The 57,671-nt window shown below is 45.6% G+C and carries 37 protein-coding genes (1 of these 37 running past the window's edge); 9 read left to right on the top strand and 28 right to left on the bottom strand.

From position 1 onward, the window contains the following. Nucleotides 1-74 precede the first annotated feature (74 nt). The 8 genes from KUV50_RS11195 to KUV50_RS11160 form a co-directional block, all read right to left on the bottom strand. Complete coding sequence (locus KUV50_RS11195; protein WP_222580234.1) at nucleotides 75-2,495, bottom strand: sodium:solute symporter family transporter; 2,421 nt, start codon at nucleotides 2,493-2,495, stop codon at nucleotides 75-77. A gap of 842 nt (nucleotides 2,496-3,337) precedes the next feature. Next, nucleotides 3,338-4,528, bottom strand: a complete 1,191-nt coding sequence (nagA, locus tag KUV50_RS11190; protein WP_222580233.1) for an N-acetylglucosamine-6-phosphate deacetylase — start codon at nucleotides 4,526-4,528, stop codon at nucleotides 3,338-3,340. A gap of 129 nt (nucleotides 4,529-4,657) precedes the next feature. Next, nucleotides 4,658-5,404, bottom strand: coding sequence for a glucosamine-6-phosphate deaminase (locus tag KUV50_RS11185; protein ID WP_222580232.1), 747 nt, complete (start codon nucleotides 5,402-5,404; stop codon nucleotides 4,658-4,660). 32 nt (nucleotides 5,405-5,436) lie between these two features. Beyond that, on the bottom strand, nucleotides 5,437-6,789 hold the full coding sequence (locus tag KUV50_RS11180) for a Gfo/Idh/MocA family protein (protein ID WP_222580231.1): 1,353 nt from the start codon (nucleotides 6,787-6,789) through the stop codon (nucleotides 5,437-5,439). A 51-nt stretch (nucleotides 6,790-6,840) separates the two neighbouring features. Further along, nucleotides 6,841-8,280, bottom strand: a complete 1,440-nt coding sequence (locus KUV50_RS11175; protein ID WP_222580230.1) for a Gfo/Idh/MocA family protein — start codon at nucleotides 8,278-8,280, stop codon at nucleotides 6,841-6,843. A gap of 33 nt (nucleotides 8,281-8,313) precedes the next feature. Next, nucleotides 8,314-9,123, bottom strand: coding sequence for a DUF1080 domain-containing protein (locus KUV50_RS11170; RefSeq protein WP_222580229.1), 810 nt, complete (start codon nucleotides 9,121-9,123; stop codon nucleotides 8,314-8,316). Beyond that, complete coding sequence (locus KUV50_RS11165; RefSeq protein ID WP_222580228.1) at nucleotides 9,123-10,139, bottom strand: Gfo/Idh/MocA family protein; 1,017 nt, start codon at nucleotides 10,137-10,139, stop codon at nucleotides 9,123-9,125. Before KUV50_RS11165 ends, KUV50_RS11170 begins: the two co-directional genes overlap by 1 nt. Before the next feature lie 119 nt (nucleotides 10,140-10,258). Then, nucleotides 10,259-11,065: a sialate O-acetylesterase gene (locus tag KUV50_RS11160; RefSeq protein WP_222580227.1), complete on the bottom strand. Its 807-nt coding sequence runs from the start codon at nucleotides 11,063-11,065 to the stop codon at nucleotides 10,259-10,261. Between the two features lie 97 nt (nucleotides 11,066-11,162). On the opposite strand from KUV50_RS11160, the gene KUV50_RS11155 reads away from it, so the two are divergent. After that, the gene (locus KUV50_RS11155) at nucleotides 11,163-11,345 is read left to right on the top strand and encodes a hypothetical protein (protein ID WP_222580226.1); all 183 of its coding nucleotides are present in this window, start codon (nucleotides 11,163-11,165) and stop codon (nucleotides 11,343-11,345) included. A 158-nt stretch (nucleotides 11,346-11,503) separates the two neighbouring features. Here KUV50_RS11155 and KUV50_RS11150 read toward each other — a convergent pair whose 3' ends face one another. The 14 genes from KUV50_RS11150 to KUV50_RS11085 form a co-directional block, all read right to left on the bottom strand. Further along, entirely contained in the window at nucleotides 11,504-12,955 is a 1,452-nt protein-coding gene (locus KUV50_RS11150) for a hypothetical protein (RefSeq protein WP_222580225.1), read from the bottom strand. A 100-nt stretch (nucleotides 12,956-13,055) separates the two neighbouring features. Beyond that, entirely contained in the window at nucleotides 13,056-14,351 is a 1,296-nt protein-coding gene (locus tag KUV50_RS11145) for a hypothetical protein (RefSeq protein WP_222580224.1), read from the bottom strand. A 17-nt stretch (nucleotides 14,352-14,368) separates the two neighbouring features. Continuing rightward, entirely contained in the window at nucleotides 14,369-15,757 is a 1,389-nt protein-coding gene (locus tag KUV50_RS11140) for a neutral/alkaline non-lysosomal ceramidase N-terminal domain-containing protein (RefSeq protein ID WP_222580223.1), read from the bottom strand. 18 nt (nucleotides 15,758-15,775) lie between these two features. After that, nucleotides 15,776-16,141 (bottom strand): high-potential iron-sulfur protein, encoded by a 366-nt coding sequence (locus KUV50_RS11135; RefSeq protein WP_222580222.1) that lies wholly within the window; start codon nucleotides 16,139-16,141, stop codon nucleotides 15,776-15,778. 27 nt (nucleotides 16,142-16,168) lie between these two features. Then, entirely contained in the window at nucleotides 16,169-18,178 is a 2,010-nt protein-coding gene (locus tag KUV50_RS11130) for a PVC-type heme-binding CxxCH protein (RefSeq protein ID WP_222580221.1), read from the bottom strand. A 107-nt stretch (nucleotides 18,179-18,285) separates the two neighbouring features. Then, nucleotides 18,286-19,122 carry a ThuA domain-containing protein gene (locus tag KUV50_RS11125; RefSeq protein ID WP_222580220.1) on the bottom strand — a complete coding sequence of 279 codons (837 nt, stop codon included), beginning with the start codon at nucleotides 19,120-19,122 and terminating at the stop codon, nucleotides 18,286-18,288. After that, complete coding sequence (locus KUV50_RS11120) at nucleotides 19,115-20,527, bottom strand: hypothetical protein (protein WP_222580219.1); 1,413 nt, start codon at nucleotides 20,525-20,527, stop codon at nucleotides 19,115-19,117. Before KUV50_RS11120 ends, KUV50_RS11125 begins: the two co-directional genes overlap by 8 nt. A 43-nt stretch (nucleotides 20,528-20,570) precedes the next feature. Beyond that, a complete protein-coding gene (locus KUV50_RS11115) occupies nucleotides 20,571-21,728 on the bottom strand; it encodes an alpha/beta hydrolase (protein WP_222580218.1) in 1,158 nt (385 codons plus the stop codon). A gap of 364 nt (nucleotides 21,729-22,092) precedes the next feature. Continuing rightward, the gene (locus tag KUV50_RS11110; RefSeq protein WP_222580217.1) at nucleotides 22,093-24,462 is read right to left on the bottom strand and encodes an alpha/beta fold hydrolase; all 2,370 of its coding nucleotides are present in this window, start codon (nucleotides 24,460-24,462) and stop codon (nucleotides 22,093-22,095) included. A gap of 246 nt (nucleotides 24,463-24,708) precedes the next feature. Beyond that, complete coding sequence (locus KUV50_RS11105; protein ID WP_222580216.1) at nucleotides 24,709-25,605, bottom strand: metallophosphoesterase family protein; 897 nt, start codon at nucleotides 25,603-25,605, stop codon at nucleotides 24,709-24,711. A gap of 456 nt (nucleotides 25,606-26,061) precedes the next feature. Continuing rightward, a complete protein-coding gene (locus KUV50_RS11100) occupies nucleotides 26,062-27,783 on the bottom strand; it encodes a RagB/SusD family nutrient uptake outer membrane protein (protein ID WP_222580215.1) in 1,722 nt (573 codons plus the stop codon). Nucleotides 27,784-27,789: 6 nt separating this feature from the next. Further along, nucleotides 27,790-31,410, bottom strand: coding sequence for a SusC/RagA family TonB-linked outer membrane protein (locus KUV50_RS11095; protein WP_222580214.1), 3,621 nt, complete (start codon nucleotides 31,408-31,410; stop codon nucleotides 27,790-27,792). Between the two features lie 10 nt (nucleotides 31,411-31,420). Then, the gene (locus KUV50_RS11090; protein WP_222580213.1) at nucleotides 31,421-32,473 is read right to left on the bottom strand and encodes a FecR family protein; all 1,053 of its coding nucleotides are present in this window, start codon (nucleotides 32,471-32,473) and stop codon (nucleotides 31,421-31,423) included. 109 nt (nucleotides 32,474-32,582) lie between these two features. Then, nucleotides 32,583-33,206 (bottom strand): RNA polymerase sigma factor, encoded by a 624-nt coding sequence (locus tag KUV50_RS11085; protein WP_222580212.1) that lies wholly within the window; start codon nucleotides 33,204-33,206, stop codon nucleotides 32,583-32,585. Nucleotides 33,207-33,559: 353 nt separating this feature from the next. Between KUV50_RS11085 and KUV50_RS11080 the strand changes: the two genes are divergently transcribed. Further along, nucleotides 33,560-35,536: an aconitate hydratase gene (locus KUV50_RS11080; RefSeq protein ID WP_222580211.1), complete on the top strand. Its 1,977-nt coding sequence runs from the start codon at nucleotides 33,560-33,562 to the stop codon at nucleotides 35,534-35,536. Nucleotides 35,537-35,804: 268 nt separating this feature from the next. On the opposite strand, the gene KUV50_RS11075 is transcribed toward KUV50_RS11080, so the two are convergent. The 3 genes from KUV50_RS11075 to KUV50_RS11065 form a co-directional block, all read right to left on the bottom strand. After that, nucleotides 35,805-36,926, bottom strand: a complete 1,122-nt coding sequence (locus tag KUV50_RS11075) for an acyltransferase family protein (protein ID WP_222580210.1) — start codon at nucleotides 36,924-36,926, stop codon at nucleotides 35,805-35,807. Nucleotides 36,927-36,960: 34 nt separating this feature from the next. Beyond that, complete coding sequence (locus KUV50_RS11070) at nucleotides 36,961-38,154, bottom strand: sialidase family protein (RefSeq protein ID WP_222580209.1); 1,194 nt, start codon at nucleotides 38,152-38,154, stop codon at nucleotides 36,961-36,963. A gap of 274 nt (nucleotides 38,155-38,428) precedes the next feature. Continuing rightward, nucleotides 38,429-41,350: a PVC-type heme-binding CxxCH protein gene (locus KUV50_RS11065; protein ID WP_222580208.1), complete on the bottom strand. Its 2,922-nt coding sequence runs from the start codon at nucleotides 41,348-41,350 to the stop codon at nucleotides 38,429-38,431. 352 nt (nucleotides 41,351-41,702) lie between these two features. On the opposite strand from KUV50_RS11065, the gene KUV50_RS11060 reads away from it, so the two are divergent. After that, nucleotides 41,703-42,542, top strand: coding sequence for a hypothetical protein (locus KUV50_RS11060; RefSeq protein ID WP_222580207.1), 840 nt, complete (start codon nucleotides 41,703-41,705; stop codon nucleotides 42,540-42,542). A 155-nt stretch (nucleotides 42,543-42,697) separates the two neighbouring features. Here the strand turns inward: KUV50_RS11060 and KUV50_RS11055 are convergent, their stop codons facing one another. From KUV50_RS11055 to KUV50_RS11045, 3 genes are read right to left on the bottom strand one after another with little or no spacing between them, the layout of a single operon-like run. Further along, on the bottom strand, nucleotides 42,698-43,756 hold the full coding sequence (locus KUV50_RS11055; protein WP_222580206.1) for a dihydrodipicolinate synthase family protein: 1,059 nt from the start codon (nucleotides 43,754-43,756) through the stop codon (nucleotides 42,698-42,700). A 53-nt stretch (nucleotides 43,757-43,809) separates the two neighbouring features. Continuing rightward, a complete protein-coding gene (locus KUV50_RS11050; RefSeq protein WP_222580205.1) occupies nucleotides 43,810-44,826 on the bottom strand; it encodes an NAD-dependent epimerase/dehydratase family protein in 1,017 nt (338 codons plus the stop codon). Next, complete coding sequence (locus KUV50_RS11045) at nucleotides 44,823-46,043, bottom strand: Nramp family divalent metal transporter (protein ID WP_222580204.1); 1,221 nt, start codon at nucleotides 46,041-46,043, stop codon at nucleotides 44,823-44,825. Before KUV50_RS11045 ends, KUV50_RS11050 begins: the two co-directional genes overlap by 4 nt. 244 nt (nucleotides 46,044-46,287) lie before the next feature. Between KUV50_RS11045 and KUV50_RS11040 the strand changes: the two genes are divergently transcribed. From KUV50_RS11040 to KUV50_RS11015, 6 genes are all read left to right on the top strand, one after another. Further along, nucleotides 46,288-47,553, top strand: a complete 1,266-nt coding sequence (locus tag KUV50_RS11040) for an MgtC/SapB family protein (protein ID WP_222580203.1) — start codon at nucleotides 46,288-46,290, stop codon at nucleotides 47,551-47,553. A gap of 367 nt (nucleotides 47,554-47,920) precedes the next feature. Further along, the gene (locus tag KUV50_RS11035; RefSeq protein ID WP_222580202.1) at nucleotides 47,921-50,632 is read left to right on the top strand and encodes a LuxR C-terminal-related transcriptional regulator; all 2,712 of its coding nucleotides are present in this window, start codon (nucleotides 47,921-47,923) and stop codon (nucleotides 50,630-50,632) included. 207 nt (nucleotides 50,633-50,839) lie between these two features. Continuing rightward, nucleotides 50,840-53,875: a SusC/RagA family TonB-linked outer membrane protein gene (locus tag KUV50_RS11030; protein WP_222580201.1), complete on the top strand. Its 3,036-nt coding sequence runs from the start codon at nucleotides 50,840-50,842 to the stop codon at nucleotides 53,873-53,875. A gap of 21 nt (nucleotides 53,876-53,896) precedes the next feature. Then, on the top strand, nucleotides 53,897-55,417 hold the full coding sequence (locus tag KUV50_RS11025; RefSeq protein WP_222580200.1) for a RagB/SusD family nutrient uptake outer membrane protein: 1,521 nt from the start codon (nucleotides 53,897-53,899) through the stop codon (nucleotides 55,415-55,417). Between the two features lie 33 nt (nucleotides 55,418-55,450). Further along, entirely contained in the window at nucleotides 55,451-57,241 is a 1,791-nt protein-coding gene (locus KUV50_RS11020; RefSeq protein WP_222580199.1) for a LamG-like jellyroll fold domain-containing protein, read from the top strand. Between the two features lie 211 nt (nucleotides 57,242-57,452). Then, nucleotides 57,453-57,671: the 5' portion of a glucoamylase family protein gene (locus KUV50_RS11015; protein WP_222580198.1), read on the top strand. Its footprint extends 1,773 nt past the window's final position; only the first 219 of its 1,992 coding nucleotides appear in the window; its start codon is at nucleotides 57,453-57,455; its stop codon lies beyond the right edge, outside the window.

Genomic DNA, 57,671 nt, shown 5'->3' with positions numbered 1-57,671 from the left:
TTTTCTCCTAAGAATAAGGTGCCAAACCTTACACCGAATCTAATTCGTCGGTTCATCAAAGTAATTGCAGTGCATTACATCAATATATACAGCATTATCCACGGCAACACGGACACAATGCCCCATATTTTCTTTTGACTTCGATTGGCATTCTTAAACACACTATTCAGGATAAATGTACTGGATATCGCAAAAATCAATGAGGTGATTAATATCCACAAAAAAGACCAGGGCGGATTGTCTGTCAACACGTTCCAAAACGCCACCGTGAAAGCTGCAAACAGGCCATGAACGGATCCCATCACCACGCTGAACGGCTTCATGGATTTCACAAACAAGGCCATGAAAAACAAATTGAACAACGGAGCAATAAACAGCCCATTGGTCTTAGCGGTCACTTCAATGATATTCCCCGGCACGTAAGGAATTATTAAGCTGATCAGCACAACCAACACTCCAACCACCGCACTGCTGATCCGAACACTGGTCAATGTACCTTTTTCTTTATTCAGGATATGGGGAAACAAATCAATCGCCAACACTGAACTGGTACTGTTGATCCCGGACGACAAACTGGACATGGAAGCCGAAAATAAAGCAGCAATCACCAGTCCCGACATCCCCATGGGGAATTGATTGGCAATAAAATGTGGAAAAAGAAAATCAGCGTCCTGAGTCACATCAATTCCAGCTGGCAACAAGTTGGGTTTGGCAGCATAAAATTTCATCACGGAAAAACCAACAAACAACAGCAGCAGCGTCATCACCATACTTCCGGCCTGCGTCACTGCAAATGAAGTCCGGGCTGCTTTGAGGTTCTTGGTCGAAATAAAACGTTGAATGGCCATTTGATCCGACCCCGTGGTGCAAACCCACCAGCTCACGGCGTTGACAAATGCAAAAAACACCGTCAATCGGACGTAAGGATTAAAGTTAACCACGTCAATTTGTGGCCAATGTACCGCCCATGTCGTCGGGATCAGCTGCCGCACGCCCCCAAACTGATTCGCCACCATTCCGATCGTCATTACTGCGCCCAGTAACAAAATGATGAATTGGATGACATCAGTCAATAAAACAGCTTTCAAGCCACCCATCGTCGTGTAGACAATCGTAATAAGTCCCAAGATCACCGTAATAAGGAATATAACCTGATCATCCCACCCCATCATAACGACCATGGCTTTCGAAGCCAGGTAAATCAATAGAGCCATCCAGACGATCCGGGTCACCAAAAATATAACGGATGCTATTTTACGAACCTCGACGCCTAGTGGCTTTTCCAATATCTCATAAGCGCTGATCACTTTGAGTTTCATAAAAAACGGAATGATAAAATAGCTGCCAATAATAAATATAACCGGTGCAGCGGACATAATGGTCAACGCCATCAATGGACCGTATTTGATCACTTCACCGGCAACGGCGAGATAAGAAATGGCACTGAAAAAGGAGACGTACATCGAAACACCAGTCACTACAGGATTCGCCTCCCGACCCCCTAGAAAATAATCTTCTTTACTCTTCTGGTAAAAGGAATACCCCCAACCAATCCCCAGCAATAACACAGCATACAATACCAGAATGACCCAATCCAGCCAGCCGATCTGGTCTTGTGCAAAATGCTCATTGGCCAAAGCCGCCTGCGCAGCAGATATTTTCACATCCGTATCGTCATCATTAAAACCGCGGCGTATAAACGCAGAAAGATCTGACCTGCCCCGGCTTGCCAGGGACTGATACACTTCATATCGCTCATATTTTTCACCTTGACTATAGCTTTTCAAGTCTTCCAGCCACTGCTCTGCATCGGCGGGTCGCCCATGAACCCACAATGCACTGGTCAGATATACCCGAAAAGGATGGTTTTCCTCCATAGAATCATACCGCTCCTTCATCTTCTCATAGGTCCGTTCCGGAACCTGTCCTATAAATCGCAATGCATAGGCCCCGTAGCGGTACTGCAGCGTATCTAATGAAAAAAGATCATCTGCTAATTTGTGAATGGCTTCCTCCGACCCCGAATTGGCCAGAACCCATTGGGCCATGGTCGCTATTCCGCCTTCTTCAGCACCCGCGATCTCAATAATCTCCGGGTCTGGATACGTAAGGCCCAGTTTTCCCAAGGTCTCCAATGCAACCAACCGTGTGTGCAAGACATCGGAATTATGAAATATGGCAAGCACCTCACGTCCCAGGCTATCAACCAACAGGCTGTCTGATGCATTTCTCTGAGCCATCACCCGGTAGGCACCTATTTTTTCGGCGCCGTCCGTGGAAAGGAACTCATCAAAGACTGCATCAGATTCCAGTTGAAAATTATTGGACAACAGGGCTTCCGCCGCATGAACGCGAACCCAAAACGACTCATTGGTATTTTGAACTACGTCATGTAAAAACCCGGGATAGTCAGGTTCGTTGGATTGGGCATGACTTCCTGTAAGGATAGTCAATAAGAAAATCATGCTAAATAAAAACTGCGTTCGGAGTTTCAAAATATAGTAGCGATTTAGGGTAAAAATGTCTGTAGTGCATCTCATAGAATCCAGAGTATCTGCTCATCCAACTCTACGCAACTGCAACACCCCAAATATTCGTTATTTTCTCCACTAAAAATATTACTATTGTTTTGAATAGTGGTACTATCTTTTTTGATTTCATATTTCAGAATAAGTAATCCCACATGAAATTAGATGTATGGAGTTATACCATTTGAATTCATAAATGCCGCATATATTGCGAAATATTCTTCGATTCTCTTCGTCAAAAATACTCGGTGAAACTCCAGCAATACCTCCGCTTTTTTCCTCGACAATTTTTGAATATTTACAAAATCTTATACGGTAATATCAAATACAAATGGTATTTCAAGACTATCGGGATACCTCAATCAAGGAATTCTTGCCTGATTTGGGCAAGATCTGAGAATAAGAGTAAAGGCGGATCGATCTCTTGGCTATCAGGGTTGTACTTCCCCCACCCCTCAGCCATGTCCAATGACCAACAGCGAAGTTTTCCTCCCGTCACGAAGTCTGTCGTTAGGACACATTGACTAGGAGCATTTTATGTTGTCTCTAAAAGGTGCGTACCCCCTTTCTCACAACCTTTCCATGGAGATATATTGCTATTATTAGAAATGTAGTGACGGTAATCACAAAACCGGTAGGTGTACCAACGGAAATACACAGTCAGTTGGTAATGACAAATTATTTTCGCTCTTTTTTGTTCTTCCCCAAGAGGGAAAAGATTAAAATAGACTCGTCTCCCTTTAGGGTTGGGGCAAAACGAGGCGATTATTCCGATGGCTGCGTAGTTACGTACCTTCAACTATTGACCATTAACCATCATAAACCACCTTCCCTTTCACGATGGTCTTAGATACCCGGATATCCTGGTCAAACAAAATGATATCTGCATCTTTCTTTGGGGTAATCGATCCTTTTTGATGATCAATTTTCATGATTCGTGCAGGCACCAAACTCGCCATCTTCACCGCTTCGACCAGGGTTACATTGGCTTTTTTCATAATCGTCCGCACGGTTCGGTCCATGGTAGCGACACTCCCTGCAAAGGAGGAGCGGTCGAGCAATTTGGCAACTCCGCCTTCCACGATCACCTCCAGGCCATCTCCTTTTGTACCCAGCACACTAGGACCTTCAGGCATTCCAGCTGCCCGCATGGCATCTGTAATCAGTGCGGTCCGATCTGTACCTTTGACCTTGAGAATATATTGTAATAAAGGGGCTGGAAGATGAATGCCATCTCCTATAATTTCTACATCCATAGCATCAAGCAAATACGTTGCCTCGATGGATCCGGCATACCGAAAAGCATTTCGTCGGGTCACGGTAGACATGGCTGAGTAAAAATGGGTCGCCAACGTATATCCCACCTCATGCGCACGAACGACATCTTCATACACCGCATCTGTATGAGCGATCGCTGGTAAAACACCGTGTTTACGCATAAAGGCTCCGAATTCCATCGCCCCTGGTAATTCGGGCGCAATACTCCAACGCTTCACAAAAGGATACTCTCTAATAATAAATTCATATTCCTCAGGATCCGGATTCCGGATATACCGGGGATCTTGCGCACCTTTCTGGCTCATGGCCAGATAAGGCCCTTCGACATGAAGTCCTAAAAATTCAGCACCGGCTGTATTTTGCTCATCGGACTCTTCATACACATCGAGTGCATTGATAAAGTCTTCCCATTTTCCTGACAAGGTCGTCGGATACATTCCTGTGGTGCCATAGGATGCATGAGTATTTGCAATGGTCAGGTAATCTTCTACGGTTCCGTCCATAAAATCGCTGTCTCCACCGCCATGAACGTGAATATCTATAAATCCGGGCGAAATATACTGCCCCCCGGCGTCGATCTTGTGAATATCTTTGGGATAAGAACCCGCACCCTCAAAAACTTCTTCGATAAGCCCGTTAACGACGAGAATACCGCCGTTGGGAATCATTCGATGTGAGGTCAATACAGTTCCATTGTGGATAATATATGTAGATTGGTCCATAAGATAGGTCACTTAATTAGATCATCATAAAACAGAAAACGCCACCACATCGGTGGAAGGGAAATTTTTCTTAGCTGCCCCGGTTACACAGGGTTGATGGATGGCGTTTTCAAAACTCCTTCCACCCAACTAATTCACTTCTTTTTTATACAAACTAGCAGAGTCTTCATCCAGATACATGGTGCAGTTTTTGTGGTTCTGCAAGATACTCGCAGGCACATCTGGTGTAACTTCACCAGTCAATGCGTTAACCACTGCTTCAGCTTTTCGTTCATCCGGCACACTGCTTATGATCACATCGCTGGTCATAATCTGATGCACAGACATAGATATCGCTCGTTCGGGCACATCTTCAATGCTTGGGAACCAGCCTTCACCCATTTGCTGCGCACGACATGCCGCATCCAACTCAACTACGATGTAGGGATCTGTGGTCTCAAAATCGGCCGGAGGATCATTGAACGCCAGATGGCCATTCTCACCAATACCGACAAACGCCACATCAATGGGGTGCTGCTTGATCAACTTATTCAAACGATCACACTCTTCCTGTGGATCTTTTTCACCATCGATCAAATAATAGGCTTGCAAGTCAGGCACCTGACTCAAGAACCGTTCTTTCAGATATTTTCGAAAACTTGCTTTGTGGGTAATGGGCAACCCAATGTATTCATCCAAATGAAACATCACTACTTTGGACCAGTCAATATCCTTATCTTCAATCAGCGTCTTCAAGGTTTCAAATTGGCTGGTTCCCGTGGCCATTATTATATTAGCCACCCCCTTTTGTTCGATGTTATCCTTGATAATCTGAGCACCATGTGCCCCAGCTTCCGATCCCAACTGAACGGGATTATCTGTTATTTTAATCTCCATGTTATTAATTAATTCCTTTATTTATTTACAAATTAAACTTTGGGCTTCCATCCCTTTTCATATTTTCGTGACCACAACTTCCGGGCTTTCTTATTGCCTTTGATGTGTCCATTCGAAGGATCAGTGTGGAGCGTGCTTTGGGTTCGCACCGAGATGTTTCCTAACTGACACAAGAGCGTACTGATATGACCACTTTCAATTCCGGCATTCAGCGAGGCTCCGGACTGGATGCCTTCAAAGAAATTTTGAAAATGCATGCCGTCGAGCACCTGTGATGGGTTGGCTTTGTTGCGCGGATCAATTTTTACGTCGTTCTTTACATCCTTAACGAGGTTATTCTTAAGATCATAAATCTTGTAAGCATTTCCGCCGCCAATCATGATGGAACCTTCATCTCCGTAAAACATAACACCTACACTGGATCCTTCGATGTGTCGGCCATTGCAGCTCCGTCCTTCCCAGGTCATGGAACTCCGGTTACCAAATTCATAGTTTATCACCTGCGTGTCCGGTGTTTCCCAGTCATCATCGTACCGATATCGGCCACCGACTGAGTTCACCACAGTGGGGTATTTTTCTTGCAGTCCCCAACGCATGAGATCAACCATGTGGGTCCCGTTATTCAATGCTTCACCGGTTCCCCAGTTCCAGAACCAATGCCAGTTATAATGAATCAGATTGTCACGATAGGCCTCTCTTGGAGCGGGACCTTGCCATAGTTCATAATCCAACCAATCCGGCACCGGAACTTCCTTCCCCTTCCCAATGGGACCTCGGTTATTTGTGTACCATCCTTTGGCAAAATACACATTCCCAATTTCCCCGTCATGCACGACCTGAATTGCTTCCTTCACATTGGGCCAGGATCTACGCTGATTCCCCATTTGAATCACATTTCCGTACTTTTTCTGGGTCTCAACCAGCCATTCACCTTCCTGTGGATTGTGGCTGGCCGGTTTCTCGAGGTACACGTGTTTTCCGGCTTCTGATGCCATCATAGCAGCAGGAGCATGCCAATGATCCGGGGTCGCTATCACCATGATATCCATGTCCTTTTGCTCCAGGGCATTTCGAAAATCAGCCATCCCTTTTGGTTTGGCGTTTTGGATTTTACCAACAGCATCTATGCATTTGGCCTGTGCGCGGCTGTCGACATCGGAGATGTACACCACCTCAGCATTGGGCTGCAGTGCGAAGTTCTTGGCCAAAGCCAGACCACGGCTGTTCACACCCATGACACCCACTCGAAACTGCTCGTTGGCACCCACGATATTTCTATAGGATTTAGGTGAAAACCCAGATAACACGCCACCCATGGATAGCGCAGCAGTACCTGCGATCGTATTTTTAATAAATTTTCTTCTTGTCTTATTTTCGGTATTCATAATACTATGTTTATCAAATAATAATTTTTGTTTTTTACTTTTCATTTCCGATTATCCGGGGATAGCGATCTTCGTCGATACTCCATTTTTCAACGAGATATCCACCGGATTGTTTCTTTTCCAGGATCCTCCCGTAAAGTCCGGCACATCAATCGTTGCCGATCGATTGGCCGTAGACCACTCGCTGAGTGGAAAAATCGAACTCCACAAGGCGGCATCATACACATCATGATCCATCGGCAAACCATTTCTCAGACAGTCGATCAAGCGCCAATCCATCAAAAAATCCATTCCACCATGACCACCGGCTTTCCGAGCCATATCGCCCAGTAAAGTGACCATCTCAGGCGTATATTTTTCTTCGGCGGCCTTCATCTCTTCCTCCGAAAACCATCCTTTGTGGCTGTTTGCGATCTTCCCGGGCAATGGGTATTTGCGGGCCACCCCTTTCGTACCACTGATCAGATGTATGCGCGAATAGGGGCGTGGTGAGGATGTATCGTGTTGGATCATGATCGTCTTTCCATGTTCGGTTTTGACGACCGATGTATTGAGATTACCGCGAAAGTCCTGACCGGCAAACTCTTTGTAATAGTCATCATTCTCAGCCAGCGAATCCGCCATTTTCCCCATCATAAAATCGGAGGTCGAAGTGGAGGTCAAATAATCCATCCGGTCCCCCCGGTTGATATTCATGATCTGGCAAACAGGCCCCAACCCATGGGTGGGGTACAAATTTCCATTTCGATGCATGTTCTGCCGCAATCGCCAGTTGTTGTAATTTTTACTTTTTGAAAAACTACCTTCCAGTATATCATGGATATAGGCTCCTTCCCCATGCATCACTTCCCCAAAAAATCCTTGACGGGCCATGTTCAACGTCAAGAGCTCGAAAAAGTCATAGCAGCAATTCTCAAGAATCACACAATGCTTCCGGGTCTTTTCAGAGGTTTCGACCAATTGCCAGCACTCTTCCAGCGTGGTCGCTGCCGGAACTTCAGTCGCAGCATGCTTTCCTTGCTCCATCGCATAGACGGCCATCGGTGTGTGTAAACTCCAGGGTGTAGCGATATAAATCAAATCAATGTCGTCCCGGTCACACATGTTTTTCCAATCATCTTCCCCGGCAGTATATAGCTCAGGCTGATGAGTCGTCCCCTCCAATATTTTAGCCGCGGCCTCGGCTTTCTCCGGACGGATATCGCACAATGCTTTAATCTCTACACCCTCCAAATAACTCATTCTCCGGACCGCACCAGGGCCCCGATTCCCCAGCCCCACAAAACCAATCCGTACGGTAGGAATAGGCTCAGCGCCATACCCGGACATATTGAATTTCTGAGCACGTTCCCGGCTGGCCAATTTGACTATATCATCCTGTTTTCCTGCCTGACTGTCGGGATTACTGCATCCCGTCAAAAAAGAGGTTCCCACGAATCCAGCACTAGCCAGACTGGTCAATTTTAAAAAGTCTCGTCTTTTATGTTTCATGAGTCATGAGTTATCACAGCGATAAATAATATTTTACAATTCTTTCAATTTTATATTGCGAAACCACGCTTCGGTAATGTGATCCTGAAGGACGATATGTCCTTTGCGTTTGTCAATAAAGCCGGGTATCTCAGCAAACTTACTGTTTTCATAAGCCGACTTGAGCTCCGGAGAGTCAAAAGAATAGGACAACACCTTTTGGTCGTTGAGCCAATGCGTCACCTGGTTTCCGTCCACCCGAAGCCGGCTTTGGTTAAACTCTCCGAATGGTTTGAGTTGAACATTTTCTGCCGGTAATAAATCATACAACGAACCGGAAAACTGCGAAGGTTTGAGATCCCCATATTCATCCGAAGAATCATCCAACATCTGGTATTCAAATCCCAAAGCTGAATGCTCCGACCCGCTTTTCATGGACATTTCTTCGGATACATTGTACTTCAAACCACTGTTGCCATCAGCAAACAAAGCCCACTCCCAAGACAATTCATAATTATCATAGGCATCGATGGTCATGAGGTCTCCGCCTTGCTGAGGTTGTCCGTCGGCCCGGGCGGGCACGGATCCCCGATCAATCTTTTTCAATACACCATCTTCAATTTTCCAAAATGCCGTAAACACCGAGTCACTCCCCAATGTACGCCAGCCCTCAAAGGACTTTCCGTCAAACAAATCGATCCATTCTTCCGTGTCACCGGCCTGATCGGTTTCCTTTGCGTCATCATTCTGCTCTGGGTTCGAAGAACACGACATCACAATTGTCAGAATTGTGCCGGTCATAGCCAGCAAACCAAAACGAAGAATCTTTGTCATCATCGTAGTATTTCTTTTTAGGTATTTCATTATGCGCCTGCCTTTTTAAGTACTTTATCCAATCGAACTGACTTTCCTTTCTTTTTCTTACTGACATCAGCCGCTGACATAAATGCAAAAATCTCGATGGTCTCTTCTGGTGTCACCGGCACTTCGCCCGTGTCAAAGTAATGAGCTACATCGACCAACAAGGGCAAATATCCCTGGTAAGGTCCCAGATTGAGTCCTCCCTTTTCTCCAAAAACATGGCCCCCATAGCCAGGTTTTCCGGCGCGTTGTCCTCTGAAAACCCCTACACGGCCGTCGTCCCACACACCGGTGATCACGTCACAACCTTCGGTGTGAACCCGGGATACTTCCTGACAACCGGTTCCCATGACTGTAAATAATGTTTCCACCCCATGCACACCGTACCAGTACATATCCGGATGCGTTTTTTCGATCTTCGCCGGACTCCAGGTGTTGGCACCCAGTACCCGTCCTACTTTACCCTCTGCAACCTCTTTGGCGCCTTTAATGTATCGCAGCGATGATGCGGAAAAAATAGGAATTCCATATTCTTTGGAGGCGGCATATATTTTCAATGTATCTTCCAGTGAAGCTGCCACCGGTTTGTCCACAAAAACTCGTTTTCCGGCTTTGAGTACCGGCAACACTTGCTCCAGGTGCCGTCGACCATCATTGGTCTCAAGAAGGACCACATCTACTTTTTCAAGCATAGCATCAATGCTGTCGACCACCTCAACACCCATTTCCTGGACGTCCTTTATATATCCGGGAATGCGTTTGACGCTGGATTCGATGTCTTTACTCCCGTGGGGATAGGCAGCGACCACCTTGTAACCCAATAAATCGGCGTGGTTCTGTACGTTCATCGCTTTGGTAAAGGCAATGCTGTGTGAAGTATCCAGGCCAATAATCCCGACCCGCTTCCCCGGGGCTGCTTTTATTGAATTTTGACTGCGCAGAATATAAGGTGCAGCTCCCAGAGCTGCTGTGGTTAACCCCATCGTTTTGAGGAACTTACGTCGTTTTTCTTTATGCATATTGTTGTTTTTATAAGGTAATCACTCGGTAACGTTACCGAATTTACACAAATTTTTTTGAATCTCCTGAGGAAATAATGGAAAATTATTATTGATAACGTGTGATACCGGTTCAACTACTACTTCACCATTGTCGCTTCGATAATTTTCATTCGTTCTGCCATTCGTCTTCCCAACAAATTCGCAGACTTGGAATCAAAATGCACCCCATCTTCCATCGGGGTCAACCCGAGCGATGAAGCCACGGCTGTCCCCGATACCCTTCCCGATAGTTGTTCCAGGACCTTATTAATATTTTGATACTGATCTTTGTACCGACCCAGTTCCCCGGCCACAAATGGCAGATCCGGATCGCCCACAAGCGCACGGATGCGCTGAATCAAATCTTCCAGATCATTGAAATAGCGCGCCGCCTTTTCCGGTGCTGAATCGGACTCACCCTGATGCCAGATCACCCCCTTGATGACACCATCCGCCATCGCTTCTTTGATCCGAACTACCGCATCATCCCAGGGATGGGTGTCGGTGCGATCATCGTAAGCACCGGGCTTCCAGTGCTGTATAGATGTTCCGCCGACCGCACAGGGGACCAATCCGATTTTCTTTCTTTTATGTGTTTTTGCCATTTCCATCCCAAAGGATAAAGCAGGTCCCACGCCCACCACCCGGGGTTTATCAAAATGAACGGGATGTGAAGCCTTCACCCACTCCTGGTTTTTATCCATCATAAATACCCGGCGATGTTTCATCCGGGCATACCTCCCGTCGACCTTTCCACGACCAGCCATATTGGACTGGCCCATGACGAGGTAGATATAAAAACTGGAATCAGCTGATTCAGATTTAGTGACAGACTGAGCGGAAGCCGGCTGGGTCGTCATCAGCAGGAATCCAAGTAGAAAAAAAGCAAATCTTAAATGGGGCATCATCGTTTTTTAGTATTAAGCAGTAAACGGACTTGGCCAAAGAATTCATCTGCTCAATATACAAACAAATTTATTTTACGATCAAATGAGAAACGGGATGACCGCATTAATACGTTATATATTAAATAGTTTGGAAGACGACCAGGTCTTTAAAATTGCCTGGCGGATCCAATGTAGCTATGACAATGCATTTATGCACCATATGTACTTCTCAGACCGGTACCGGATCATGGAGGAAAAAATCAATCTCACAACAGAGATATGGCAAAAGAGTACTTGACCTAATGGATCCCACTGCGGAAATATTGGTACTGATGAAAATGAAGTGAAAGGGGCTGTAGTAAAAGTTCTTGCCAGAAAAATTGACACAGAAATGGAAAACCTGGAAAAGGAAAAAGGCTGGACTTCAGAAACCTATGAAGAATGGGGGAATGAGCATCAATCATTTCTTGTTAGCACCTCATTTATCGCTTTCATTAACGCATCAGCCGATTCCGGAGCCAGCGTCGAGGCCATTTTGGAAGTCTCATATCCGCCCTGGGAATAGGCTTCTTTCGTACCGATATACCCCATGCCATACTCTTCATATGCTGCTGTGCAAATATTTTGATCGGGAAAGAATCGCTGTGCTGCCAGCTGAAACTCCACGAAAGGTTCTCCGGGTAGACTTAAAAGCTGTACATCGCCCAACCGCAGAGCTGAAACCCGGACATACGGCTCTTTGTGGACTCGAATCCACCAGGCCAGACTCCCAATCGCTCGCAAATAAGGCAACTCCGGATCGGGCGTCTTTCCCGTCAGAACCATTTCCAGACTATCCCTGTTCATATAATCAGCCAATGGGAGATAGACACTTTCTGTTTTCCAGCTTATCTGAGAACGCCGTATGGGTTTTCGCCGGGTCGTCCTCAAAGCTTCATCCATAGCCATGGAGATTCTGGTAGCCAGCGTAAAACGTATTTTGTCCGATCCATCATTGTATTTTCCCACGCCAATGTTTCCAGCGGCCCCTGTAAAATAGATCTGTGGGTACCCCCTTTTCTTTTCCTGAAACTGACGGGCTATACCCACAAATTCCGCGGACACGATCCCGTCACCAAACGCAGTGACCGGATGGACCGCATAATATGACAGCCCAACCAGGGGCTCTTCCTCTTCATAAAACGTGACCATCCTGAGCCATGGATCAATCTGCCCCTGCCCCTCATGTCGCAGCAAAAAATCTTCCGTATAACTCCACCGCATGGCCTTCACATCCCCATGGTGATCCAGCACCCGTCGATTGGACGCCACTCTATGGACCTGGGCCTGACCATATCCTATGTCCGTGACTGTCCGCAGTTCCTGCATCGCTTCCTTGGCACTGAGCGCTATTCTTTGAATGGCAGTATGCAAAAAAGAGGTATCATAGTATAGCTCAGAATCACCATAGTCATTCATTATCTTTGGTGTCAAAAAATCACAACGCACTGCGTCATGCTGATGCAAGGCATGGACACTGACCCGGTCTTCGGTTGATTGTACAGCTGCTGCCAGCTGACTTCGGAACACATCCATACCTTCATTGGCAATACCAATCCAATCCACCGCTAAGAGAACCACCGGTTTCTCATCAAACACCAACACAATACCACGTGCAGACAACGAATCACGAACCATTTGGGCTGTACCAAACGCCAATGGATCACCAACGGCTGGCGTAACGTCCGTTTCAAAATAGGCTAACCGGACATCTGTTCTGTCCTGACCATGCAACCAGTGACCCACCGAAAGCAGAATATATAAAATAACAAAAAGCGGAAATTTGGTTGTCATTGATCGATCCCGGTCAAATTGGTTATTGCTGTAAGATGACAGGATCTGCCGAAATAACAAAACTTCATCCTTCAAATTTTTAGACTTGCAAAAAATTTAAAAGTACCACATGCATACTCCAATGTCACTCAGAAGTGACCAGACATCTCTCCCAGACTTAATTTGACGTGGACAATTAATCCAATGTCGGATCACTGTGTTGGATGGGATTTTTAATCCAGGCAAGATCTTGAATTTCCCGACCTTCAACCATCATACGCCCCAGGAAATATACGTTGTCTTTATCCACAGCGATGGAATTCACGTAAGTCGGCCGGGATCCGTCGCCGTAAAATACAGGGCCATGATCGATATAATTATTGGAGGGCAGATGATACGTCACCAGATGTAAGTTCTCCAGTCCTTTTGCGGCACCCTTCGCAATATCTTCCACTCCTTCTACCCGCTTCCCATTCTCAAAAACAGGCCCTCCTGTGAGATAATACACCGTTTCACCATCCGGGCCCAGTGCAAAACCGAGGTATCCATAGCTAAACTGATCAGACCGTCCGCTTTTCCGGGACGGTTCTGAGGTGATGCGATCGATCAGTTCAACCTGATCCGTATCTGGTGAAAAGCGAAATAAATACCCGGAATTTCCATGCACGCCGATAATTACATTCTCCTTTTCATACCAAAACGCTTTTCGCCAATGATACGCCATGGTCCCTGGCCGTGTGGGGTCAAAAGCTCCAAAATAGTCAAGGTGGAGTTTCGAATTTTCCATAACATCGATCTGCCCAAAATGGGGTTTATAATAGAGAATTTCCCCTTCCGAATTGGTAAAGTAAACGGTTCCACTTCTAGGATCAACCACCAGAGATCGGCACAACACCCGAAAATCATTGCCTGGGGTTCCTGCTTCCCCACGTTCAGCGACTGGCCCCAGATCTGTCATAAGATCTTTCTTCACATCGTAATGGATAAAATGCCCCGTCGGCCAGGTCAACCCGTATATTTGCCCGCGATCCGTATCCATCGTCATAGCTACCATCCCTTCCCCATGCGGCACCAAGGCCAGATCTTCTGTTTCACCGGACTTCATATCATAGGATAAGATATGTCCCCCCCGGTACAGACCATATCCATCCGGCGGGTTTTCATACATCCGGTCCATCCCATCGATCAATTCGTAGATTCCCACATGAGTGGCAAAATACAAACGGCCATTCATCTCATAGAATTCCACATGGCTTTTGCCCTGGCCGATGGTTTTGATTCCTTTTTCACCGCACAGCGTGGTCAAATCTCCGATCAGATGTGTTGATTCCGTTCTGGGGTCAAAAGCATATACATGTCCACCTATTTCGATGTCCTCAGAGGAGAGCACATAATATACTTTTCCATCACTGCCTACCGATAAGGCATTGTACGTATCATGCGCGAGTGAAAATCCCGAATAGAAGCGTCGGGCCGTTAACCTTTTTGTCATTTGATTCATTCATCCACTTATTGTCCAATCAATTTACTTTGCGGGGACTGCACCCCGATCGTTTTCGCCAACTCCACCATTCCATGAATGATCGTAGATTCAATGTTGAAAGACCACTTGGCCGGCAACCCGTATACCACCTGGGCTGAAGCGCCTTCGTACCCGCCCTCGTGGAGTACCCGCGCGGTAGGAATGTAACTCATCACATCGTTGGAGTATCCCATGACAAACGAATCGTACCCAAAAATCTCTTTCAACTGAATTGCATACCCAACCAAAAGCTCTCCCCCCAGCGCAAAAATCCGTTGATCACCCATTTCCCATACCTGCAAAGGATAGGGATAGGATGTTCGAAATTCCTTTCCGTCCTGAGCATCCTTCAACATCCGCTCACCCCACCGTTTTTGATAACTGGAAGACACCTCACAATGATGGGTGAGCTCCTCGATCGAAGGCGGCATATTGAGATCAAGCGACACCTCAGTATACGCCGTTTTTAGTGAAGAAGCCAATGGTTTCATGTCTTCTTCCAGCACCCGATCCACGGCTGCGGCTAAAGTTCTTCCATACTGGCGGGCCAAAGGAATCGTCCGCCGGGGAATGGGGTTTTGATCTGCACCTGCTCCCTGAAAAAACATGGCTTGCATACCCGGGTGGTCTTTTTCCAGCTCCAGCTGGGCAAATCCCGGATAGTCCCCCGACCATTGATTGATACCAAGTACCGTCGGATGACAGGCATACCCAAATACGACAGCCATCAGACTCTGATCTGATTTTTCGACCTTAATCACCGGAACCGCATAATCGTTGGGACCGTTGAGATCCGTAATACGAGCCTGGGTCGATTCCTCGTTGTTCCGGCGATTGACCTGAAATCGGGCGACCCCGTTTTCTGCGTAGATCCGGACGGACTCCATATCAGCCAGTGACTGACCAATCAGATCAACCACCCGATCACTCAATCCGGCAGAATATTTTTTGATCTTCTCACGCTCCGCATCATCGAGGGGATAAATATCAAACAAAGCATCCTGCAGGACCGGACCGGTATGGGTGTGTGAACTATTGAGTATAATCTGTGCTTTGGACAGTCCATACTTTCTTTGAACCGCCGCACGAATATCATCAGACAATGCTTTTGGCCATCCCAGCAAATCGGATGTGATCAAGACAGATTGCTCTCCCTGGGCATCCTCCATAGCCAGCGCTTTTACCCAAATAGGATGGAGTGTGCCCTCCGATGGCGCAGTACGACCACCATACCCGGCTAACCAAAGCGGATGGTTTGGAGTGATGTCCATTTTAGCCACCCCGGCCTTCCATTCAAAATTGGCATCCAGGCTAAAAGCTGGATTAATCCAGGCAAGGAGAAGGAAGACAAGCAGATGAAGAACAGTATTTCTCATAATGATGGTTTGTGGTCGTTATACAATCGGTGCCCAATACGTGCAGTATGCCTCTTCGAAAACTGGTCCCTTGAACAGCGCACAGCCGCCACATGCCTGACCTTCTTTCGGGGGCAGATAAAGGTTACAGTTCGCACAATTTTTATCAGGCATCGGTGATTCTTCTACATATCCAAATCCTTCCCGCTTCTTTATCTCTGCTTCGGGCGTTTTTGATAAATCGTCGCAAGAGGTCACCTCCAGTGAATTGTCGGCATCTTCCTTACCGGCGGATTTTTCCGAACCGGACTGACAGCCTTGAAGCAGAATGGGAGCCAATACCAACCCCGATCCCAGTCGCAGCGTATTTTCGATAAATTTTCGTCTTTTCATATCCTTGCTCATAAGCTCATGGTTTGATTGAAAAATCACTTACAATACCTCTGAAAGTGCATCTTTGGCAGAAGACGATCCGGAGGCAATAATTTGATTAATTTTTTTCTTGGCGTTATCCGATAAGGTGGCTTTGGATCGCTTCAACCCGGCAGCGACTGCTTTCCACACCGAGGTCTGACTTTCGGCAGGCAGCCGGTCAAATTCACTCACCAGAGCAACCAAGGCAGGGTCCTCGTTCCGTGCTGCTGTGATGTAGGTAAAGTCATAGAGGAATTTTTCTTTGTTCTTATCCCAGGATTGAAAAAAGTCCGTTTGCTGATCCAGGTAATTCAGCAAGGCCATGGAAGACCCATGATCCGAACTCAGTACGGCCATTCGCATCCAATGATTTTGATAGTTTCCGACGACGATCTCAGCCAGCGCTGGAATCACTTCATTGGAAGCAAAGTTGCCCAGGCTCAGGGCCGTTTGCATTACAGCGCGGGCAGAAGGATCATCCTTTAGTGCAATCACATCTGGCAACAAATCGGGAAATTGCTCGGCCAATCGCAATGCGTGCTCACGTACGCCCGATTCCGGATCTTTGAGCGCCAGTCTCACATGTTCCCCGGTCAGCCCGCCCAGTCCGTCGATCAGGTACATGGTCTGCAACCGGACGGCCGAATTTGATGTATTGGTAAAAATAGCTTCCAGTTGTGGTAGAATACTGTCATCGCCGGTTTGCAGCAACACACGCTGAGCCTGCGTACGATGCCATTTGTTGGGGCTGGTTAACCATTCCAGATAATCTTCGGTGGTCGGGGATTTCTGAACTTCGTTTACATTGAGCGGTGGCGTACCTTTGGGTACGATGCGGTATATGCGCCCTTTGTCGTCACCCTCCAGAAAATCCATTTCCTCTTTTAAGTCTTCGGGAATAGACAACGGGGTCTCAATGTGCTGTCGGTAATAATCCACCAGATACAATGCTCCATCAGGTCCCACGGTGAAATTTGTCGGGCGGAACCACATATCTGTCGACGCCAAAAACTCTCTATCCTGTTCGTTTTCAGCGCGCTGAGCGGTATAAACCACCTGCCCCGGCTTGGTCACCAGGACGTCTTGATGAACCAACCCACCGGCAACCTCTCCTGTAAACAAGGACTGGTTAAACTCTTCCGGGAAAAGATCTCCACCGTAAAAAGTTCCACCGGAAGCACCGGTAAAATGATTATCGACATGTTCTATCCGATCCAGACCTTGCTCGTCATATTTCTTCTGGCGGCGTGCACTTCGTTCCTTACGCCAGTAGGGGGCTTCTGTCAGCTGATACATTCGCAAATCGTGATCTGAAATATTTGTCATGGCACTGGTGGAAGGCATATAAGGATGTCGGTGAAGGTAGCGCCAGGGCATGACCATTTCCCGAATATGAATGGTGTTCTGCGTCACAAAACGACGACCAAAATTATCAAAGGTGTGCCCAAATTGACCCGGCGCTGTCTCTGGTTCAAACTCTTTCGTGTCCAGACGGAACCGAAAATCAGCACCGCTCACGGACAAGGGCTCCGCTCCGGGGTTCATATCAAACTGAACCTCACCATGTTGGCCATGATTGGAAGCATAGATCCAATTGTCCACATTAAATCGAAGATTGGTTATCTGAGCCTCCTGATTATCCTGAAAAAATCCGGAAAAGACCTTTTCACGCTGGTCTGCCTTTCCATCGCCGTTCGTATCTTTCATGTACCAAATATGAGGCGCTGCGGTAACCAACATACCATCCTTCCAAGGCAAAATACTCGTCGCATCCAGAATCTGATCTGCAAAAATGGTAAAATCATCCATCACACCATCTCCATTTGTATCCAGAAGTTTTTTGATCACTCCATTGCCCGATCCATCTTCCGGAGGAAAAGGATAATCCGGCATCTCCACCACGTAGATGTCACCCTTCTCATCAAAAATCATCGACACGGGATCTTTTACGACCGGTTCGGCCGCAAACAATTGGACCTCAAACCGATCGTCCAACTCAAAGGTTTTCATCGATTCCTCAGGTGACATGCCTTTTGGATATTTGGGCTCTTCACAGGAAAAAAAGAATCCTGATAAAAAAATAAGAGGGGCAAGAAATAAAGTTTCCTTCATGGTTTTTAATCTATTTAAAGGTTTCATTTTTTAGTTGAGTTATGAGTGAGCCAGGCTATCGCCTGATTTAAAATTTTCACATTATCTGCATTGTCAAAATCGGCGGGATGTCCCAGGGAGCTGTAAAACACCTTCCCACCGTAGGGGTTTATTCGTGTCCATGCAACGGGTTCATCGAGTCGGGCGGATCCCACACTCCCTCTGAGATAAACAATGGCTTTGTCATCGAGCAAAGGCGCTACTTTGTAAACATTGCCTGTCGAATGCCAATAAGAATCTTCGATGCCCTGTAGTATTGTATGGCCCGCCAGATGTGAAACAACCGAAATATCCGTTCCCGGCTCCACCGGACCATAGCCCCGGTTTTCACATCCCAGGACGACCGGAACGAAATCTTTCCAATCAGAATATCCATCGGGAATCGTACCATCGCGTACAGAGAAAGCGTGATTTGCCGTTCGGATTCCCATCACCGGATGGCCATCTTCAATGTATTTTTGAATTTGTCTCAGTTGTCGGTCAGGCAACGCCAGCCGTCTGCAAAACACCACGAGGAGATCTGCTTGGTCAAGTACAGACAGATCAGGAAAATCACTTGCATGACGAGGTCCGCTACTCAAAAGCACCTCGGTATTGAAATTATATTTTTCTTCTAATTGAGCCGCAAAAGCAGGAATGGTGCGATCCGCCTCATAATTATCGGGATCTTTGCTTATCAGAAAGACGACGTTTTTGGGTTCCGGTGTAGTTTGATTGTTGGATGAACTACATGCTGTCAGGACCATCCACAGCAAAAGCGGGATCAGCGCAAAATTAAAAGGTGCGAATTGTTCTTTAATTTTATAAAGCCATTTATTCATCTCCCTCATTTTTACTTTTCACATACATTTTATCAAGCAGACCGATCGCTGATTTGACCAGAAGTAGCCCCGCTTGGTCGCTCCCCAGATTGGTCCGTTCACCGGTCTCATATCCACCGTGTGCTTTTTCTCCAGGCATGCCACAATAATGCCCGCCATTCCCATTGGAATAACCCAAAACAATCGTTTGGGGATACGGAGATTCCGCCTGGATCGCCATATTCAGTTCCGTCATGGGCTCGCCTGGCAAGGTTACCAAAGCCAGCGGGCCAATAACTACTCCCATGATCTCCGCATCGATGTTGTCCAGACCTGTGCGCTCCTGACCGTAGTCGGTTAGCGGTAATCCGACTACAGTCCTATCCACCCGAATGGAGTCCGGTATCAATGGTGCGCTGTATTCATAGGCTACCGAAATATCGTGGACCAACCCATCGGTCATTTGTTGCACGGCGACTTCACCCCGACGCCACGGGTTAATATTACCCGCTGCTCCCTGAAGAAACAGATTATTTCCACCCAGAACCTGGTTGAGCTTTTGGGTCGTGGCTCCGGGCCAATCGTCCGACAATTCATCCGTATACGGATAAACGGATACCGCATGACAGGCCAGGTGAAATAACGTAGATATATTTGCACTGTCCCGATTACGAAAAGAAACTGCGGTCATCGTCCGATCCATCGGACCAAAAGTATGATCGCCGCTGAGCACGCGCGGGTCCCAGTCATCATGTTTATATCCAAACCCCTCTGGTAAGCCGGAAGATCCCATTCCCGCTTTGACGGGTCGGGGCCGGCGATTCCTCAGGAATCTGGAGACATCATACCGGCCCACCCAAACTGTCGCCGGCTCTGCGGCTCGATCAGCTTCCACTGCAGCAGCCACCGATTGATCCAGAAGGCGCTCTTTCCATTCCCGAAAGTGCGGCTCATCATCCTGGGCTGGCATGTGCCGGGTCACCCACCAGGGATATCGTTCCTTACCCCGCCGGTTATCCTCTCCGTAGACAGGCGCCCATGGTGCTGAATGATTATGAGCTGCATTCACGAGGATATTACCGGAAGGTATGTTCAGTTTTTCTGCGATGCGTTTGCGAACCTGGTCTGTCGCAGACTCGCCGGCATCCACCAGTTCCCAGTGAAGAAAGACCACTTTATGATCCCCGTCACCAACGACCAGGGCCCGCACAAAAATGGAGTCTTGGACGGCTCCATAAGGTTCCCCATTTACCCAGTTGTGGACTTCGGGAGCCGGGGTGATATTGGCATGCGATGCACCCGCATACAATTGAACTCCGAGATCATGTGGGGAGTCGGACTGTGCCGATACCGATGGACCAAAAACAAATAAAATGAAGATCACCAGTATAGATACAACATGCTCCTCCTTTATGTATTTCCTCATTGGTTCTCTTCTTTGAATATGCATAGGTGTAAAATTCTTTTTATTATTCCAATTCATGATCTGCGGGGACAAAGTTCATCATTCGATCAATAAAATGATACGCCTCCCGTCGAATCTGAGTAGGAAAATCATGTTCTGCCTCGGGATAGCGGACTTGCAACATATCTTCGGCTTTTAAAAACCGAAAAACATCTTGTGCCATGCTTACTCCCTTGATTACCCCTTTCACATCAAAATTGGAATCATTCAACGGTGAGTTGGAAAAGAATCCACGTGGTGCGAGCAAAGCAATCATTTCATGATAATTGACAGGAACCCGATCCCCGTCCAATTCATATTTTTCTCGAAACAAAGGCATGTAGCGGTCTTGGGCAAATGGTCCAAGTCGACCGCCATAACGCTCATGTGCCACCTCTCCGATGTCATAATATTCGAACTGCGTCCATCCACAGCTGGACACCACCACCTGAAGTCGTTCATCGAATGCACCCAGAAACATGGCATTGTGACCACCCAATGAATGACCAATAACTCCAATTCGATCAGCATCGACATCGCGACGCTCCGTCAGGAGATCCACGCTCCGCATATGGTAAAAAATAGCAGCCATCGTTCCAGACTGATATCGGTCATTCTCAAAATCATAATCGGACAAATCCCCAAAACTCGGGTAGTCCGGAGCAATCACTATATAACCCCGTTCAGCCAGTTCTTTGGCATACCCCCGATTTTTCCGGCCCTGGCCATCCACAATCTTTTTCCCATCAGCTCCGGTCGGATGCAAGGCCAGCATAGCGGGAAGTTTCCCCGTCACAGAACTTCGGTAGGGTATATACAAATAGGCTGGAACTCTTTCATTGGGTGCAGCCTGAAAAGTAATATTCAGCCGCATGTAGCGACTAGTATGGAGTGTATCAACAACCTCTACGTCCAGCTCAGGCAAATCACTGCGTGTGGGCAAGGGTCCCATGACGGCTTCCATGTTCCGTTTCAGACGCCAACGGTACTGTTCCCATTCTGCCAGACTGTTCAGCTGCACGGTATCGTGGATTTCACTGGAATAGATCGAAACCGGAACCTTTTGTTGCGCCTGAACCTTTCCGGCAACCAAAAGCAGCAGTACAAAAAGGATCGATGTACTGCGGCAGAACTCAGCGCGTAAAACAATTTTTTGACCAATTGTGTAAAGACGTAAGATCATGGTTTATAATTATTACTTGAGTTTTAGCACAACTGAATATACCATCAATTTGATTAAAGTTACACCTTATTAAATAAGGCTAGACCCCATCTGAAAAAGGCCTAAAGCAAGCCACAACTCGGTAACGTTACCGAATATACGTAATATTTTTAAAAGCAAATAGTGTAAATAAAAAATGTTCCGGATTTTTAAAATAGAGTTCCCCACTATTTTGTCAACCAAGATATATTTAGATCTCAACGGAGGTGTTCATGGCTTACAGAATGAATTAATAGAATGCTCATATTTCTTCCGAACGGATCAATTCCAGGCTTTCCCGATCCATAAATCTTTATATTCCAGCCAGTAGTACAGGGTGTCCGGATCAAAATCTGTTCTTCCTTCCCTTCAGCCATTCATACACCTTCTCCCGCATCTTTTCCGAAAACCGATTGTAATCAGCGGGAGTATACAAATCAATGTGACGCTCAGCACCTAGCCATTGAAAAAGTTCATTACTCGACCGGACACATTCAGATACTCCTTCCACTTCAGCGTCCTGGTCGTATTCCGGTGCAATGACCAGCACAGGCCGGGGTGCAATAGCAGCCAGCAGATCATCATAATCGTAGGGGATTCGTGTTGTTTCATCCTGAAAGAATCCCAACCGTGGAACCAGCATTTGCTCATCGCATAATTCCTGGATATGCCATTTGTTTTTTTGACCGGTCCGCATCGGTGTAAACCCGGATACAGATGCCACCCCCGCAATCCGCTCATCCAGCGCTGTAGCGTACAGGCCCACAGTTCCTCCGAGGGAATAACCAGCCACAAAGATCTGTTTCGGATCTATGACATCCATGGTGCGTAAAGCATCTACGGCACCTTGCACATCGGCCACCATTTTGCCCATTTTGGACCATCTTGGGTAGCGGTCATAAAAATGCAGACCTTCTTTTTGGCGGGTTCCAAATCCGATCATATCAAATGCAAAAACAGCATATCCTTGTTGGACCAACGATTCAAAGTAGTCATCAATATTATGATTCAATCCCATGGAAGAGAATCCTTTTGAATAATCGTATTCGTGCAGATAAATCACCACGGGCATATTTTCCTTTTTTTCCAGTTTTGCCCTGGGATAATACAAATACCCAAACAAGTAATCGCCAAATCCATTGTACGGACTTATGGCCTGACGGCCCATGGTCTCCGTGGGTTCCGGCCGCCGGATCACACTTCCAAATTTTTCTTCACCGCGAACCCGTTGACCAACCTGCTTCGGACTGGGATTGGTAACCCCGGCCGGTTTTTCACCCAGCATCCAGTGCACCTGTTCAAGTATTTGCCGTTTATGGGCTTTCCATTCCCGATCATTGGATATGTTTTGATCTTCATCTGATCCGGGGGAGGTGAATGAATGATGTACCGGAAAATCTTTGACCTGCACGTCTTCGCCACTTTGTTTTTTCCATTCCTCAAAGGATGAAACATAGGTGTACTTCTGTTTGACTTCCCGGGAAGACCGGCCAAATGAATAATCAAAAAAATCGATATATGCTTCGATGTCTTCCGCCGTCGTACCATGCGTACCACTGCGATAACGAATAGCAATTTGATCTTTTGCCGACAGGAATTCATATACTTTTTTAGCAGAACCAAAAGCCTTTTCGATGCCCCATGGATTGCTGGCTACTTCTTCGGTAGCCGTGCTCAACATCAATCCCCGCGGTGCAACCAATGCCATAAATGAATTTTGATCCACCGGCATTTTATATTCGCGTCCCACGAAAAACCGCAATCGCGGGTGCAGCCAGGAAGGCTGTGCCGGTCCCAGCAGGGCAATATCTTCCACATCATATTTATAGGCACAATACCGCCAGGGAACTTCCGCCCCCGTGCCTCCGCTACTGGGGACCACGGCCGTAATCCGATCATCAAAGGCCGCAGCCATTAAGGCTTGCTTACCATTCCGAGAGTGACCCGTCAAAGCAATTTTTTCTCGATCAACGTTGGGCAATGTATATAAGTAATCAATGGCCCGAAAACTACCCCAGGCCCTTCGCATCAATCGAGTAAAATCATATTCACCCGCCCAGATCCGACTGTAATCCTCCGTATCATCCTTGGAATCTGCCCCGGCATACACACAGCCAATGTACCCCCGGCGGACAGCAATTTGTGCCCACCCCCGGTGGTTCCACTGGGTCATAAACACCGGAAAAGGTCCTTCTCCGGGCGGAATCATCAACTCCATTGTGAGTTTTGCCTCGTGATCAGGTCCAAACCGCAACTCCACCATCTGGATTTTAACGGGGCCATCCATGCGTTCGCTTACAATGCTAAACATTATATTCTCAGGCGCCGGTGGGAAATCACCTGTAATATAATGCTTGAGTTGATCACGCATCCAGGCTTTTTTCGCTGTCCACTGATCCATCGTCCTGACCGGCTCCTCCGCCTGCCCCTCATTCATCAAGAGGGGGTCCGGCAAATCATAAATGTCGGGCAGCTTAGAAAAATCCGGAGGAAGTTCACCAGTTCGATCCAACCATTCCGAGAAGGTCGAGTCCAAATAGGATACCCGTCCGTAATTTGGTCGTTCCGTAGGAAGCCATTCCAGAATTTGGTCCAAATAAAATTGGCGACGTTGATGAGGGTCCAATGAATCCAGGGATTGTGCTTCTAAATTGGACACAGCTGTCATTAGTACCAGGGTAATCATCCAGCAGTGGTTTTGAAGTAGACTTTTCATGTCGGTTAAGGTAAATAATTTTGATCACACACGAAAGTGAATCTGTTGATGGTGTATTGAAAGGATAAACCTGATTTTTAATAATCTATTGCTGCAAGTACTAAGTCCCTGTAGTTGTTTGGGCATCGAACTTCCAAATCGCTATGCAATTACGAATCTCAATTCTGTAACACGCTATTCTTACGATTCAGTTTGACGATTCGTGTGTCTGCGAGGCTACATTCATTGATTATAATTGTCGACACATTAACTTCTCAAAAGCCTTGATTCTGTTTTGTGGTATCCGATGACATTCATTTCCAGCTTCTTGTCGATTTCCAAAATAGCGAAGCTGTTGTTCTCCAGTCCACTCCCTTCGACGGCTGCTTTAAGCGTATAGTACACAATTCCGTTTATGGTACTCATATCTCCGGGGTGATAATGCCCTTGCAAAACCAAGGTTACGTTTTCTGCCTTTTCCAGGATTTCTCGAACGGCCGAGGCGTTTCGCACGCAATAATTGGCATTTCCGTCCTTTTCATCGAGGCGTTGATGCACGAATACAATGGTCGGTTTCCTCGTACGCTTCAGGTCTTTCCGTAGCCATTCGAGTTGGTCTTGTGGAATGTTGGCATCTTTCCAATCAAAGTTTCCATGATCGTAGGCCTCTCCGGTAGCAGTGTAGTTGGCATCCAATACGATAAAGTGAAATCCATTTTTATCGAAAGAATAGTAGCTCTTGGGGTGATTAAATCCGGAGATGGTCACACCGTCCAGGAATTGCTGTTTGGATATGCTGTCGTGGTCGTGATTGCCCAGCACATGGTAAATCGGTCCGTTAAAATGACTTAATTCGTTGGCCATTGTTCTCAGGTACGCCAAAGTCTCGGTTTCCTCGGGTGGATCATCCTGGTCCTTAAAATCACCGAGTTGGATGAGAAAATCAACTTTTTCCCGATTCATCACGGTGATGCATTCCGATAACTTTTTTAGAGATTCTCTGTAAAACCTGGTGCTTCCTTCCGGCGTATCCCGTTCGGCATAGTGCAAGTCGGTGATTAAACCTATTCGGATCGATTGACGAAACGCAGGAAACGGAATTCTCCCTAAAGACAGCCCCCCGATCAAAGTGGAAGAGGTATATAAAAATTCTTTTCTGTTCATGGAGTCATAGATTGATATTGACATATATCTCACAAATTCACGGATGAAGATACTTATCAAATTTCACAAAATCACACCTTGAACTAAAAACCAAGTAGCATCTAATCCAAAACATGAAATTCATGGATATCGCATCAATATCAACAAATCCACTTACTCATATTAAAAAATTTAAAATCTTGAAGACTGAATTAAGATATAGTTTGTGTTTCAATCGATCGAACGAGAATTCTCAATAATAGCTTCAAGGCATTCCTAAGACCCGATGCTATTATTCAATCAGCACCCTCCTGGATTGATAAAACATGCCAGAAGCTCCGCGTATTAAATTCTATACTACTAAAACAAAGACAAACCTTCTTCAAGATAATTTCCATTTTCGGACACCGAAATACCGAAAAAGTCCTGGGCTGCACGAAGTATGGACCGTACTAAGTTATTAACTTCAAAATTAACCTACCAGCCTGGATTCTGAGTTAGTTCAGGGTTTAATACTATTTCAGATTCAGGAATTGAATTCAAATAATCTCGCTTCGGATCAAAACCATATCCATTAGGAATAGCGTTTTGAAATGGATCCAGAAAACCTTCATCATCAATTGGAAAAGGATTAACTGATATTTGAGAGGCTAAAAAGCCTTTAGGACGCTGTCCAATAATCAGCTCATCGGCTGCAGCCCACCTTGCAATATCATCCCATCTAAATCCTTCCGCAGCCAACTCAACTCGACGCTCTCTGCGAATTTCATTTATTATAGGGGACAATTCAGGAAAATCCCAAGAGGGATCTAACGCAATGTCATTCAATATCAAATTGGGCATTCCTACCCGATCTCTCAGTTTTTTAATTGTTTTATCGATATCACTTTGATCAATATTTCCAAGTTCAGCTTTTGCTTCCACATAGTTTAATAGCACCTCAGCATAGCGATACAAAATGGATGGCGTTTCTTCATATTGCTGAACATGGTATTCCATATTAGGGTTATATCCTTTTTGTATAATGTATCCACTCGGCGCATTATAGTCTGACGATGTATTGAGTTTTTCGTACACTTCTTCCCAATACGAAATAGTACCATCTTCAAATATTTTCCAGACTTGATCCGGTGTTGCAATCGTTTGTAAGAATCGCGGATCTCGATTTTGCATTTCATCCAATAGCGTCTCATAACCGCCAAACAACGGACTTGCTTGAATAGGTTTGCCATCCTTACACAGATAAGCATCTGCTAATTCTTTTGTAATTGTCTTACCTGATGGAGTTTCCATTCTAAAATTGCGATCATTGGTAAATGCTCGATCTCCACGAGTCAATTCATTATTATATTCCCTCCAAAACATCACTTCTTCATTGGAAGAGTAGTCTTGTAAGGAAAACAGCGTTTTATAATCGGATTCCGAGTTCCCCGTAGTAAAAATATCATAAACTCCTGAATTCATAACCTGCGAAGCTGCTTCAACAGCTTTCTCAAAATATTTTTCCGGATTAGCATTCTCTACTCCAAAAGCTGTACCAGCATGATATTTTTCCCAACTACCCTCATATAATGCAATACGACTTTGCATCAGTAGAGCCATCCATTTATTGACCCGTCCTGCGCCTCGTGTCTTATCATCTGTAAGATAGGATGCTGCGGTATCAAGTGCTGCTATTATCTCGTCAGCCACTTTATTTCGAGGATCACGAGCCTTGTACAAGTCGGGCGAGCTCGTTCCTAATTCTGTGGTAATCCACTGAATGTTTCCATAAGATTGCAATAACCTATAATATATTAATGCTCTAAAAAAGTATGCTTCTCCCAAATATTGCTTATAACTTTCAAAAGAATTTTCTTTCTCTACTTTGCGGTAATGATCAAAAAAGTAATTAATGCTACGGACATGCCCAAATCCGATTGATCCTGTCGTAGAGACCGTTCGAGTCCCTTCCAGTCGACGATTAACGCTTTGGGTAATCTCATTGTCACTGTCAAAATCATTCCCATGATTGTTGTAGCGCGGAAAATAAGTATTACTATAAAATTGATTCATGTATGCTTTTAGATCATTTGGACTTTTAAAATAGTCCACAGAAGTCACTTCATCAAGTGGAGTTCGAAGAAGGAAATCGCTATCACATGAAAAAATGAAAACACTTATGACGATATAGCTTAAAAATAATTTGAAAGTATTCATAATTGATTATTTGAAGGTTATATTAACACCCAAAGAAAGAGTCCTGGTCATAGGATAAATGACTCCGCTGGTAAGATATCCACCATAAGAAGGATCTGAGGCTATTGCAGTTTCCGGATCAAATATGTCAGGTAGTTTGGAGAATGTCAACAGATTTTCTCCAGAAACATAGATACGAGCTTTTTGCAAAAATAAACGACTCATGAACTCGGATGGGATACTATATCCAATCTGAAGGTTTTTAAGTCTAAGATAGGCCGCATTTAAAACGTATTTTGATTGTGTCAACCTGTTTTTATTCGTCTCAGAAGTAAAATATGGTTTTGGAAAATATGCGTTGGTGTTTGGTCCCAAACTGTTTGATTCATCAGCGGGTCTCCAATAATCCAAAGCAGGAGAATTCTTATAGAGCCCCGAGGATGCCCATGACCGGGTCATCCCCCAAAAAAGAGTAGAGTTCACATGAGGATAATAATCTCTTTTCCCGATTCCTTGCCAAAACATCTGAAAATCTAAATTCTTCCAATTAATACCACCGGTTAGACCAATATTGTAACGCGCGGTGCTATTACCAATGACCACAAGATCTCCATGGTCATCTAATGTTCTTGACCCATCATCAAGGATTCCGTCTCCATTTAAGTCCTTGTATTTCATATCGCCGGGACCCCAACTAGAATAATACTTTGACTGATCTGGAATTATTTCATCTTCAGATTGAATAATCCCATCTGTTTCAAAACCCCAGATCTCTCCCACATCTTTATTATCATACCATGTTCCAATCAACCCTTTATCATTTTTATATTTCCGTATTTTGGACCGGTTATCACCAATGCTAAAAGACGCATTGTAAGAAAAGGACGAAGAAGTTTGCTGAGTCCAGTTCAGAACCAACTCAAACCCTCTTGTTGCCATTTCTGCATTATTGCTTCTCGGAGTAGAGGCTCCAAGCAAATAGGGTAAAGATTCTGATGGACCTAGCATATCAGTTGTTACCCGGTCATACCAATCGAAAACTAATTGAAGTTTATTCTCGAAAACCCCCACATCCAGTCCGAAGTTAAATGTAGTGATTGTTTCCCAGGTCAAATCATCACTGATTAAACCGGGTGCCCGAGAATAAGCTGGCCTTTCTTGATCTAATATCCAATTCAGCTCACTGCTCACTGGAATGGTAGAGAGATATAGATAATTGCTGACATTTTGATTCCCCAGTGAACCATATGAAGACCGTATTTTGAGCGAATTCACGTATGGCTCTATACCAGCCCAAAATGGTTCTTTGGAAATGTTATACCCAACAGAAGCCGAAGGAAAAAACCCCCATCTGGATTCCTTCGCAAAACGGGAAGATCCATTATATCGAGCACTAAACTCAAACAAATACTTTTCGTCGAAGTTATAGTTTAACCGCCCAAAAACCCCTTGGGTAGCCCAGTGATAACTCCGATCGTCCACCGTTTTCTCTCCAAGGGAAGTGCTTATAGAAGGAACCTCGTCGGTAATCAGTTGAGATCCGGTAGCATTGAGGTTGTGATATAGCTTTTCCTCTTGCTCATACCCAACCATCGCTTTAAAAAAGTGTCCTCCCAAAGATGTTTCATAAGAGGTTAATGCATTGATTAATGTATAAGTATTTTCAGAAAACACAGAAGTAAAAGTGGAGGATGGTTTTCCAATATTACCAAATTCTCCTGTGCCAAGCTCTACCCATACCGGATGAGGATTTACAGCATTTCTCCCTGTGATTTTGTTGTTGTTGTATGAAAATTTTGTTTTCCATCCTTCGATGGGTTCAATTTCTCCCCCCAAGGTTAAAAAGAAATCGCTGGTTTCAGTCTTATCGCGACCAGAATCCTGCATTAGTCTGACCAACGGGCTTTGAACTGTACCATTGATATTATAAAATGGCATCATCGGAGCAAACATAAGAATCTCCCTAAAAAAGTGTTCGCGACCAACTGTCGTTTCACCCAATGGATAATCTGTCTTCCCATTTGCATACTTTACACTGGTGTGGAAACTGAGCCAATCAGTAAGCTGTGAAGAAAAGTTAGTCAAAAAATTATATCTTTTGTAAAAATCATAGCCATGCTCATACATTCCATTTTGATCTGTAAATCCCCCTGAAAAATAATACTGGTTTTTCTCATTTCCTCCAGACACATTGACATTGTGTTTTTGGTTAAAGGCGTGGTCTTTCATCATAATTTGAGGCCAATCATTATTGGCATTTCCATTCCGGCGGCCTGCCCAAATGTTATCAATAGGATTCTCAGGATCGTATTCATGCGGAAAAGTTCCATCAATATAACCTCTTATTCGCCCCACTTGTTCTTCACTATACACAGGATTTAGCCCAGCATTGGCGTTAGCTTGATTATAAGCTGTGGACCAAGTCAGTGCATCAATAAAGCTAGGAACTTTCATGGGTGAAGCCATGGATAGATTGTTAGAATATTGAATCTGAAAATCTTTATTTGTTCCTCCTGTTTTAGTCGTAATCAAAATCACTCCAAATGGCGCCCTAGAACCATATATTGCAGATGCAGATGCATCTTTAAGTATTGAGACACTCTCTATTGATTCCGGATCTACATTATTAATATTCATTTCAACACCATCTACCAGAATTAGAGGAGAAGCGTTTCCATGGATAGAACCCATACCCCTAATATTCCACCCACTAGTAGCACCTGGCTCTCCACCCCTAAAATTCATAGAAATATTGAGATTGGGAGAAGCTCCCTTAATGAGGTCAGCTACATTCCCAGCAGATCGATTTTCAAGTCTCTCGCTTCCGACTACATCTACCGAACCTGTCAAGTTCTCTTTCTTCTGCGTACCATAACCTACCACGACAAGTTCTTCAAGCATTTGTGCATCCGACATCAATTTAATATCAATATTAGCACGACCATTTACTGCTACTTCCTTCGACTGATACCCCACATAAGATACCAACAGGACTGCATTCTCATCAATATCCTCCAATGTGAATCGGCCGTCAAAATCTGTCGACGTACCTTTGTTGGTCCCTTTCACCAATACATTTACCCCGATCAAAGGTTCGCCAGATTCGTCCGTCACCGAACCCTCAACTGAAAACACCAATTTGTTGATCATTTTCCAACCCTGATCATTCGCCGATAATCTTTCAATTCTTTTAGTGGAATAAGATTTTTTTTCCTGAGCTGAATAAGACGGTGGATCGATGGTGGTCCTTTCAGATGATGGTGGTTTATAATCATCATGATATATCACATAAAATCCCTGTTCCACCTCTTTGTACTGGAATCTGGTATTTCGAAAGATCTGATTTAGGATTGGTCTAATCTCCTTCTCGTTAAAAACCGCTGTAGATATCTTATCCATCGAATTAAGGTCGTCCAGATAACTAAAATTTACTTTAAATCTCTGTTTTAAATAATCTAAAGCCTTCGATACAGTAATATAGCCTCGACTCAATTCGTCATCTATACTTTTATCCAGTTGTTGATAACCTTCAATAGGATTATCCATTCGAGACGCAAAAGACTGCGCAGAAAGAGCCGAATTCATTAATAGTATGATAAGCCCAATTCCACATCGAATCTTAAGAAAGCGCGTATTTTTCAAATTCATCAGCATTAATTTATTGATCCATTGATTTGTTTAGTTCTCGTATAGCATAAGTTCCGTTTTCGGGATCCATTTCTATAATGATCTTGTTCTCAAATAAGATATTTACCGTTTTGATAAAGACCTCCGGGTTATCACTGGGTACCGACAGCTTGTTAATTTTTAGCCCAAGCACCGCCTTACTTTCCGACGTAAATTCTACTTTGAAGACCGTCTCCATCTTTTCGATCGCCTCTCTCAAGGTGATGTGGTCAAATTCAATAGTCTTAGGTTTCCATAGTTCATCTGCACGTACAAGTGCTTTTTCGATGATCGCAACTTTATTTGATTTCTGGTCGTAGGAAGCGACCTGCCCCGGCACCATGTAGGATTCCGTTTTTTCAGCACCACCATGCACCAATTTGACCGCACCCTCATCCAGGGACACCCGGGTTTCTGCATCTCTGGATTGGACGTTAAATTGAGTTCCCAACACTTCAATATCCAACCCCGATGTTTTTACCGTAAATTTCTTTTTGTGGCCTGCAGTATCCGCCTGCGAACGAACCATAAAATACCCTTCACCATCCAGCGTCACATCACGAATGCCGTTCTGCCATTCTTCATGTATGGTCAAGCTGGAATTCTCATTTAAATAAACCAGTGAGCCATCTGGCAAAAGAACTTCCTGCGTTTCGTTCGCTTCGGTGAGGTATACAGCAGCCTGAGAAGAAGGCCATAATACCCAAAGGACCAAAACAGCTATCGCGATAGATGCCGCAGCAGATACCAAGGTGATCATTCTTCGGTGTGAAGTTTTCTTACGAGAGGGAAGCCTTTGCTCCAGCGCTTTCCAACTTTCAGCAGATTTCCGCCTCCCTTCTTCGTGATAATCGCTATGCACCTCCGACATGGCTTGGAGGATGTCAGAAGCTTCTTTCATTTTACGTGCGATTTCATCACTCTCATTGCTCAAACCCCTCCAAAAATGTCCGTGGGTGGTATCTTTGTCCAGGATATAATTCCGGAACAAAGGATCCTGGACCCAATCTTCTACACGGTACTGTATATATTTCTCTGCGTTCATAAAAGAATTTAAATCTTAGGATTCTCCATTTTTCTTTGGAGAACATCGTCGATTTTATCTATAGGAGTAGCAGGATAGAGAAAGTATAATGCTGAGTGTTGAACTATTTTTAAAAAAGATTCATATTTCCACTCAGTTGCAAGCAAATAATAAGGATCAATGCAGGATGTAATCTAAACTGTTGGTTGGAGTAGTTGGTCCGTAACGCCTTGATTCCCTTATAAATGTAATTACGCACCATTTCTTCCCGGATATTCATGATGACACTGATTTCCGCCGTTGTTTTATTTTGAAAAAATTTCAAATAAATGGCTTCTCTACGCCGTGCGGGCAGTGATTGTAATGCTTTTTGAATCTGTTGCCTGATCTCAGAATTTGATTCGTCTTCAATCAATATATCTTCAGCACTTTTGTGCCATCCATCTTCTACACGGGTTTCCGGAACCCGGTTCGTGGCAAGATATTTTCTACTGTTTTTAAGGGTCCGATACAGCTGATTTCGAAAAGACGTGAAAATATATTGATCCAGAGAACGAACTTCTTTGGGCGGGTTTTGCCATAATGTAATGAACAACTCCTGAATCGCGGTATCGATCCAGTCAGCGCGGGGCGTGATCGTTCTTCCATAGGCGTAAAGCTCGGCGTAGTAGTGAAGATAGACATCTCCAAAAACCGCTTTGTCTCCGCTTATATACTTTTTCCAACTTATTTCTATGGAAATATCACGCGTCATTTATAAAAAGTTCATCCCTATTAGCCTGTTAAGTTGTAATAACTTTTTGTAAATTCCAAATATCTATGGACAGCCTTCCACATGCTGATGCATATAAAATTATTACACATTTTTGAGTAGGTGAGTTCAATTACTAAATTACTTCTGGAAGAACATTTATAAAATTAGCAGTGTCCAACATAATTTAAAAAGACGCGGTTGTGTTTTTTATTTAGACGAATTCTCAAAGTCTGATGTACTGGTTTTAAACGGTATTATTTATCTCTGAAATTTATTTTAAGCAGATGTATTGGAAAAAGCCCTGTTATTCCGCATATTTTCTTATTTTAAGTGGGAAATAATAAAAATGTCTTATGCCACATTCTTTAAATGTCACTCAAAAACTCATTAAAGACCATCTTGTTCATGGAGAAATGGTGCCCGGAAAAGAAATCGGCATCAAAATAGATCAGGCGCTATTGCAGGATGCCACCGGAACTTTGGTCCAGCTCGAACTGGAAGCCATGAATCTCAATAAAGCAAAAACGGAGGTGGCCGTCCAGTATGTAGACCACAACCTGTTACAGACTGACTTCAAGAATGCCGATGACCACAAGTTCCTATACTCTGCCGCTCAACGATTTGGATTATGGTACAGCCGGCCTGGAAACGGGGTCTCACATCCGGTCCATATGGAACGTTTTGGGATACCTGGCAAAACCATGGTGGGCTCCGACAGCCACACCTGTGCCGCAGGATCACTGGGGATGCTTGCGATCGGAACTGGGGGGCTGGATGTGGCCGCAGCCATCGCCGGACAACCCTATTTTGTCAAAATGCCTCAGATCATGGGTGTTAAGTTAACGGGAGATTTGCCCGACTGGGTCAGCGCAAAAGACGTCATTCTGGAAATGCTCCGGCGATACGATGTAAAAGGAGGGGTCGGAAAAATAATTGAATATTATGGGGATGGATTAAAAAACCTCAGTGCTATGGACCGGCATGTCATCGCCAACATGGGCGCGGAACTGGGAGCAACCACCACCGTATTCCCCAGTGATGAAGAGACCAAACTTTTCCTGAGATCCCAGAGAAGAGAAGAAGACTGGGTAGAACTAATAGCGGATGAAGACTGCGAATATGACTTTCATGATGAAATAAATTTATCGGAACTGATCCCGTTAATTGCCAAACCTACCAGTCCGGGAAACGTCGTTCCTGTGAGCGAAGTAGCTGGCCGACCCATAAGTCAGACCGTCATTGGTTCATCCGCCAATCCCGGCCTACGTGATTTCTGGATTGCAGGAGCTATTGTAAAAGATAAATCAGTAAGCAGTGATGTGTCCTTCGACATTAATCCAACTTCCAGGCAGGTCATTCAGAATATGATAGAAAACGATGCGTTTGCCAATCTGATCAAAGCTGGTGCCAGGTTTCACCAGTCCGGGTGCATGGGATGCATTGGAATGGGACAAGCTCCGGCCTCCAATACGATTAGCCTGCGAACCATGCCTCGAAATTTCCCCAGCCGATCAGGGACCGAAGACGATCAGGTGTATTTATGCAGCCCCGAAACAGCAACAGCTTCGGCATTGACCGGAAAAATTACCGACCCCCGGGATCTGGAGGATTTATACGATATGAGCTACCCTCAATTCCAACAACCTGAAATAGAGATCATTCATACCGACATGTTGGTCCCCCCACCGGAAGACGGTTCTCAGGTGCCTTTGGAAAAGGGGCCAAATATAAAGTCATTGCCATATATTCAACCATTAAATGACAGCTATGAGGTCCCCGTTTTGCTAAAAATGGGCGATAATATTTCGACAGATGAAATATTGAAAGCAGGTGCGGAGGTATTGCCTTTCCGAAGTAACCTTCCGGAGATCAGCAAATACTCCTACACGGTCATCGACAAAACGTTTTATGACCGGGCAATGGCCTCCAAGGATAATTATGGCGGGCATATAGTGGTCGCAGGCGGCAATTACGCCCAAGGATCCAGTAGAGAACATGCTGCATTGGCCCCCAAATACCTAGGCCAGATCGCAGTCATCGCTCAGTCTTATGCGCGCATTGCCTGGCAAAACCTCGTTAATTTTGGTATTCTGCCTTTAGAGTTCATCGCCAAAGAAGATTACAACAAGATAGAACAAGGAGATATGGTTCGCTTTAAAAACCTGACGGAAGATGTGAATAATCGAAACTCAATCAAGGTTACAGTCAGCAATGATCAAGGTAAACAAATTGAATTTGAGACCACCCACTCCCTCAGTGACCGGCAGATCAATCTTTTGCTCAAAGGAGGAATTATTAATGAGTTTAAAGAAAGACTGAAGAACGTATAGTTTTCTGCGCGCTGTCGCAGTGCTCAATGGAATGTATTTTATCAGATTAGAGCATCAAAAATATTTAGCTACAAAAAGGATTCTATGGTTTCAGCCATGACCCGGGTTGACTTGAATAACGATTCGAATGAAGAAAGAGGGCACCTTTTTTCACGCATATTCTGTTATTAGGGATGCCGTTCGGAGGAGCTCATGTATCCAAAAAAAGAGTTCCTATGAGACCACTCCAGAGAATCTGAAATCTAAATGCTAGAAACCTAAAATCCCATTACACCTTCACAAATATGCGTTTGCGGTACATAAAATACAGCAGACCGAATTCCAGCAACAAGACCCCCAATTGGATAATAAACCGCTGCCCGTCTTCCCCCGCCATCTGAATAAACCCATTGAGCAAATATTTAGACGTATAGCCAAAGTCGATCAAGGCGGACGCCATGTAAATAAATATGGAATTCAATCCGATCACTTTAAACGGAAACGCCCATTTTTTATACCCCCAAACATCAATGACCAGATAAAACAGCGCCATAAATAAAAAACTGATGCCACCGGTCACCATGATAAATGAACTCGACCAAAGGTGCTTGTTGATCGGAAAATGAAAACTCCAGAGTACGCCAATTGCAATAGCCACCGCGCCGGCTCCCACCAGCCACGCCACTTTCTGCATTTCCATTTTACTGCTACGGAGCAAACTGGAAGCCAGGGTCCCCATCAATACCAGTCCGACAGCAGGAATATGGGTAAAATAACCGTTTTCGTCATAAATTCCATCGATCAACCGACCAGGTACGATGTAACTGTGAATATAAGTCACCAGGTTCCCTTCCTGGGACAAATCTCCGGCCCCATATCCGGGAACCGGAATAAACAGCACCGCCGCCCAATACAGAATTAAGATTCCTGCCAGCCAGTATATCCGGCCACGCCAGGTCGTGTTCAGAAGGATCAACGTGGCCAGGAAACCCGTTACACCAATCCGGCCCAACACACTGACATACCGGATCTGATCCCAGTCAAAGTGCAAAGGTCGGTTCTTATAAATAATGCCCAGGATACTGAGCAAAATCATCCGCTTGAACGCCTTCCAGTAAATCTCCTTTTTACTCATCCCTTTGCGCCGGGAAGACGCCACCGAATAAACCATCGACACCCCAACCATAAACAAAAACAGCGGAAATATCACATCTTCAAAAGTCAATCCGTGCCAAGGCACGTGACGAAACTGATCCGTCAACCAACTCATTGATTCCCAGCCCATCGCATGGATAAAGCTGGAAATAAAATGCGTTCCTCCAATGATAAGAAACATATCAAACCCGCGTAACGCATCCAGCGACTCCAGACGTTTGGATAAGAATGTTTTTTGGGTCGACTCGCTTTTCATGGTTGTTTATTTGAATTAGGTGATTTTCTCAGCGCTACTGTTTACTGATCAGGTGAAAGACAATCGTTTCGTACGGATTACGCTCACCCGCTTCGTATAGCATCCCGACCTGCCCGGGAAGTTCCACCATGCTCGAGTAAGCGGATGGGCCGGTATGAATAGTTTGAATAAAAGGCCAGGTTTGACCGTCATCTTCACTAATCCGGATGCTCATATTGTGTCGGGTCGTCGTGGAGGCTGGATTCAAAAACAATAATTGACTTTTTTGACCGGGACGAAAACGATCGTGCCGAATCATGCTCGCCTGGCAAACCGGCTCCACCAACTCATCCACCGGTCGGGGCGTGGTCCAGCTTATGCCCCCATCATAACTTACCGCCTGACTACGCCGGTGATCACCATAGTAAGATCGCATATTCATCAACAGTGTTCCATTTTTACTCTGATCTGTTCCGATTTCGACCACAGCACACTCATTGACTTTTGGTCGGATGGACCCGCCCAGCTTCCATGTTTTTCCATGATCAGCACTATAAATCGTATGGGAGCCATACTCAAATCCTCCTCCCTGCACATTGCCATTTTCATCATCAAAACTGTGATCGCAGGGAATCACCAGCCATCCTTTCCGTGGCCCGTGTTCGATCTGTATGCCATTTCCCGGACCGGTGGCGTACCAACCCCAGGAGGGATCTTTTGTGGTGCTGGTGATTTCCCCCGGTTCGGTCCAGGTCTCGCCATCGTCCGTGCTGCTCATCACCCAGACGGTCCGTGTTGATACGGCGGTCTTCCGGATAATCTCCGATTCATGATCCTGCCCCAGGTTGTGGGTCAATAACAGAAAAATTTCACCTGTCGTCCGATCGACAACCGGGCACGGATTCCCACAGGTGTTTGGACCATCATCCCATAGGACGACCTGATCACTCCACGTCTTTCCATTGTCAAAGGATCTTTTCAGGACAATATCGATATCACCCGAATCCCCGCTCCCCGCTTTACGCCCTTCACAAAAAGCCATCAAGGTGGACTTGTTGGTCGAAACAAGTGCTGGGATGCGATAGGTATCATATCCGTCTTCCCCGGCGGTGAATAAAGCCATAGAGTCTACGGTCCAGAAATATTGAGCCAAAGCTGGGGTACCAGGTAACCACAGAAACAACCCCATTGCAACTAAGATCACCAATTGGTTTATAGAAACTTTAATTTTCAACCACATCGCTTTCATTTTATTTTATTTGATGTTTGAACTCATATTCACGATTGGTCGGGCATACCAGGAATAAAATACATTATACTAATAAAAAAACTGAGCTTCCAGATCTCATCCCGGGATGAAAACGCAGGTATTACGATGGTACGTGGCATTTGCTGCAAAGCCTGGCGAGATAGCGAGTGTCCTGATCCTTTGACACAACCAAGGTTACGGTTTCCCAGCCTCCCGCCAAAAGCTCCATCAAAGAGCCTGTTATGCCAGAGCATGATGCCAACCACCATAGTTCTTAGTTTTTAAAGGTACTGCCTTTTTTCAAATAGGCCATCAAATCATTCATCTCTTGCTCTGTCATGGTTTGTTCCAATCCATCGGGCATCAGGGACTGACCGGTATTATTCAATTCTTTTATAGCAGACCGCAAAATGGTTTCATCACTCCCACCGGCCGTACGGAGCGTGATGCTGTTTTCCGTCTCGCTGACTGTCCAGCCCGCCACATGCCGACCATCATTGGTTTCGATCGTCATAGTTTGATAGGTGGGATATACTTCATAATTAGGCAAAATGGTGTGCATTAAAATGGCTTCCCTCGGTTGATTTTTCACCCCGGTGAGATCCGGCCCTACATTCCCGCCTTCGCCATCATAGGAATGACATATGGCGCAGGTTCTTTTGTACACCGCCAGTCCATGTTCCGGATCACCCGCTTGGTCCAATCTCGTCTTATAATCTTCATATACTGCCATTCGGTCGCCCCCCTCCAATTGTTCGAATGCCCGCTCTGCCTGACTCCTGATCTTATCATTCCGGCTATTCATCAATCGTTTCCGACTGACGGAGGGAACATCGGATGCAGCAATCACCCCCTTCTCAATGGCATCCAAGAGTACCGGCACATAAATTCTGTGCGATATCATCGAAGAAACTACCGAAGAACGCACCTGCGGTGTAAATCGTTTCCAAACACGCTCTTGGGTCAATACTGCACCACTCTTTGCATCGCCCTGCTCGATAAGCGCATCAATGGCCGCCATTTGAACCGCGGGTAAAATTTCGGGATCAAGGGATGCTTCGAGCACCGGAAGACTTCGGGGATCGGAGGTATAGCCCAAAATAGAAAGCGCTGTGACCCGATCGCCGGTCGGTGTGCTTTCCTGACCTGCTTTTGCCATAACTTCTTCTAAAAATTCAGAACGTTCTTTTTGAGATAAATCTATCATAAGGAAATCATCAATACGATCAGCATTATTCCCATCCAGGCGGCCGGCTACGCCCTCCATCATACCAAGCATAGTGGACATTCTGGCTGATTCATTTTTTTCATCGCGTATCATCATCGAAGCCAGTTTTCGGCAATCTTCCAGAGGAGCGGCCTGACCAAACATCTGTCCCATATCTTTCATGACCAAAGCATAACCTGCCCCCGTATGACCTTTTTGATTTTGAAGTGCTGATGTAAAAGAATCCATCCGTCCTCCGATACTACTCAGTACAGCTACACGCATCCATGGATCTGCGCCGTCTCTCAATGCGATTCCGGCCAAAGCCTGCGTCGATTCCTCACTATCTAAAGACCCCAACACCAACGCTGCCATAAACCGAACGTGTACATCCTCATCTTCAGCCATTTTCAGAACTGCTTGCAATAGCTCTTTATCCGAACCCGCTACAGGTTCTGACAACAACAACGCTTGCTCCCGAATACCACTCACCGGATCTTTGAACGCTTTTACAAGGGTGGACGGTTTGAGCTCAGCAATATGTCGGAGCAACCACAGGGCGCGAACCCGGCTTTGGGGATAATCAGAATGCAATGCTATTTCTACAAGCGTACTTGGACTGCTCATTTTACGACGTTCCAGTAAAAGCCGAAATGCCGTTTCCCGATCCCATTCCACATCCGAAGCAAGACGTTCTAGCAGCTCCTCCTCAGAATACGATTCTTCAAACCAGGCTTTATCTTGTAAACCCGAGGGATAATCCGCACTCGTGATTCGATATATACGTCCCATACCCTTTCCACTTTCAAAGTCAAGCTTGTCTCTGATTTCTTCCGGCACATAGGATGGATGATCGATCACTTTTCGGTACATGTCTACCACGTACAAGCCATCTTCAGGACCACTATTTACGTAGACCGGCCGAAACCATTCATCTTCTGATGCTAAAAATTCTCGACCTTCATAAGCCAATTCGGAACGAAAAGCCGGACCATCGGGCACCATGATTTGGCGCTGCATCAGATTTTGTGCAGACTCACAGATAAAGGCATTCCCCTGATGTTCGTCCGACAAACCCTTCCCATAATATATATAGGTACTGCTTGCTGCGGTAAAGGTGCCCTGGTGGGATTTCCCCATCAGGCTGGGGATAAAATCTGACGTCGTCACCACTTCTTTTAGTGGAAACACCACCGCTTCTGCTGCTACTTTGGATACATTTTTTACCGTTTGGCTGTAAGGCAGATAAGGATTGCGATTGAGATACTTCGGTTCGATCACTACCTGCATGATGGGGTGCCGGTTAGAGACCCCAAAACGATGGCCATACGCATCGAAAGCCATCCCAAACTGACTCTTTCCCCCCACATTCTCAAATTCAAAAGTTTCCGGATCAAATCGCCCATCCGATGCCGTGAAAGAAACGGTGTCCCGATCCGGATGAAGAGGAGAATAGACATCCCCTCCATTGAGCCCACTACTAACATACACCCAGCCATCCAACCCGAGGGTCGGGTGACTCATCCGTATTTGGGCGGTTCGGGTATCATGAAATCCCGAAAGCACTTTTTGACGCACATCGGCTTTTCCATCTCCCGTCGTATCTTTCAGATACCAAATGTCCGGCGAACAAGTGATAAACACGCCCCCTTTCCACGGCATGATGCCATTGGGGTAGGTAAATCCCTCAGCAAAATCACTACGGTGATTATATTCACCATCTCCATTCGTATCTGTCAACAGGGCAATACGTCCTTCCTTCACTGCAGGCGTTCCACCCTCTGCCGGATCTGGATATCCACGGTCTTCCACCACATACAACAAACCCGATTCGTCAAAAGCATAAGCCACCGGATCAATCACCAGAGGTTCTGCCACCACCAGCTCCAAATTCAGACCCGGTTCCACCTCTATACCTGTTTCGGTATCGTTACCAGAACACGCGCAAAAAAGAATTAATAAAATGAAAAATGTAGATGTTTTCGACATGTTTATTATTGATCTAAGTTATATGCATTCAGAACTTCTGACAGGAAATATGCACTTGATTTTACGTATTGCAAAAACCTATGAAAAAATAATTCACGGGCTTTAATCCAAAATTAAGGATTTAAGGGGAATAACAAAATGTTATGAAATGCATTTTGATTTCAATCACGCATTCAAACAGGTATTTGCTTTACCTTATCACCAGACAACCGAAATATCATAACCAGGTCACCTTCTCACATTTATCATATATTTTTCATGGAAGCTGCTAAAAAATGGTCTAAAATGATTATATTGAGCAGGTTATGCTCCCAAAGCCCACTTTGTATTAATGGTAATAAATACATCCGGTATGAAGGACAAAAATAAATCCAAAAAAGACATCCAGCGGGAAAACAATGATCTGAAATCAAAAATTTCAACAGAATTTGGGGGTAGGTTTGGCGGCGAATCCGATATTCCACCGGATGTGGAGAATCAGTTTCTAAAAAATGTAATGGCCTTTGAGAAGCAGTTTGCTGAAAGGAAACAAACGACGGTGTATGACCGAATAGGACGTCCGGACTGGATCCCTGAAAATAAAATCAAAGATAGCGATATGGGAAGCGCATTGGAAGAGCTGTACTTAAAGCTCCATGAAAACAATCTGTCGATTGATGCTATCTGCGAAGTGGAAGAACGCGAGATGTACCGGTTTATCACGGAGGAATTGTTCCAGGAAACCATCGATGATCTCTCCATCGAAGGAATGATGACCTGCTTTATTTATGAAGAGTTTCACCCCAATCACGAACATGATGTGAAGCAGGCAGTGAAAGAATTCATTACCTGGACATTATTGAAGGAAGTCGATACGGACGACTGGTACTTTAACGAAAACCTCAATCTGCAACTCAGCCCCATCATAGATAAAGAAAAGGCCATCCGGAATATTAAGAATTTTATCAATGCCTGGTCCAGTGTGAAAATCCACGAATTTGAAATAGTCTCTGTAGACATTACGGATGATCTGCAAATTGCACATGCTACTTTCGAAGTGAATTACATTGCCATTCCGGAGGGCAATCCTGATCCAATTTCATTTAGCGGGAAAGGCAAGATGAAACTAGAAAACGTTTACAAACGGTTGGAATGTGTCGGGTGGGATGTGCTGGAATGTGAATTTCCGGGATTTAGTTTGTTAACTCGCTGAGACTAGTGCTTTTTGAGCGGTGTAGGTGGTTCAGAGATATCATCTTTATATTGCCAGATCTGAAGGTGCGGGTCACATTGTAAATGCCCCACACCAAACTCAGCGCATTTTCTGCGAACACCCGCGAAATACAGCCGGTATTTTTAAACACCGGCTTAGCCCGCCTCCTGATTTTCCAAAAACTGCCGCACAAAGTCATCATCATTCAAATCCGGATAATCCCGATAAATCCGGTCCAGTTCTTCGGATTGTCCCGGTGAGAGATTTTCATCCGGGTTCAGGCACCAGGTGCCTTCCAGCAATCCTTGCCGACGCAATACTTCGTGAATTCCAGGAATACAGCCATGAAAATCATGAGCTACATCAAACAGCACCGCATTGGCATCGGTCACATCGATGTTTCGTGTAAGCATCTCTTCCGGAATACCCGCCTTAGCCGCGCGTATTTCTTTGATCTCTTCGAGCAGTTCGACCGCTTTTTGGGTCCAGACCGCCCAGTGTCCGAGTAGGCCACCAACGATTTTCTTCTTTCGGATTTCTCCATTCACCGGCATGGCGTAGGTGGTCAATAAATCCGCAATGATGTTGTCATCGTTACCAGTGTAGAGGGCAATTTCCTCCCACCTCGACGAGTTACACACCGCCCGGACCACATCCAGGGTCTGATATCTGTCAAACGGCGCCATCTTAATGGCTTGCACAGCAGGTATTTCTGCAAATTTTTTCCAAAACTCATAGGAAAGTACTTGCCCACCTACTGCCGGTTGAAGATAAAACCCGAATATCGGGATAATTTCGCCCACTTTTTTTGCGCGGTGAATCAATTCATCTTCCGAATAATCATTGAGTCCGCCCATACTCAGCAACCCTAAATCGTATCCGAGATTTTTGGCTAATTCAGCTTCTTGAACAGCCTGATCCGTGGGTCCTACGATCCCGGCCACTTTTGCAAATGGTCGGTTCAGCTGCGCTTTATCGATTTCTTCCACAGCCAGCCGCAACACCGGTTCCAACAGACCGACATCATCATTTCTGATCTCGAATTGGGTGGAATGTACGGCCACCGCTACACCTCCGGCGCCACTCTCAATGTAATACCGGGTCAACAACCGCTGCCGTGCTTCATCCAGTTTCCGGTCAGCCGTCAACGCCAGTGGATGGGCAGGAATCACAGTCCCTTCATGGAGAAGGGTTCTTATATCATCTTTCAACATAGTCCATGTTTTTTATCTTACACTTATACCACCAACCCCATTTATATAATAAATCAAAACTTGCCCGATCGCTGCTGGAAATGTGTGGGCTTACCCAGGGTCTCCCCTTCATTTTGCACCCAATCTGCAGTCCAGTCCATCACTTCGGTGAGTGATACAGACGGATAGCCAAATAACTGATGTGAATGAGCGGCATTGTTTAATAAAGCGTCCGGTGCCTCTTGATCATTTATTATCGGTTTCTTACCCAGCTTCCGGCCAAATTCATCGGCTACCCAACGAATGGAAATCGTTTCAGGTCCGGTTACATTAAGTAGTTTAGGCGGGGTGGAACAATGCAGTAATGAACGGATAGCAATCTCATTCGCATCCCCCTGCCAGATCACATTCATATGACCCAACCGAAGATTGATTGGCTTTTGCTGGTTAACCGCAGTCGCTATTTCCAACAAATTTCCATACCGCATCTCCACTGCGTAGTTCAATCGATATATAAGCATCGGTATCTCATATCGGTGCGAAAAATGTTCAAAAATCCGCTCCCGGCCCAGACAGGACTGAGCATATTCACCCCGTGGATCCGGCGGGGTAGATTCTGTGGCTCCACCGGACAGAACCGGAACATACGGGTATATATTGCCAGATGAAAACACCACAATCCGGGAATTGCGAAATTTTTCAGCCACGCGGCCCGGCAAATAAGCGTTCATGGCCCAGGTCAAGTGTTCATTTCCACCCGTTCCAAACTTTTTCCCGATCATATAAATCACATTGTCCACTTCGGGCAATGCCTGCAATTCATCCTCTTCCAAGAGATCTGCAGTTATCGTCTCTACACCGATCTTCTCCAGATCTTCTTTTAGCGTCGCATCCGAAAACCGGGATACTCCGATAATTCGTTTGGAATTTTTTCCTTTTTTCGAAGCCCGTACAGCGAGTTCAGCCAGGCTGGGTCCCATTTTGCCCCCCACCCCGAGAATCATAATATCGCCGTCTATTTTTTCAAAATCACGAATCAACCGTTCTGAAGGCTGTGAAAGACGCTCGTTCAATTCTTGTATTGTTTTCATAAAAATATTTTAATAAAATTACCAATAGCGAGAGCGAACAACACCAGGAGTCCAATACCGCCCAGGATATTATTGCCTCGTGTATTTACCAACTCACCCATTACTGTCCGGTCATTGGCCAGCAGAAATATTCCCAGCCCGATGAAAGGCACTACAAAGATGGTGACCCCTTGTGCAAAGATAATCAACTCCAGGGGCAAACGACCAAATACGATAGCTACAGCAGCTCCAATAATCATAATCATGGAAATCGATATGCGTACCGACCGACTGCTCAAATCGCGCCCCATGGATAAGGCATCTGAAAATAAGGTTCCTCCGATGGTCGCATTACCTATTAGAGACGAGAACGAGGCCCCAAATAAGCCGACCATAAATAGAGAGGTAGCCCAGGTCCCATACAGGGGTTCCAGTGCCAGTCCCATATCAGACGCCGACGTCACTTCGATGCCCTGTGGATAAAGTACGGCTCCTGCGCTGATCAGAATCATCCCCGAAATACACCCCAACACCAAAATACCTGTAAAACTTTCTTTGACCACCCGCTTGACCTGATGCTTTTGCCAGCCTTTTTCCTGAACCAGGTAAGACTGGTAAAATGCACCGGCGATGGAAAAACTGGACGCAACCAGCGCAACCACGAGCATGAGCGAACCGGATGGAATCCCGGGCACCAATCCCTGAACGACCTGCCACAGATTTGGCCGGGTGATAATTAATGTAAATAAGAAGGAGATCAGCATGATACCCACCATGGCGATCATCACCTTTTCCAATATTTTATAAAATGATTTGAAAAACAAAAGCGATATACCCAGTACGACCACCAATACGATCCAGGGCGCAGCAGCGGTTCCGAATGTTTCTGCAAAAGCGATCCCGGCACCCACCGAATTCCCTGCCTGAAACGAGGCGGTAACCAGGAATATCCCGATACCGGTTCCCCAGGCCGCCCAGTTTCCCCAGCGATGACGAAACGTGTCCAGCAAGGAGCCTTTCGTTGCAATTCCTATTCGAGCCCCCATGCTGGTGAAAGTCATCATCAAAATTGTGGAGGCCACAATAACCCACACCAGCTGATATTGATACACTGCTCCCAGTTTGGAAGTAATGGTCAGGCTGCCCGGCCCAAACACCAAAGCGGCCGTAATAATGCCGGGTCCCAGGTAGGCAAGCCATTTTGTAATCGCGCTGGAAGAATGGTTCTGCTGCTTCAAATTTTCATTGATTAAGTCTTCGAATTCGCTATTATACGATAATTTGATTTTATAATGAAAATAAACTTAAAACTTCTGTGTACGTTACCGATCTCATCAAATTCTCGGTCGAAAATCAGAACTTACAAACCACTTCAAAGATCGTATTAATGTGCATCACAATAGAGAAATCATATTTTAGAAGAAAAGTTATAAACAAATAGATATTCAGGTATTCAATTTTCCTTATATCTTAGTAAACGATATGAATTATGAAGACCTCATTACATTGGGCATTGCATTTGGACTGGGACTTCTCGTTGGTCTACAACGCGAGAAAAGCAACCATGAAATGGCCGGCGTCCGAACCTTCACTCTCATCGCTATTCTTGGCGCGATCAGCGGTTTTATCACCCGTGATTTTGAGAATCCTTACTTGATCCCTGCTTTAGCCATAGCCATTACAGGATTGATGGTGACTTCGAACTTTATGAAAATTCACACTCAGGACGACCCCGGTATCGGCAAAACCACTGAAATCGCCGTTCTCCTAATGTATGCCATCGGGGTGTACCTCGTACTGGGTGACCGCATTATCGGCGTCCTGACGGGCGGCACTCTGGTCATTCTACTATACATCAAGGAAACCCTTCACAATTTTATACACAATCTAAAAGACAAGGATCTTTCAGCGATCATGACCTTTGCTGCTATCTCACTGGTCATACTACCGATTTTACCGGACAAGACCTATGGTGCGCTGGACGTTCTCAATCCACACGAGATTTGGCTCATGGTTATCCTCATTGTAGGCATCAGCATTCTCGGTTACTTTGTATATAAGTGGCTGGGTAAGAAAGTCGGAATGCTCGCCAATGGGATCCTCGGTGGCATCATAAGCAGTACGGCAACGACCGTGAGCTACGCCCGGTATTCGGCCAACAACCACAGTATAAGTTCGGTTTCAGCGTTCGTAATACTCACAGCAGTGACGGTTTCCATGATTCGAGTGATTGTTGAGATCAGCGTCGTCGCCCCCAATGAATTGCCCTTTCTGATTCTTCCTTTATTGGTTCTTTTTGTTTTTATGATCCTCTTGTCCGTGGGGCTGTACTATACTATTTATAAAAACAACCAGGAGGAACACATGCCTGAACCCGAGAATCCGGCTCAATTCAAAAGCGCATTAATTTTTGGCTTACTATATGGTATAATTATACTAGCTGTGGCTTTTGCTGAGCAAGAATTTGGTGACAGCGGATTGTACTACGTGTCTGTTATTGGCGGACTGGCCAACAAAGATGCCATCACGCTTTCCCTTGCCCACTCTGTGAGAAGTGGCCTCGATACGGAGCTGGGCTGGCGGCTTATCATGACCGGTGTGCTTTCCAACCTGGCGTTCAAAATTGTACTGGCCGCACTAGTGGGGAACAAACAACTTACCAAATGGATAGGAATTACGATGACTCTCTCTATTATGGTCGGTCTGTTGCTGATCTTTTTCTGGCCCGAGAGCTGGCATTTGGGGTAAAGGTTTGATGTAAAACTCATCCACTTTTCAATCGGAATGGGTCATCCAGGTTGGATTCGTTGAAATCAGCCACCTGGCAAAAAAGAAAAAATTGCAATTTGATAAATATTATAAATGGGACCTGATTACTGTTGATCCTGATGATAATAAAATTGTGGATTGTGCGATTTTTCCGACAGACCATACAGATCAACGCAGACAATACCGCTATGTGAGGCGCAATTTCTGCGAAAATCTGCGAGATCATCGGGCAATAGAGTAATACGAATCTCATACGTCACCCAAAAGATTATAAAGGAGAAGGATCTGTTCAATCTAAATTCTTGATTTTTTCCTTAACTTTCATCGTGCCAACGTCAGAAAAGTAATGCAGCTTGTATCACATATTTACCATCCAAAGATCAGCATTCTCTTCTGTGCTATACTAGTAATCATAGCTCCCTTAATACCTGAAAGCCAACTTCACGCCCAGGAGATCCCGGCTATCCTAAGTTTTGACCGAAGTGATTACCAGGGTGGAAATAAAAACTGGGGCTTTGCAGAAGATGATGCCGGCAATCTGTATGTGGCAAACACAGAAGGCATCATGATCTACAACGGCATGAACTGGCAGATGGTCCACCTGCCCAATCACCGGGTACCACGCAGTATTTTCCGGGGTTTCGATGACCGGATCTATGCTGGAGGATTCGAAACCATCGGATACATCGACCGTTCGGATCCAAGTCAACCGGTCTTTGTAGAAATAGGTCAGAAAATTCTTCAGGGTACAGAAGAAGAAATATGGCATATCACAGGTGATCAGGATCAAATTCTATTTCAATCGTTTTCCATCATGTTGTTTTATGACGGAGATGATTTAGATCTGTACACCCCGCATGACAACATCATGTTTGGACAATGGATTGATAGCCAGTTGTGGGTTCCTCAGATCAATAATGGATTCTACCGATTTGAAGAACACACAGAACACACCGTTCAGCCCCGGAATTTGCCGGAAGACGCCGTCATCACCGGTTTTGAAAAATTCAACGATCAACAGCTGGTTATCGCCACACGGAATGAAGGTTTGTTCTTCTTAAATGATTCCCTCGCAATACCCCTCACCAATGATCTGAATGATCGACTAAAAGCAGATCAAATCAATGAACTCATCCGACTCAAAAATGGAGATTATGCTATCGGCACCATACAAAACGGTGTATTTATAACAAATGATTTCAAAAACGTAAAACACCACCTCAACAAAAAAAACGGCCTAGCCAACAACACTGTACTTTCCTTGTATGAAACACGGACCGGGGCATTGTGCATCGGTCTGAATATAGGAATCAACATTCTTAAAGTCCAGGAACCCGATTTGTACTATTACGATATCGAAGGAAAACTTGGCACTGTTTTTACGGCGGCCTACTATCAAAATCGATTTTACGTGGGGACCAACCAAGGAGTCTTTGTATCCAATGACCAGAAGGAATTTGAATTAGTCCCGGGATCACAAGGCCAGGCCTGGGATCTGATCCTCGCAGGTGGCGACCTTTTGTGCGGGCACAATTCAGGTACGCTGCAACTGGTTGATGACCGGTTCCTTCTGGTATCATCCATTACCGGTGGACTGTATATGCAGCTGATCAATGATCATCAACTCCTCCAATCCACCTACAACGGTCTGGTTCTGCTGGAAAAACAGGACGGTCTTTGGCAGAACCCCACCCGGATATCCGGTACGGATAAACTCGTGGACCGGTTTATATACAAGTCCGGAAAAGTAGTCGGGCTCCATCCCTATTTTGGCCTGGTATTTTATCACCTTGACCTTGATAGCCACCAGATGGTCTATCGTAAAACGTTCCAGAATCTGGAAGCTCACATGGGAAATAACACCTTGGGACTTCTTTCCTTCCAGGATTCCATGCTCGTCCAAATTGATTCCGCTTTTTATGAAATAGGCCAGCATGGATCGATTGAAAATATTTCTTCTTCCTTCCAAGCCTTGATCGATCAGAGGATGGGTGATAAGACCCGATACCATATTCTCAAACCCATCAATAATAATTCCGAACAGAGTCGGCTCATCGCTTATTTCCCCAGTAAAAACATAGTAATCAAAAGCATCGAAGAAGGGTATGTAAAACAACAGCTCCCAACTACTAGTCCATCCGATAACCAATCCGTGATTGCCCTGGATTATGCCCTGGTAAACGGGCGTCTCATCGATCAGACGGAACAGAATCCGGAATTCAATCCAAATGACAATAGTCTTGTTTTTCAATTGGGCAATGCGAATGGCTTTTTGAAAAAAGAAAACAATGTACAGTACCGACTTACACCCTACGATCAGAATTGGAACCCCATCCCTCCTGATGGGACGCTGGATTTTAAACAATTGAATCACGGCATCTACCACCTGGATATCCGCTCGAATGAAAAAAACACGCACCATCTTTACACGTTTACTATTCCACCGCACTGGTACGAATCCTGGCCTGGCGTGTTGACCTTACTGGGGTTCTGCGGACTGCTGGTCTGGCTCGTGAACGAACGCAACAAAAAACGTCTGAAGTCAGAAAAACAAAAATTACTCAAAGAGAAGGAACGGGCATTGGAAGCAGAACGAATAAAAGCTAAAACGGAGAAGCTGGAACACGAATTAGCTTACAAAACCAAAATGTTGGCCAATACGGCAATAACCATGGTCCAGAAAAACAAAATGCTCAACGAACTCAAAGCAGTCATAAAAAAAGAAAGTTCGCGGTCCGATTCCGTTCAAAATGTAAAAGGCAAAGCCATCAAATTAATCGATCGAAATCTGAGAAGCGATGAATCCTGGGAAATATTTGATCGAAATTTTGCAGAGGTCCATGAAGATTTCCTGGACCGATTCAAAGAAACTTACCCCAACATCACCCCCGGGGACCTCCGACTAGCTGCCTACATCCGAATGAATATGTCTTCTAAGGAAATTGCTCCCGTTTTACAGATTTCCGTTCGGTCGGTAGAAAACAAAAGATACCGCTTGCGTAAAAAAATGAACCTGTCATCCGATATCAATCTTTCAGAGCATTTGATGAGGTTCTGATTTCCCCATTTTTTACCACGACTACCAACAACACCCACATTAGGTTGTATATCAACCACTTACAGACTAATAAAACGACCACATAATGGTGGTTTTAAAAGAATGATGAGGTATTTGTGAGGTCAACTAAGTGGACGAATCCTGCTTGGGTATCGTTTTTAACTTATATTTAAGCCTCATTCTCTTTGTGATTAAAATTTAAATCATATGAAACCGAAAAGATTTTTACCGTTCTTTTTTATTGGGTTCTTTTTTTGGATTCTGACGCCATCTCTTCTTGCACAGGATGAAATCACTTATACCGGTCAGGTCACCGCCGGAGATTCGGGGGAACCACTGATCGGTGTCAACATCCTCATTCTACGAACCGGATCAGGCACACAGACCGACTTTGACGGAAACTATGAATTGGTGGCACAACCCGGCGATTCAATCCAGATCAGCTATATAGGGTATGACCCCATTTTATACCAACTGGGTGTAGAAACCCAACTTGATTTTAGCATGGAGTCGGGCAATCAGATGTTGGAAGAAATCATTGTCGTGGGGTACGGCACGCAAAAGCAAAAAGATCTGACTTCATCGATTACTACGGTTAGCTCAGAAGAGATCATGAAAACCCCTACTGGCCAGGCCATGCAATCACTCCAAGGGAAAGTTGCCGGCATGCAAATCGTCAGTAGTGGCGCACCCGGAAGTGCCCCACAAGTCCGGGTGCGAGGCATCGGTTCTTATCCAGGTGGCAACAACGAAGCTCCTCTGTATGTAGTGGATGGCATGTTTTTCGATAACATCGACTTTCTGAACACTTCAGACATCGCTACCATCTCGGTGCTCAAAGATGCGTCTGCAGCAGCTATATATGGGGTGCGCGCAGCGAATGGTGTGGTTCTTATCGAGACGAAATCAGGCCGGCAAGACCAGCCTGCCCAGATCACCTACAATGGATACTACGGGGTGCAGGTAGCCAACAACGTAATGAAAATGGCGAACTCCCAACAATTTACACAAATCATCTCGGAATTGGATCCGGATCGGTTCCCGGATTACCAGTTTATCCTCAATGCCATGCAGCGGTATGGCCGCAGCAGAGTAGACCCCAATATACCCGATGTGAATACGGACTGGTACAGTAAAATCATCCGTCCGGCGCCCATCCAAAATCACAGCATTAATGTTACCGGCGGTGGATCCAGTGCCACCTATGCTCTTGGCGCCAATTTTTTTGGCCAGGACGGTATCCTCGATATGAAAAACGAATACCAACGATTTAACCTAAGATCCAAGGTCGATTACCAGGCACTGGACTGGCTGAACCTGGGCGGGAATATGATACTGAGTAACGGAACCAAGTATTCTCCGGAGAACACAGCTTGGTTCCGAGCCTATCTGGCTGTACCCATCCTTCCCGTGTTGGATGAACAGATCCCCAACGCTTTCCCCGATCCGTATGCCAGTGCCCAGTACCTTGGATACCGAGGAGGTCAAAATCCTTTTCCGGCTATGGAATACAATGACAATAAAGAAAAAATACGAAAGCTACTCGCTAACTTTTACGTAGAAGTTGATCTGATCCCGGATAAACTTTCGTTCAAGACCACGTACAATCATAATTTCACCGCATTGGATCTTCGCAATGTTGACCTGCCTTATTTTAGCAGTCCCGGATTTCAAAATCCGGATGCAGGAATCAGACGAACCTGGTCCACCTTTTCGAACCAAATATGGGATAACATATTGACGTTTAAAGATCAGTACGGCGCACACGGGCTGACCATAATGGGTGGCGCATCCTACCGTGATGAGGCATACTCGCAGCTTGGAGCATCGGCTCGGAACTTCCCGACTGATCGCGAAGAGGCCTGGTACATTGACCAGGCTGAGACCATCGTCGTCGATGCTGTGGGAGATGGAGGAAGTCATCAATATGGGATGTCTTATTTTGGAAGACTTTCGTATAATTTTGATCACAAATACTTATTATATGGTACGTTCCGAGCTGATGGAAGCTCAAAATACCAGCAAAAATGGGGCTACTTTCCGACCGTTGGTGCCGGCTGGGTACTCTCGCAGGAAGACTTTTTTGACGTTGCGGGCATCGATTATCTGAAGCTGAGGGGAAGTTGGGGCGAACTGGGCAATGACAATATACAAGCTTCTGATGGTGCCCGGACGACTCAGGTGGTCAATACGGTCTTCGGCGGACAGATGGTTCCAGGCACGCAAACCTCCAATGTATTCTCTTCCCTAAGATGGGAAGTCGTTGAAGAATTGAATTTTGGGTTGACCGCTAATTTAATGGATAGTCGCATGACGGTGGACGCGGATTACTATACCCGGGACACTAAAAATGCTGCGATCCGGGTTGGAATCCCGCTAATCGGTGGTACGGTTTTAAGAAACGTGGGTGTGATACGCAACGCAGGATTTGAACTGGCGCTCAACTGGACGGACAAAATATCCGACGACTGGAACTATCAGATCGGAGGAAATATATCCACCCTGAAAAATGAAGTCCGGGATCTCTTTGGCCAGCCATACATAGATGGCGGATCGGCCGAATTCCGACAACGATCCATCGTGGGGCAACCCGTTCTGGCCTTTTTCGGCCGTGAAGTGACCGGCGTTTATCAGAATCAATCAGAAATCGAAGCGGATCCCATCGCTAAGGACAACAATCTGGAACCGGGCGATCTGAAATTTAAAGATCAAAATGGGGATGGCGTGATGGATGGTGAAGACCGGGTGATTCTGGGATCGTATTTCCCCGATTTGATGTACGGATTTAATCTGGGCATGTCTTTTAGAAGCTTCAACCTATCGGCGAACTTTATCGGCCAATCGGGGAATTCTATATTAAACCGGAAACGGGGCGAATACATATTTACCAATGACACCAATCTTGATGCAGATTTGGCTGTCAATCGATGGCATGGAGAAGGCACTTCTGACAAATACCCCTCCGCCAATGGATTGCGAAAAGGATGGAACCAAAGTTTGAGCGATTATTACATAGAGGATGGCTCATTCTTCCGAATCCAAAATGTGACCCTGTCCTATACAGTTCCGGGCACTACCCTATTGGGTGGTAATTTTCCTGAAACGACCCTGACCCTGACGGCCGACCGTCCGGTGACTATATTCGACTATAACGGATTCAATCCCGAGGTAGCAGATGGCATAGACCGTCAGACCTATCCCATCCCCTCCGTATACACCGTCGGATTGAACGTTAAATTTTAATCACAACAAAACACGCAAGTGATGAAAAATATATTAATTTCTTTTTGCGCTACAGCAGCACTGTTTATAATGTTTTCCTGCCATGACCGTCTCGACCGGCCAGCAGAGAACCGCACCTTCGAAGAAGCCATCGACTACAGCAATACCAGTGAGATGGATGCACCCCTCATTGGTGCATATGCTGCATTTCAGTCGAGAGGCTGGGAGCAGTTTCCACTGATCTCTGTCCGGGGTGACGATGTCAATAATGGCGGACTGGGTGACCAGCAACCGTTTGCCGACACCGACAAATTTCGGTATGACAAAGGCTACTGGATGTACAATTCACTGTGGCAGACCATGTATTCGGACATCATTGATGGCAATGCTGCCAAAGAACAAATCGATCTCTACGCCGAGCAGGCCACCGGAAGTAATCCGGCGGCGCAATACAAAGCCGAAATCGATGTGCTCAATGCATATTTATTATTTAACATAGCACGAGTGTGGAGTGATGTATTCATCCCGGAAACATCCAATCCATCGGACCTGCTCACCGCAGAAGTAAAGCCCAAAACAGAGGTGATGCAGTATATTGCCGATCAAATGAATGCTGCCATTCCTCTGCTTCCCGATATGCGCCCCAACCAGCGCACAGATTTACCGGGCGGTGTTACCAAGCATACAGCACTCGCAGTCAAAGCTCTGGCCAACCTGGAATTGGAAAATTACCAGGGTGTAGCCGATGCCACTTCGCAAATCATCAATTCAGGCCTTTTCAAACTGTATCCCGATTACTACCAGTTGTTCAAAAAGCCCGGTGAACTCAGTGATGAAAATTTATTACAGTTTCAATATTCAGACTTCGACCAGGGAACCGGCACACAGATCACCTACCTGACCGCGTTTTTTGGACCTCAAAAATGGGAGCCCAAAGTCGAAGGCATCAATGGGGGGTGGGGATTTTATGAACCCAGCCTCAAATACATCAAATTTATGCTGGACCGGGGGGATCGGGAACGACTAGTGACCAGTGTACTCTTCACGCCCAGAGGAATTGAAGAAATCAAAAAAGATCCCAATTATGCCGATTTGCCCGATTGGGTTTCCAATGAAACGCCTTCCGGAGATGTCATTCTGGATTACGCGCGCGCGCTATTTGCTAGTGGTAAACACTATCTTCCTTCAGACCAGATCACCCCCGGCCGAAAGTCATGGGCCAATGCTCAAAATATGAAAGTCATCCGATACGCCGAGATACTATTGATGCATGCCGAGGCACTAACCCGCGGTGCCACCAGTACGGCCATCACAGCTGATGCAGCAGTCAATCTCGTGCGGGAAAGGGCCGGAATGACACCTCTTTCGGGGGTCACTAGCGCACAAGTCCTGGACGAAAAGCTGGCCGAATTGGGTATGGAGTGGGGTATCCGGTACTACGATATGCTCCGGACAGAAAATTACGATGAATTAAGCTATGGAGGCCGTGACTTCAGTGCAGATAAAGCCTATCTGCCCTATCCTCAAGCTCAGGTGGATGTATTACCTGGACTCAGTAAATAACAGACTCCCGTGTTCACACAAAAAACATACAAAATGAAAATGACTAAATATTTCTTATCGGTTTTATCGCTTCTTTTTGTTTTCTACAGCTGCAATGAAGGCATCGACGACATCATACCTGTGAATCCGGGACCCGATGAAACGGCACCGGTAGTGAATGTGAAATATCCACAAGAAGGAACCCAGATTCGTGTGCTGGAAGAGGTGACTTCCATTGAGATTCAGTTTGAAGTAGAAGATGATATCGAGATCGGCGAGATTGAACTTCTCATGGATGGAAGTCAGATCGCTTCGTTCTCTGATTTTAAAGATTACCGGAGAGCCAGCGAAGCATACACCTATGAAAACCTGACCAACGGCGCACATGAACTCACCGTCAAAGCAAGCGATCTTTCGGGAAAGACCACCGAAAAGACTGTGAACTTTGAGAAGGTCTCGCCGTATACGTCTTTGTACGAGGGGGAGATGCTCTATATGCCTTTCAATGGAGATTATATTGATCTGGTCAACCTTCAGCCAGCTACTACTGTGGGCAACCCCGGATTTGCCGGTGAAAGCGTGATCATGGGAGATGGGCAAAATGCCTACGCAGGAGCCGAAGGTTCTTATCTGACGCTGCCGGGTGATCAGTTTCACAGTGAAACTTTCTCGGCCGTATTCTGGATGAAAGTGGATGCCGTACCAGACCGCGCAGGAATTCTGGTCATGGGCCCACCCGACCCCAACAATCCAGACAAACAAAACAACAGGAAATCCGGATTTCGGTTTTTCCGGGAAAATGCAGGTGGCATGCAACGATTCAAGCTCAACGTTGGAAATGGAGAAGCGGATACCTGGGTCGATGGCGGTGCCGCTGCAGATGTAGATCCTACTCTGAACGAATGGACTCACATGGCTTTTACCATATCAGAGGACAAAGCATCGGTCTATATCAATGGTCAAGTAGTCAAAGAAGTAGATATTGCAGGGATTGACTGGGCGGGCTGTGATATTCTGTCGATCATGTCCGGAGCACCCCGGTTTACCGGATGGAGCCACCTATCGGATCAAAGCTACATGGACGAATTGCGATTATTCAACCGGGCATTGGCCGTCGAGGAAATCCGCGATATCATCGCTGTAGAATCCGGTGAAATCATCAACGATTATGAACCGAAATACGGGGAGATATTCAATATGCCTTTCGAAGAGGAGTATGTAGATCTGGCTACAAAAACGTCGGCAACCGTAATTGGCACACCCGGTTTCACAGAAGGGAAAGCAGGTAAAGCGTACCAAGGAGCGGCCGATTCTTACCTGACCTTCCCGGCAGACGGTCTTTTGAATGATGAATTCAGCGCATCCTTTTGGATGAATATTAATGCAGATCCGGATCGTGCCGGAATATTGGTCATAGGTCCGGAAGATGCTGACAATGCGGACTATCCAACGAAGCAAAATAACCGCACCTCCGGATTCCGGTTTTTCCGTGAAAAAGCCGGCGACAATCAACGTTTTAAGCTGAATGTTGGCAACGGGGAAAAAGATACCTGGGTGGATGGCGGCGAAGCTGCTGATGTAGATCCTTCCACCGGAGATTGGGTACACTTCGCATTTACCATTTCACAGGAAAAAGCAGCGATATACATTAACGGCGATTTGGCCAAAGAACAGGACCTGGAAGGTCTGGACTGGACAGGGTGTGACATCCTGTCCATCATGTCGGGCGCCCCGCGGTTCTCGGGATGGAATCATTTGTCCGATCTGAGCGCTCTGGATGAATTGAAGATTTTTGATAAAGCTCTGAGTCAGGATGATGTATTGGAGATCATGAATGGGGAGTAAATATTGATTGTTGATTGTTGATTGTTGATTGTTGATTGTTGATTGTTGATTGTTGATTGTTGATTGTTGATTATTAATGGTTAGTGGTTAATTACAAAAATAAAATTTGAATAAAAGTTAGAATGAATCCAATATTGATCAGGCTGATGGTTGGCATATGGAATGGTCTCATCGAAAACACCGACCTCATAGAGGTCACATTTTTTCAGAAATGAGAACCAAGAAAAAAATTCGACCTCAGCGACGTCGCAAAATATGGCTCCTGGTTTTCTTATTCGCTGGTACATTCATTTCATGCAAGAAAGAGGATGTACCGGTGCCCGAGCCCCCCGCGCTAACCATCCAATATGCCCGGCTCGGAGCAGAATCAATATTGCACGGGAGCACGGTAGCACCATATGGAAATATAGTGGTTGGATTTTCAAAACCG

The organism is Membranihabitans marinus (assembly GCF_019802045.1).
Taxonomy (GTDB): Bacteria; Bacteroidota; Bacteroidia; order Chitinophagales; family Saprospiraceae; genus Membranihabitans; species Membranihabitans marinus_A.
Note: the sequence above shows the minus strand (reverse complement) of the source record. Positions and strands in the feature narration are given on the sequence as shown.

Bases quoted from the DNA above. Each gene is read 5' to 3' on its own strand.
- KUV50_RS11075 (WP_222580210.1), bottom strand. From the start codon at position 36,926: ATGAAAAGCGAGTCGACCCAAAAAACATTCTTATCCAAACGTCTGGAG.
- KUV50_RS11165 (WP_222580228.1), bottom strand. From the start codon at position 10,139: ATGCATAAAGAAAAACGACGTAAGTTCCTCAAAACGATGGGGTTAACC.
- KUV50_RS11025 (WP_222580200.1), top strand. From the start codon at position 53,897: ATGAAAAATATATTAATTTCTTTTTGCGCTACAGCAGCACTGTTTATA.
- KUV50_RS11035 (WP_222580202.1), top strand. From the start codon at position 47,921: ATGCAGCTTGTATCACATATTTACCATCCAAAGATCAGCATTCTCTTC.
- KUV50_RS11080 (WP_222580211.1), top strand. From the start codon at position 33,560: ATGCCACATTCTTTAAATGTCACTCAAAAACTCATTAAAGACCATCTT.
- KUV50_RS11065 (WP_222580208.1), bottom strand. From the start codon at position 41,350: ATGTCGAAAACATCTACATTTTTCATTTTATTAATTCTTTTTTGCGCG.
- KUV50_RS11120 (WP_222580219.1), bottom strand. From the start codon at position 20,527: ATGAGGAAATACATAAAGGAGGAGCATGTTGTATCTATACTGGTGATC.
- KUV50_RS11070 (WP_222580209.1), bottom strand. From the start codon at position 38,154: ATGAAAGCGATGTGGTTGAAAATTAAAGTTTCTATAAACCAATTGGTG.
- KUV50_RS11160 (WP_222580227.1), bottom strand. From the start codon at position 11,065: ATGCCCCATTTAAGATTTGCTTTTTTTCTACTTGGATTCCTGCTGATG.
- KUV50_RS11170 (WP_222580229.1), bottom strand. From the start codon at position 9,123: ATGAAATACCTAAAAAGAAATACTACGATGATGACAAAGATTCTTCGT.
- KUV50_RS11135 (WP_222580222.1), bottom strand. From the start codon at position 16,141: ATGAGCAAGGATATGAAAAGACGAAAATTTATCGAAAATACGCTGCGA.
- KUV50_RS11050 (WP_222580205.1), bottom strand. From the start codon at position 44,826: ATGAAAACAATACAAGAATTGAACGAGCGTCTTTCACAGCCTTCAGAA.
- KUV50_RS11185 (WP_222580232.1), bottom strand. From the start codon at position 5,404: ATGGAGATTAAAATAACAGATAATCCCGTTCAGTTGGGATCGGAAGCT.
- KUV50_RS11020 (WP_222580199.1), top strand. From the start codon at position 55,451: ATGAAAATGACTAAATATTTCTTATCGGTTTTATCGCTTCTTTTTGTT.
- KUV50_RS11130 (WP_222580221.1), bottom strand. From the start codon at position 18,178: ATGTCACCTGAGGAATCGATGAAAACCTTTGAGTTGGACGATCGGTTT.
- KUV50_RS11100 (WP_222580215.1), bottom strand. From the start codon at position 27,783: ATGAATACTTTCAAATTATTTTTAAGCTATATCGTCATAAGTGTTTTC.
- KUV50_RS11105 (WP_222580216.1), bottom strand. From the start codon at position 25,605: ATGAACAGAAAAGAATTTTTATATACCTCTTCCACTTTGATCGGGGGG.
- KUV50_RS11095 (WP_222580214.1), bottom strand. From the start codon at position 31,410: ATGAATTTGAAAAATACGCGCTTTCTTAAGATTCGATGTGGAATTGGG.
- KUV50_RS11125 (WP_222580220.1), bottom strand. From the start codon at position 19,122: ATGAATAAATGGCTTTATAAAATTAAAGAACAATTCGCACCTTTTAAT.
- KUV50_RS11110 (WP_222580217.1), bottom strand. From the start codon at position 24,462: ATGAAAAGTCTACTTCAAAACCACTGCTGGATGATTACCCTGGTACTA.
- KUV50_RS11175 (WP_222580230.1), bottom strand. From the start codon at position 8,280: ATGAAACATAAAAGACGAGACTTTTTAAAATTGACCAGTCTGGCTAGT.
- KUV50_RS11115 (WP_222580218.1), bottom strand. From the start codon at position 21,728: ATGATCTTACGTCTTTACACAATTGGTCAAAAAATTGTTTTACGCGCT.
- KUV50_RS11085 (WP_222580212.1), bottom strand. From the start codon at position 33,206: ATGACGCGTGATATTTCCATAGAAATAAGTTGGAAAAAGTATATAAGC.
- KUV50_RS11155 (WP_222580226.1), top strand. From the start codon at position 11,163: ATGACCGCATTAATACGTTATATATTAAATAGTTTGGAAGACGACCAG.
- KUV50_RS11090 (WP_222580213.1), bottom strand. From the start codon at position 32,473: ATGAACGCAGAGAAATATATACAGTACCGTGTAGAAGATTGGGTCCAG.
- KUV50_RS11060 (WP_222580207.1), top strand. From the start codon at position 41,703: ATGAAGGACAAAAATAAATCCAAAAAAGACATCCAGCGGGAAAACAAT.
- KUV50_RS11145 (WP_222580224.1), bottom strand. From the start codon at position 14,351: ATGACAAAAAGGTTAACGGCCCGACGCTTCTATTCGGGATTTTCACTC.
- KUV50_RS11055 (WP_222580206.1), bottom strand. From the start codon at position 43,756: ATGTTGAAAGATGATATAAGAACCCTTCTCCATGAAGGGACTGTGATT.
- KUV50_RS11180 (WP_222580231.1), bottom strand. From the start codon at position 6,789: ATGAATACCGAAAATAAGACAAGAAGAAAATTTATTAAAAATACGATC.
- KUV50_RS11030 (WP_222580201.1), top strand. From the start codon at position 50,840: ATGAAACCGAAAAGATTTTTACCGTTCTTTTTTATTGGGTTCTTTTTT.
- nagA (WP_222580233.1), bottom strand. From the start codon at position 4,528: ATGGACCAATCTACATATATTATCCACAATGGAACTGTATTGACCTCA.
- KUV50_RS11140 (WP_222580223.1), bottom strand. From the start codon at position 15,757: ATGAGAAATACTGTTCTTCATCTGCTTGTCTTCCTTCTCCTTGCCTGG.
- KUV50_RS11040 (WP_222580203.1), top strand. From the start codon at position 46,288: ATGAATTATGAAGACCTCATTACATTGGGCATTGCATTTGGACTGGGA.